Source organism: Variovorax sp. HJSM1_2, from assembly GCF_049316285.1.
Classification (GTDB): Bacteria; Pseudomonadota; Gammaproteobacteria; order Burkholderiales; family Burkholderiaceae_C; genus Rhodoferax_B.
In genome coordinates this window covers 170722-227639 of sequence record NZ_JBMOXA010000003.1, presented here as the reverse complement: position 1 = coordinate 227639, position 56918 = coordinate 170722, and the positions used below count along the sequence as shown (strand labels likewise).

Annotated in this window: 52 protein-coding genes (2 of these 52 only partly in view); 25 read left to right on the top strand and 27 right to left on the bottom strand. The window is 62.0% G+C overall.

Going from position 1 to position 56918, the window contains the following annotated elements; all coding sequences use genetic code 11:
- The 5 genes from ACFQ95_RS05185 to ACFQ95_RS05165 form a co-directional block, all read right to left on the bottom strand.
- Positions 1-419, bottom strand: partial view of an ABC transporter ATP-binding protein gene (locus ACFQ95_RS05185; RefSeq protein ID WP_422829751.1) — the 5' portion only. 298 nt of this gene lie to the left of the window's left edge; 419 of the gene's 717 nt are visible here — the first part of the coding sequence; its start codon is at positions 417-419; its stop codon lies off the left edge, out of view.
- Positions 400-1137, bottom strand: coding sequence for an ABC transporter ATP-binding protein (locus ACFQ95_RS05180; RefSeq protein ID WP_422829750.1), 738 nt, complete (start codon positions 1135-1137; stop codon positions 400-402). Before ACFQ95_RS05180 ends, ACFQ95_RS05185 begins: the two co-directional genes overlap by 20 nt.
- Positions 1134-2216 carry a branched-chain amino acid ABC transporter permease gene (locus ACFQ95_RS05175; RefSeq protein ID WP_422829749.1) on the bottom strand — a complete coding sequence of 361 codons (1083 nt, stop codon included), beginning with the start codon at positions 2214-2216 and terminating at the stop codon, positions 1134-1136. The genes ACFQ95_RS05180 and ACFQ95_RS05175 overlap by 4 nt, the downstream gene beginning before the upstream one ends.
- A gap of 9 nt (positions 2217-2225) precedes the next feature.
- Positions 2226-3110, bottom strand: coding sequence for a branched-chain amino acid ABC transporter permease (locus ACFQ95_RS05170; RefSeq protein WP_422829748.1), 885 nt, complete (start codon positions 3108-3110; stop codon positions 2226-2228).
- 223 nt (positions 3111-3333) lie between these two features.
- Positions 3334-4596: an ABC transporter substrate-binding protein gene (locus ACFQ95_RS05165; protein ID WP_422829747.1), complete on the bottom strand. Its 1263-nt coding sequence runs from the start codon at positions 4594-4596 to the stop codon at positions 3334-3336.
- Between the two features lie 364 nt (positions 4597-4960).
- On the opposite strand from ACFQ95_RS05165, the gene ACFQ95_RS05160 reads away from it, so the two are divergent.
- Together ACFQ95_RS05160 and ACFQ95_RS05155 are read left to right on the top strand one after the other, a co-directional pair.
- Complete coding sequence (locus ACFQ95_RS05160; RefSeq protein ID WP_422829746.1) at positions 4961-6160, top strand: patatin-like phospholipase family protein; 1200 nt, start codon at positions 4961-4963, stop codon at positions 6158-6160.
- 78 nt (positions 6161-6238) lie between these two features.
- Positions 6239-7021, top strand: coding sequence for a 3-hydroxybutyrate dehydrogenase (locus ACFQ95_RS05155; protein WP_422829745.1), 783 nt, complete (start codon positions 6239-6241; stop codon positions 7019-7021).
- Between the two features lie 14 nt (positions 7022-7035).
- On the opposite strand, the gene ACFQ95_RS05150 is transcribed toward ACFQ95_RS05155, so the two are convergent.
- The 6 genes from ACFQ95_RS05150 to mltG form a co-directional block, all read right to left on the bottom strand.
- On the bottom strand, positions 7036-7698 hold the full coding sequence (locus ACFQ95_RS05150) for an ankyrin repeat domain-containing protein (RefSeq protein WP_422829744.1): 663 nt from the start codon (positions 7696-7698) through the stop codon (positions 7036-7038).
- Positions 7695-8489, bottom strand: a complete 795-nt coding sequence (locus ACFQ95_RS05145) for a TatD family hydrolase (protein WP_422829743.1) — start codon at positions 8487-8489, stop codon at positions 7695-7697. Before ACFQ95_RS05145 ends, ACFQ95_RS05150 begins: the two co-directional genes overlap by 4 nt.
- A gap of 107 nt (positions 8490-8596) precedes the next feature.
- Complete coding sequence (locus tag ACFQ95_RS05140; RefSeq protein ID WP_422829742.1) at positions 8597-8956, bottom strand: PilZ domain-containing protein; 360 nt, start codon at positions 8954-8956, stop codon at positions 8597-8599.
- 55 nt (positions 8957-9011) lie between these two features.
- A complete protein-coding gene (locus ACFQ95_RS05135) occupies positions 9012-10052 on the bottom strand; it encodes a DNA polymerase III subunit delta' (RefSeq protein WP_422829741.1) in 1041 nt (346 codons plus the stop codon).
- Positions 10049-10726 (bottom strand): dTMP kinase, encoded by a 678-nt coding sequence (gene tmk / locus ACFQ95_RS05130; protein ID WP_422829740.1) that lies wholly within the window; start codon positions 10724-10726, stop codon positions 10049-10051. The genes ACFQ95_RS05135 and tmk overlap by 4 nt, the downstream gene beginning before the upstream one ends.
- 12 nt (positions 10727-10738) lie before the next feature.
- A complete protein-coding gene (mltG, locus tag ACFQ95_RS05125) occupies positions 10739-11731 on the bottom strand; it encodes an endolytic transglycosylase MltG (RefSeq protein WP_422829739.1) in 993 nt (330 codons plus the stop codon).
- A gap of 47 nt (positions 11732-11778) precedes the next feature.
- Between mltG and ACFQ95_RS05120 the strand changes: the two genes are divergently transcribed.
- Complete coding sequence (locus ACFQ95_RS05120) at positions 11779-12696, top strand: YgfZ/GcvT domain-containing protein (protein WP_422829738.1); 918 nt, start codon at positions 11779-11781, stop codon at positions 12694-12696.
- 7 nt (positions 12697-12703) lie between these two features.
- Here the strand turns inward: ACFQ95_RS05120 and ACFQ95_RS05115 are convergent, their stop codons facing one another.
- Together ACFQ95_RS05115 and ACFQ95_RS05110 are read right to left on the bottom strand one after the other, a co-directional pair.
- The gene (locus ACFQ95_RS05115) at positions 12704-13582 is read right to left on the bottom strand and encodes a YbgC/FadM family acyl-CoA thioesterase (protein WP_422829737.1); all 879 of its coding nucleotides are present in this window, start codon (positions 13580-13582) and stop codon (positions 12704-12706) included.
- Between the two features lie 8 nt (positions 13583-13590).
- Positions 13591-14553: an alpha/beta hydrolase fold domain-containing protein gene (locus ACFQ95_RS05110; RefSeq protein ID WP_422829736.1), complete on the bottom strand. Its 963-nt coding sequence runs from the start codon at positions 14551-14553 to the stop codon at positions 13591-13593.
- A 65-nt stretch (positions 14554-14618) separates the two neighbouring features.
- On the opposite strand from ACFQ95_RS05110, the gene ACFQ95_RS05105 reads away from it, so the two are divergent.
- Both ACFQ95_RS05105 and ACFQ95_RS05100 read left to right on the top strand, forming a co-directional pair.
- Positions 14619-15755 (top strand): iron-containing alcohol dehydrogenase, encoded by a 1137-nt coding sequence (locus tag ACFQ95_RS05105; protein ID WP_422829735.1) that lies wholly within the window; start codon positions 14619-14621, stop codon positions 15753-15755.
- A 69-nt stretch (positions 15756-15824) separates the two neighbouring features.
- Positions 15825-16469 carry a LysE family translocator gene (locus tag ACFQ95_RS05100; protein WP_422829734.1) on the top strand — a complete coding sequence of 215 codons (645 nt, stop codon included), beginning with the start codon at positions 15825-15827 and terminating at the stop codon, positions 16467-16469.
- Between the two features lie 4 nt (positions 16470-16473).
- Here the strand turns inward: ACFQ95_RS05100 and ACFQ95_RS05095 are convergent, their stop codons facing one another.
- Entirely contained in the window at positions 16474-17634 is a 1161-nt protein-coding gene (locus tag ACFQ95_RS05095; protein ID WP_422829733.1) for a phospholipase, read from the bottom strand.
- A 275-nt stretch (positions 17635-17909) separates the two neighbouring features.
- On the opposite strand from ACFQ95_RS05095, the gene ACFQ95_RS05090 reads away from it, so the two are divergent.
- Positions 17910-19466, top strand: a complete 1557-nt coding sequence (locus ACFQ95_RS05090; protein WP_422829732.1) for an EAL domain-containing protein — start codon at positions 17910-17912, stop codon at positions 19464-19466.
- On the opposite strand, the gene ACFQ95_RS05085 is transcribed toward ACFQ95_RS05090, so the two are convergent.
- Positions 19450-20268 (bottom strand): hypothetical protein, encoded by an 819-nt coding sequence (locus tag ACFQ95_RS05085; protein WP_422829731.1) that lies wholly within the window; start codon positions 20266-20268, stop codon positions 19450-19452. The genes ACFQ95_RS05090 and ACFQ95_RS05085 overlap by 17 nt on opposite strands.
- A 368-nt stretch (positions 20269-20636) precedes the next feature.
- On the opposite strand from ACFQ95_RS05085, the gene ACFQ95_RS05080 reads away from it, so the two are divergent.
- The 3 genes from ACFQ95_RS05080 to ACFQ95_RS05070 all read left to right on the top strand — a co-directional run bounded on the left by ACFQ95_RS05080 (position 20637) and on the right by ACFQ95_RS05070 (position 22644).
- A complete protein-coding gene (locus ACFQ95_RS05080) occupies positions 20637-21179 on the top strand; it encodes a MarR family winged helix-turn-helix transcriptional regulator (protein ID WP_422829730.1) in 543 nt (180 codons plus the stop codon).
- Complete coding sequence (locus ACFQ95_RS05075) at positions 21176-21841, top strand: Crp/Fnr family transcriptional regulator (RefSeq protein ID WP_422829729.1); 666 nt, start codon at positions 21176-21178, stop codon at positions 21839-21841. Before ACFQ95_RS05080 ends, ACFQ95_RS05075 begins: the two co-directional genes overlap by 4 nt.
- A gap of 149 nt (positions 21842-21990) precedes the next feature.
- Entirely contained in the window at positions 21991-22644 is a 654-nt protein-coding gene (locus ACFQ95_RS05070) for a peroxiredoxin (RefSeq protein ID WP_422829728.1), read from the top strand.
- A gap of 46 nt (positions 22645-22690) precedes the next feature.
- On the opposite strand, the gene cadR is transcribed toward ACFQ95_RS05070, so the two are convergent.
- Complete coding sequence (gene cadR, locus ACFQ95_RS05065; protein ID WP_422829727.1) at positions 22691-23122, bottom strand: Cd(II)/Pb(II)-responsive transcriptional regulator; 432 nt, start codon at positions 23120-23122, stop codon at positions 22691-22693.
- Positions 23123-23198: 76 nt separating this feature from the next.
- Between cadR and ACFQ95_RS05060 the strand changes: the two genes are divergently transcribed.
- The 9 genes from ACFQ95_RS05060 to ACFQ95_RS05020 all read left to right on the top strand — a co-directional run bounded on the left by ACFQ95_RS05060 (position 23199) and on the right by ACFQ95_RS05020 (position 34677).
- The gene (locus ACFQ95_RS05060; protein ID WP_422829726.1) at positions 23199-25508 is read left to right on the top strand and encodes a heavy metal translocating P-type ATPase; all 2310 of its coding nucleotides are present in this window, start codon (positions 23199-23201) and stop codon (positions 25506-25508) included.
- 67 nt (positions 25509-25575) lie between these two features.
- Positions 25576-26250, top strand: a complete 675-nt coding sequence (locus ACFQ95_RS05055; protein ID WP_422829725.1) for a DsbA family protein — start codon at positions 25576-25578, stop codon at positions 26248-26250.
- A 64-nt stretch (positions 26251-26314) separates the two neighbouring features.
- Positions 26315-27115, top strand: a complete 801-nt coding sequence (locus tag ACFQ95_RS05050; RefSeq protein WP_422829724.1) for a YdcF family protein — start codon at positions 26315-26317, stop codon at positions 27113-27115.
- A 67-nt stretch (positions 27116-27182) separates the two neighbouring features.
- Positions 27183-27869, top strand: coding sequence for a TetR/AcrR family transcriptional regulator (locus tag ACFQ95_RS05045; RefSeq protein WP_422829723.1), 687 nt, complete (start codon positions 27183-27185; stop codon positions 27867-27869).
- Positions 27866-29011 carry an efflux RND transporter periplasmic adaptor subunit gene (locus tag ACFQ95_RS05040; protein WP_422829722.1) on the top strand — a complete coding sequence of 382 codons (1146 nt, stop codon included), beginning with the start codon at positions 27866-27868 and terminating at the stop codon, positions 29009-29011. Before ACFQ95_RS05045 ends, ACFQ95_RS05040 begins: the two co-directional genes overlap by 4 nt.
- A gap of 2 nt (positions 29012-29013) precedes the next feature.
- Entirely contained in the window at positions 29014-32202 is a 3189-nt protein-coding gene (locus tag ACFQ95_RS05035; protein ID WP_422829721.1) for an efflux RND transporter permease subunit, read from the top strand.
- Positions 32203-32241: 39 nt separating this feature from the next.
- Entirely contained in the window at positions 32242-32907 is a 666-nt protein-coding gene (locus tag ACFQ95_RS05030) for a protein-L-isoaspartate O-methyltransferase family protein (RefSeq protein WP_422829720.1), read from the top strand.
- A gap of 41 nt (positions 32908-32948) precedes the next feature.
- Positions 32949-33290, top strand: a complete 342-nt coding sequence (locus ACFQ95_RS05025) for a rhodanese-like domain-containing protein (RefSeq protein WP_422829719.1) — start codon at positions 32949-32951, stop codon at positions 33288-33290.
- Positions 33291-33354: 64 nt separating this feature from the next.
- Positions 33355-34677, top strand: a complete 1323-nt coding sequence (locus ACFQ95_RS05020) for a TolC family outer membrane protein (RefSeq protein ID WP_422829718.1) — start codon at positions 33355-33357, stop codon at positions 34675-34677.
- Positions 34678-34876: 199 nt separating this feature from the next.
- Here the strand turns inward: ACFQ95_RS05020 and ACFQ95_RS05015 are convergent, their stop codons facing one another.
- From ACFQ95_RS05015 to glgC, 8 genes are all read right to left on the bottom strand, one after another.
- The gene (locus ACFQ95_RS05015; RefSeq protein WP_422829717.1) at positions 34877-35650 is read right to left on the bottom strand and encodes a hypothetical protein; all 774 of its coding nucleotides are present in this window, start codon (positions 35648-35650) and stop codon (positions 34877-34879) included.
- 50 nt (positions 35651-35700) lie between these two features.
- Entirely contained in the window at positions 35701-36417 is a 717-nt protein-coding gene (locus ACFQ95_RS05010; protein WP_422829716.1) for a hypothetical protein, read from the bottom strand.
- 165 nt (positions 36418-36582) lie between these two features.
- Complete coding sequence (locus tag ACFQ95_RS05005) at positions 36583-37941, bottom strand: 3-deoxy-D-manno-octulosonic acid transferase (RefSeq protein ID WP_422829845.1); 1359 nt, start codon at positions 37939-37941, stop codon at positions 36583-36585.
- Positions 37942-38041: 100 nt separating this feature from the next.
- Positions 38042-39076, bottom strand: coding sequence for a lipopolysaccharide heptosyltransferase I (gene waaC / locus ACFQ95_RS05000; RefSeq protein WP_422829715.1), 1035 nt, complete (start codon positions 39074-39076; stop codon positions 38042-38044).
- Positions 39073-40098, bottom strand: coding sequence for a lipopolysaccharide heptosyltransferase I (gene waaC / locus ACFQ95_RS04995; protein WP_422829714.1), 1026 nt, complete (start codon positions 40096-40098; stop codon positions 39073-39075). The genes waaC (ACFQ95_RS05000) and waaC (ACFQ95_RS04995) overlap by 4 nt, the downstream gene beginning before the upstream one ends.
- 23 nt (positions 40099-40121) lie before the next feature.
- Positions 40122-41519: a phosphomannomutase/phosphoglucomutase gene (locus ACFQ95_RS04990; RefSeq protein ID WP_422829713.1), complete on the bottom strand. Its 1398-nt coding sequence runs from the start codon at positions 41517-41519 to the stop codon at positions 40122-40124.
- A gap of 97 nt (positions 41520-41616) precedes the next feature.
- The gene (gene glgA, locus ACFQ95_RS04985; protein WP_422829712.1) at positions 41617-43098 is read right to left on the bottom strand and encodes a glycogen synthase GlgA; all 1482 of its coding nucleotides are present in this window, start codon (positions 43096-43098) and stop codon (positions 41617-41619) included.
- 2 nt (positions 43099-43100) lie between these two features.
- On the bottom strand, positions 43101-44363 hold the full coding sequence (gene glgC / locus ACFQ95_RS04980; protein WP_422829711.1) for a glucose-1-phosphate adenylyltransferase: 1263 nt from the start codon (positions 44361-44363) through the stop codon (positions 43101-43103).
- A 236-nt stretch (positions 44364-44599) separates the two neighbouring features.
- On the opposite strand from glgC, the gene ACFQ95_RS04975 reads away from it, so the two are divergent.
- The 5 genes from ACFQ95_RS04975 (at position 44600) to ACFQ95_RS04955 (ending at position 53586) form a co-directional block, all read left to right on the top strand.
- The gene (locus ACFQ95_RS04975; protein ID WP_422829710.1) at positions 44600-47041 is read left to right on the top strand and encodes a glycogen/starch/alpha-glucan phosphorylase; all 2442 of its coding nucleotides are present in this window, start codon (positions 44600-44602) and stop codon (positions 47039-47041) included.
- A gap of 80 nt (positions 47042-47121) precedes the next feature.
- On the top strand, positions 47122-49314 hold the full coding sequence (glgB, locus tag ACFQ95_RS04970; RefSeq protein WP_422829709.1) for a 1,4-alpha-glucan branching protein GlgB: 2193 nt from the start codon (positions 47122-47124) through the stop codon (positions 49312-49314).
- On the top strand, positions 49293-51500 hold the full coding sequence (gene glgX / locus ACFQ95_RS04965; RefSeq protein WP_422829708.1) for a glycogen debranching protein GlgX: 2208 nt from the start codon (positions 49293-49295) through the stop codon (positions 51498-51500). The genes glgB and glgX overlap by 22 nt, the downstream gene beginning before the upstream one ends.
- A gap of 26 nt (positions 51501-51526) precedes the next feature.
- Positions 51527-53035: a 4-alpha-glucanotransferase gene (gene malQ / locus ACFQ95_RS04960; protein WP_422829707.1), complete on the top strand. Its 1509-nt coding sequence runs from the start codon at positions 51527-51529 to the stop codon at positions 53033-53035.
- 128 nt (positions 53036-53163) lie between these two features.
- A complete protein-coding gene (locus tag ACFQ95_RS04955) occupies positions 53164-53586 on the top strand; it encodes an NUDIX hydrolase (protein ID WP_422829706.1) in 423 nt (140 codons plus the stop codon).
- On the opposite strand, the gene ACFQ95_RS04950 is transcribed toward ACFQ95_RS04955, so the two are convergent.
- Together ACFQ95_RS04950 and ACFQ95_RS04945 are read right to left on the bottom strand one after the other, a co-directional pair.
- The gene (locus ACFQ95_RS04950) at positions 53579-54883 is read right to left on the bottom strand and encodes a sensor histidine kinase (protein WP_422829705.1); all 1305 of its coding nucleotides are present in this window, start codon (positions 54881-54883) and stop codon (positions 53579-53581) included. The genes ACFQ95_RS04955 and ACFQ95_RS04950 overlap by 8 nt on opposite strands.
- Positions 54876-55544, bottom strand: a complete 669-nt coding sequence (locus ACFQ95_RS04945) for a response regulator transcription factor (RefSeq protein WP_422829704.1) — start codon at positions 55542-55544, stop codon at positions 54876-54878. Before ACFQ95_RS04945 ends, ACFQ95_RS04950 begins: the two co-directional genes overlap by 8 nt.
- A gap of 185 nt (positions 55545-55729) precedes the next feature.
- Between ACFQ95_RS04945 and ACFQ95_RS04940 the strand changes: the two genes are divergently transcribed.
- Positions 55730-56410, top strand: coding sequence for a hypothetical protein (locus tag ACFQ95_RS04940; RefSeq protein ID WP_422829703.1), 681 nt, complete (start codon positions 55730-55732; stop codon positions 56408-56410).
- 75 nt (positions 56411-56485) lie between these two features.
- Here the strand turns inward: ACFQ95_RS04940 and ACFQ95_RS04935 are convergent, their stop codons facing one another.
- Positions 56486-56623 carry a hypothetical protein gene (locus ACFQ95_RS04935; protein ID WP_422829702.1) on the bottom strand — a complete coding sequence of 46 codons (138 nt, stop codon included), beginning with the start codon at positions 56621-56623 and terminating at the stop codon, positions 56486-56488.
- A gap of 279 nt (positions 56624-56902) precedes the next feature.
- Here ACFQ95_RS04935 and ACFQ95_RS04930 point away from each other — a divergent pair, with 279 nt between their 5' ends.
- Positions 56903-56918 carry the 5' end (the start) of a GTP cyclohydrolase II gene (locus ACFQ95_RS04930; RefSeq protein WP_422829700.1) on the top strand. Its footprint extends 1310 nt past the window's final position, so the window shows 16 of its 1326 coding nt (coding positions 1-16); its start codon is at positions 56903-56905; the stop codon falls past the right edge of the window.

Here is a 56918-nt window from a genome sequence, read left to right as displayed (position 1 = left end):
GACAAGGTGGATGCGGCAAGTTTTTGCCGCTCTTCGAGAATCGGAAACAGCGTGAAGACCTCGGCCAGGGTCTTTTCGCGCACGGCACGCGCGCGTGGGTTGTGCGCGCCGACCAAAAGGTTCTCGCGAATCGACATGCTGAGGAATAATTGCTTGCCCTCGGGCGACTGCACAAAACCGCTCTCCACCACACGGTGCGCAGGTCGCCCCTGGATTTCCACACCCGCGAGCTGGATCGAACCTCGGGTGGTCCGCAGCAGGCCGGAGATGGTGCGCAACAGCGTGGTCTTACCCGCGCCGTTGGCGCCTATCAGGGCCACCAGTTGCCCGGGTTCAACCTTCATCGATAGGCCACGCAACACGGAGACGTCGCCGTAACCCACGGTCAGATCTCGGACCTCAAGTGCCGGCGTCGACATAATCGTCTCCAAAATAGGCTTTCAGCACGTTAGGCTGGCTGACCACCTCGCCCGGCAAGCCATTGGCGATGAGTTCACCCAGGTGCATCACAATCACGCGGTCCGAAAGACCCATGATCACTTTCATCACGTGTTCAATAATCAGCACCGTCACACCCCGGTCGCGTACACGCTTGATGAGTCCGACCATGGTCATGGCCTCCTGTGGCGTTGCGCCGGCGACGACCTCGTCCATCAGCAACAAAGTGGGCTCGGTGGAAAGCGCGCGACCAAGTTCCACCTTGCGGCGCTCGAAGGCGGTGAGGTTGTCGGCGTCCACGTCAGCCAGGGCAGTCATGCCGAGAAAGTCAAGCAGCTCGTCGGCCTTGGCCCGGGCGCGCTGGCTGTCATTGGTCTTGACCAGCGAGCCGACCACGAGGTTCTCGCGCGTTGACATGCCGCCAAACGGGCGCGACAACTGGAAGGTGCGGGCCAGGCCACTCTGACAGACATCCCATGGGCGCTTGCCCGTGATGTCTTTGCCTTCGAGTGTGATGCGGCCAGCGTCGGGTTCGATGAAACCTGCAATCATGTTGAAGGCGGTGGTCTTGCCCGCGCCGTTCGGTCCCAGCAAACCCAGGATTTCGCCACGCTGCAGGTCAAAGCTCAGGCCCTTGACGGCATGCACGCCGCCGAAACGTTTGCCGACCTGGTCGACCTTGAGTAGAACTTCGCTCATTTGACCTGCCCCCCCTCGGCGGAGTATGTGGAGCGCACGGCTGCCGTGGCCTTGGGCACACTCACTGCGGTGAAGCTCAGGGCCGCAGCCGGCTCTGCGGGCTTCTTCGCCAGTCCGCGCCTTAGCCAGTTCTGCAAGGGGTGCAGCAAGCCCTTGGGCAAATACAACACCGCGACGATGAGCACCAAGCCGTAGATCGCCAGATGCAGGCCAGCGAATTGCCCACCGAGGTAGGTGCGCGTGATCTCCGCCAGCGGCGCCAGAAACAGCGCGCCCAGCAACGGGCCGAACACCGTGCCCTGGCCGCCGATGATGCTCATCAGCGCCATGTCTATGGACAACTCGGTACCCATATTGCGCTCTGGGTTGATGAAGCGGATGAACTGCGCGTAGAAGCTGCCACCTAGCGCTGTCATGAAAGCGCTCAGCGCCAGCGCGGTGAGCGTGTAGCGTGTGGGATTGATGCCCAGGGATTCGGCCGCGTCGCGGTCTCCGCGTATGGCCTTGAGGCAAACACCGAGACGGCTGCGCTCCATCAGCCAGGTCATGCTCATCACCAGCACCAGCATGCACAGGATGATGTAGTAATAAGGCACCTTGCTCTCGAACTGGAACATGGCCCAGCTGGTACCGATGAGCGGCACGTTCAAGCCTTCGGCGCCCTTGAGGTGGATGCGGAACACCACGTCGGTGTTCTCGAACCAGATGCGTATGATTTCGGCGAAGGCGATGGTGGTCAACGCGAAATACGGGCCGCGCAGGCGCATCGTCGGATAACCCATGGCGATGGCCAGGATGGCCGCCAACACACCACCAACCAGCATGCCAAGCCACGGCGACCAGCCCATGCCCGTGAGCAGCAACACCGAGGTGTAGCCCCCGACACCGCTGAACACCGAATGGCCGAAGGAGATCTGGCCGACGTAGCCGCACATCAGGTTCCAGGCGCAGGCCAGGTAGGCGAAGTACAGCACCATGATCACCGAATGGATCAGGAATTCGTCGTGCAGCACCAGGGGGAGCATGAGACAGGCCAGCAGCACACCGGCCAAGGCAATGAAATTGGAGCGGGGACTCATAGATGCGCCTTACTTGCGGCCCATCAGCCCTTGCGGCCGGACGAGCAGGATCAGGATGAAAAGGCCTAGCGAGAAGATCGAGGCCGTGGGTGTAGCGACAAATTGCGAGGCCACGGATTCGAACAGCCCTATGACCACCCCGCCAACCAACGAGCCGGCAATACTGCCAATGCCACCCAGTACCACCACGATGAAGGACTTGATGCCAAAGCCCAGGCCCACCTGTGGTGTGATGGGAATGAAGGGGGCGATCAGGCAACCCATCACACCGACCATGGCGCAGCCCAGGCCGAAAGTGATGTTGTAGACCCGCGGCACGTCTATGCCCGACATGGCCGCGGCGTCGCGGTTCTGTGCCGTGGCGCGGATAGAGCGGCCCATGTCGCTGCGTGCCAGCCACAGTGCCAGGCCGCCGGCCATCAGCAGCGAGGCCAGTGCGGCCACGATGCGGAAGCTGTTCAGCGGAAACTGCGCCACCATCACACTCGTCACCTGCAGGGCCGACGGCGTGGAGCGCACATTAGGGCCAAAAGCCATCAGCGCCAGGTTGTCGATCAGGATGTAGACCCCCGCCGTCAGCAGCAATGCACTGATGGGCTCGACCACCAGCGCGCGTTCGCGCCGGATCAGCGGGCCGATGACGAAGCACTGCACCAGGTAACCCAGCACGAACATCAGCGGCGCGGCAATCACCACGCTCACATACGGGTCGATGTTGTAGAGCTTTTGTAACCAGAAAGCCGTATACATCGCCAACATCAGGATGGAGCCATGCGCAAAGTTCACGATGCGCAACACCCCGAAGATCAGGCTCAGGCCCAGCGCGATACCGCCGAGCATGGCGCCCACCAGAATGCCGTTGAAAGCGGCGTAAGTCAGTACGTACCAGTCCACTTGTCTGCCTTTGTCTTGACGAGGAAGGGCCTTCCCGCTGCCGCCATCGGCGGCACGCGGGTGGAGCTAATGGGTCAACGTAGTCGCGGGTTGTCGAAAAGCGTGGTGAGGAAGCTCAGTTGCATGGCGCCCGGAGCGCAGGAGGAACGTACTTCCGTACGTGAGGATTCCGAGCACCGCGCAACGCAGCAGATGGCCTCAGCAGTAGCTTTGCGACAAGCGGCTAGCGCTGGGCCCAGGCGGGCACGGGCCAGACCGGCTTGGTGTCGGCCGCGCGGTTTTCCATAGGCCAGATGGCGCGGCGTTTGCCGCCCAGGTTCTCGGAGATCACACCGTGGGCGAAGGTGTTCTGGCCGGCGGCATCGAATTTGATGCGCTGGTAACCCGTGAACAGCGCCGGTCCGCTGGTGATGTCTGTCGCGGCGATCGCATCGCGCAGCTTGTCGCGGTCGGCACTCTTGGAGCGTTCCAGCGCGTCCTTGATCACATAGATGGATGACAGGCCCTGCGCCACATAGGCGCTCATGCCGTAACCCAGGGTGGCGCGGGTGCGCTTCTCGGCATCAAGCAGCAGCGGATCCTTGTTGGTATCGAGGATGTCGACCTGCCAGTCTTCCTGCACGAAGTAATAGGCCACCATCGGCGCCTGGATTGCCGAGTAGAACGACGGATCTTCGGTGCCACCACCCGCGGAATGCACGCCGAACGGCAGGTCCAGGCGCTGCTCGGCAAGCTGGCGCGTGAACAGCAACTGGTCGGGCGTATAAAGCGCCAGAATCAGCGCGTCGGGCTTGGCCGAGCGTATCTTCAGCAACTGCGAGGTGAAATCCACCTGATTCGGCGGTGCAGGCTCGTCCAGGGCGATCTCGATTTTGCGTTCAGCCGCCAGCTTACGGATGTTGGCCGCGTGTGAACGGCCCCAGTCACCGCCCTCATAGAACAAGGCAACACGCTTCACGGACTTGCCGGACTCCTTGGCCAGCAGATCCATGGCGTCGAGCTGCTCACGCGCGTCATAGGTGGCTTTGTTGTTAATGCGAAATACATACTTGAAGCCGCGCTCGGTGATCTCGTCCTTCACCGCCCCGACCACCACCCAGGGTGTCTTGTTGCGCTCGGCGAGCTCGGTCGACGGGAAGGTCACGGCGCTGTTGAATGCGCCACACAACACCGCCACGTTTTCGCGCTGTATCAGGCGTTCGGTTTCCGAGACTCCCACGTCGGCCTTTGACTGCGAGTCGCCAAACACCGCCTGCAGCTTGGCACCACCCATAGCCTGGATACCGCCTGCAGCGTTGATCTGCTCCACTGCCGCCAGCACACCGGAACGCGTCTGGTTGCCAACTGCGGCCGAACCGCCGCTGAGCGGCAATACACAACCAATCTTCACGGCCACAGGTGTTTGCGCCAGCGCGCCACCGAGACCGAATACAAAAACTGCGCCTGCCGATAAGAGCCTGAGCAAGCCCCTCTTTTCGAGTGTCATGGATGTCTCCGTTTTTGTTGATCTGAGCGAGCAGTTTGGATTCGGCACAAAAACGAGATGGCGACAAAGCGCCAAACAGTTCACTATGTGAACATGTGGGTTTCCCTAGGCGGGTGAAAGGCGGTACTGGGTGAGATCCATCTCACGGGCTGAACATGGACGCGCAAATGCCTGCCAAGACGTACACCATGGATTTGCTGGGCGCGTCCCTTGCTGGATCAGCCGCAAGGGCAACGGCTGGAACGATGTGTGCTTGGGCTGCAGGCCAAACATTTCGATGCGATATCCAAGTCTGGCGATACACAAGGTTCACGTAGCTGCCGTATCCTAGGATTCCGTCCACCTCAGCTTGAATCGGGCCCGCATGACTCTTTCACGCCACCCTCACCCGGCCGACAGTCGGGAAAATCCCCCAAGCGCATCACGTGGCCGCAAGGCAGTGCCCGTTGCAGCGCAGACTTCGCAGAACATTTTGGTATTGCAAGGCGGTGGCGCGCTGGGGGCTTACCAGGCTGGGGTGTATGAAGCCCTGCACGAAACAGCCCAGCCGCTGCACTGGGTGGCCGGTATTTCGATTGGGGCGATCAATGCGGCGTTGATTGTGGGCAATCCGCCGGAACGCCGTTTGGCCCGGCTCCAGGAGTTCTGGGAGCTGGTCAGTTCCGGCCTTCCCTCACCATTTTTCGCCATCGACAAGTTCTGGCGTGAAACCCTCAATGAAATCAGCGCGTCTCAGGTGATGGCGCTGGGTGTGCCCGGCTTCTTCAAGCCCAGGGTTCCGCCGGCGCCCATGCAGCCGCATGGGACACCCGGCGCCATCAGTTATTACGACACGGCACCGCTGCGCGAAACCCTGGAACGGCTGGTGGACTTCGAGTTGATCAACAACGGCCCCATTCGTCTTGCCGTGGGCGCCGTGAACGTCCGCAATGGCAATTTTCAGTACTTCGATTCCAGCAAGCAAAAACTCGACGCCCGTCACATCATGGCCAGTGGCGCACTGCCGCCGGGTTTTGCACCGGTGGAGATTGATGGCGAGCATTACTGGGATGGTGGACTGGTCTCCAACACGCCCCTGCAATACGTGCTCGACGAACCAGGCGCGGGACACCGCACGGTGTTGCAGGTGGATTTGTTCGCCGCCAAGGGCGAGATGCCCACCAATCTGATCGAGGTGTCGGGACGTGAAAAAGACATTCGCTTCTCAAGCCGTACCCGGCTGAACACCGACACCGGCACCGACTGGCAGATTGTGGCCCAGGCCACGAAACGCCTGCTGGCCAAGCTGCCGCCCGAGTTGGCGCAGGATCCCGATGTGCTGACCTTGTCGCGCATCCAATGCACCACCTCGTCCATCGATGTTGTGCACCTGATCTACCGCACGCGGCATTACGAGAGCCAGTCCAAAGATTACGAGTTTTCCAGCCTGTCGATGCGTGAGCACTGGCAAAGTGGCCGCGCTGACATGGCGCATACCTTGCATGACCCGCGCTGGACAGAGCGCGCCCGTGAGTTCACCGGGGTTCGCGTATTTGACTTGAATGCCGATCACCTCAGCGATTGAGTTGCCCTCTACACGCTTGATTCTCGCCCTGGGCGCGGCAAGCGATTTCTTCGTTTTCCATCCAAAGGAGTTCACAGCATGAAGCTAAAAGACAAAGTGTGTATCGTCACCGGCGCGGCCAGTGGCATAGGCAAGGAGATCGCACTCACCTATGCGCGCGAAGGTGGCAAGCTGGTGATCGCCGACCTGAACAAGGCCGCTGCACAAGCCGTCGCCGATGAGATCGTCGCTGCCAAAGGCGTGGCCATGGCTGTGGCCATGGATGTCACCAGCGAGGAGCAGGTCAACGCCGCGGTCGCCGAAGTGGTGGCGGCCTATGGCGGGGTCGATGTCCTGGTCAGCAACGCAGGTGTGCAAATCGTGCACCCCATCGAAGAATTTCCGTTTGCCGACTGGAAGAAAATGCTGGCCATCCACCTGGACGGCGCTTTCCTCACCACCAAGGCCTGCTACCCACACATGCAGGCCTCGGGCAAAGGCGGCAGCATCATCTACATGGGCTCGGTGCACTCCAAGGAAGCCTCGGTGCTGAAGTCAGCCTATGTGACCGCCAAACACGGCCTGATTGGCTTGTGCAAAACGGTGGCCAAGGAAGGTGGCAAACACAAAATCCGCGCCAACGTGATCTGCCCCGGCTTTGTGCGTACACCGCTGGTCGAGAAGCAGATTCCCGAGCAAGCGGCGGCTTTGGGCATCAGCGAAGACGATGTGATCAAAAAAGTCATGCTCAAGGAAACCGTGGACGGCGAGTTCACCACCATCCAGGATGTGGCCGAGACCGCCCTGCTCTTTGCCGGTTTTGAAACCAATGCACTCACCGGCCAATCATTGGTGGTGAGCCACGGCTGGTTCATGCAGTAAGCAGTAGGCGATCTTTACCAGGTCCCTTGTTTGACGCCGCGTTTTCGCACTGCGGCGCCAATCAATTCAATCGCATCGGGGCGGCTGGCTTTTTGCGCAAAGTCCAGGGCGGAGAGATTCTTCTCGTTCTTCAGCGTGGGATCGGCGCCGGCTTCGAGCAAAAACTTCACCGCCTCGGTGCTGCCGTAAGACGCGGCCATCATCAGTGGCGTGGTTTTGTTGGGCGATTCGGCGTCGATGTAGGCGTTTTCGTCCAGCAACAACTGCATCACCGCCACATGCCCATTGGTGGCGGCGTAATGCAGGGGCGCCCAGCCGGTTTTATTGACGTCGGCGTCTTTCGCTATGAGTTTCTGGCAGGTGGCCAAATCGCCTTGCAAGGCCGCCAGCATCAGCGGGCTTTCGTCTTTTTCGTTGCGTGTCTCGACCTGGATCTTGGGCGCCGCCAACAAGACGTTGAGCACCTTGGGCGATGGTGTGCGCACCGCGATAAATACGCCCGTCAGGCCTTTTTCATTGACCGTATTCGGGTCAAAACCACGCCGCAACAGGTTTTGCACGGTGCTTGCATCATCTCTGGCGACGGCTGCGAAGTAGTCTTCAAAAGAACCCGCGCTGGATGCAGAAAATCCAATAAATACAAATAGATAAATGAAATACCTAAAGTAGTTTCTCATGCCAGAACGCCTTTAAAAAGACTGTCGAAATTGCGGCTGGTGGCTTCGGCCACTTCTTCGACCGTACAGTTTTTCAACGCCGCCACTTGTTTGGCCACGTAAGGGACATAAGACGGATTGTTCGTCTTGCCACGGTATGGGACCGGCGCTAGATAGGGACTGTCGGTTTCGATCAGGATCCTGTCCATGGGCACAAAGGCGGCCACGTCGCGTATGTCTTGCGCCGTCTTGAACGTCAGAATACCCGAGAACGAAATGTAGAAACCCAGGTCTAGCGCGGCGCGCGCCACCGCGGCGGTTTCAGTAAAACAATGGAACACGCCACCGGCCGCACCGGCCGAGCCGTCTTCGCCCAGTTCTTTCAGAATGGCAATGGTGTCGTCCGAGGCACTGCGCGTGTGGATCACCAGCGGTTTCTGGGTTTGCTGGGCGGCGCGTATGTGCACCCGAAAACGTTCGCGTTGCCATTCCATGTCGACCACCGTGCGGTCGCCCAGGCGGTAGTAGTCCAAGCCGGTTTCGCCAATACCCACAATGCGCGGACGTGCAGCCAGGCTGACGAGATCCTCAAGCGACGGCTCGCGCACGTCGTGGTTGTCGGGGTGCACACCCACGGTGGCCCAGAAGTTGTCGTAGCCCACGGCCAGGGCGTGTACGTCTTCAAATTCTTCGAGCGTGGTGCAGATGCACAAGGCGCGGTCTACACGGGCCTCGGCCATGGCGCTGCGGATGGCAGGCAGTTGGCCCGCGAGATCAGGGTACGAGAGATGGCAGTGGGAGTCTGTGAACATGGCAAGGGCCGCGGCATGTGCGGCAAATCAGGTCGGCGCCTGGACAAAGGTGCCATAACGCGATGGCGCCATTTTAGGAGCCGAGCGCTCCTGTGAACCCGCTGGGGTTAAATCGTTTGTGTGGCTCGTTCAGAACCCAGATGCGCACCCAGCAACTCTTCGATCTTGATCTTCAACTGCCGCGCCTTGTCATCCTTGGGAAACTGAATACCCACGCCTTGGGTGCGGCTGCCAGAGGCACGCGCAGGCGTGACCCAGGCAACGCGACCAGCGATGGGATAACGCTGCGGACCTTCGGGCAGCGAGAGCAACACATAAACGTCGTCACCCAATTGGTACTCGCGCACCGTGGGTACAAAAATCCCCCCCTCGGCAAACAGCGGGATGTAAGCCGCGTACAGCGCAGCCTTCTCCTTGATGGCCAACTGAATGACACTAGGGCGCGGTGTGGTCGGGGTGGTGCTCATGCGTAAACAGTCTTGGTTGGCGGCTGAGGTTGGCGGTCAAGGGTGGTGACAGTCTCTACGTCGACGAGTTTAGAGCCGTTTGGGCCCGGCTCACAAGCGCTTCCAGCATCAGGCCAGGATTGAACGGATGCTCCACCGTGCGTGCTGTGGTGGCCAGCTCTTTTGACCACTGTGTCAATGTGGCCACAGAGGCGCTGGCGCCCAGTCTTTGCAGATCGGCTGCGGCGAAGAAACGCGGTGTGGCCCCGCTGCGCAACACCAGCACGTCGTGGCAAATCTTCTGCAGCGCGTCGACCACCTGGCCCATGGCCCAGTTGGCAAACGGGCTCACGTCACCAGCCGCCACGGCGCGCGGCAGTTGTGACCAGTTTTTGGCGTTGAGCCCGGCTTGCGCCATTTGCAGCGCATCATCTGGGCGCTGGCCAGCGGCAGCCAGTAACACTGCGGCATCGGCCGGCGCGACGTTTTGCGCCTGCAGCCAGGCCGTGGCCTCGGTGCCTGCGGGCCACTCCATGTTGTGGCCCATGCAGCGGCTGCGTATGGTGGGCAGCAGTTGGTGCGCCGCGCCCGTGGCCAGCACAAACTTGACGTCGCCGGGCGGCTCTTCCAGCGTTTTCAGCAGCGCATTGGCCGTGACTTGGTTCATGCGCTCGGCCGGGTAGACCAACACGGCTTTGCCACGCCCGCGTGCGCTGGTGCGCTGCGAAAACTCAACCGCGTCACGCATGGCATCCACACGGATTTCTTTGCTGGGCTTGCGTTTTTTGTCGTCGATCTCGGCTTGCGCCTTCTCGGGCAGCGGCCAGCCGAGTTCCATCATCGCGGTCTCGGGCATCAGCACACACAGATCGGCATGGGCGCGCACGTCGATGGCGTGGCAACTGCCGCAGCGGCCACAAGCGCCCTGCCCCTGTTGGGTATCAGCGTTGTCGCAAAGCCAGGCGCGCGCCAACTCCATCGCCAGGCGGTATTGGCCCAGGCCAGACGGGCCGTAAAGCAACCAGGCGTGGCCGCGCTGGGCCAGCAAGCCAGTGCGTTGCCGCACCAGCCATGGGGCCAAGGGCAGAGTTTCAACTTGCGCTTCGGCTTGGCTCATTTCGGCCCCGCCTGTGCGGCCACCATGATGGCCAGCCAGCCCTTGCGCACCAGGGTGCTGGTGATTTGTTGCCACACGGCGTGGCGCGAAGTGGCAGCGTCGATACGCGTCACGCGTGCCGGGTCTTGTGCATGGCGCTGGGCATAGGCCCCGGCCACACGCTGGAAAAACACCACGGGTTGGGACTCAAAACGGTCTGGCACGCGGGCGCCGGCCAGGCGTTCGGCGGCGGTTTCGGGTGGCAGGTCGAACCACAGGGTCAGATCGGGCTGGCGGATGAAGCTGGCGTTGTCGGCGGCCGTGGCCTGCACGATGCGCTCCAGCGTGGACAACACGGCCACATCAAACCCTCGGCCGCCGCCCTGATAGGCGAAAGTGGCATCGGTGAAGCGGTCGCTGATCACCACCTCGCCACGCGCCAGGGCCGGCTCTATCACTTGCCGCAGGTGGTCGCGCCGGCCGGCAAAGATCAGCAGCGCTTCGGTCAGCGGGTCCATGGGCTCATTGAGCACCAGCGTGCGCAACTGCTCGGCCAGCGGCGTGCCTCCGGGTTCACGCGTCAGCGTGACGCTGCGCCCCTGGGCGCGAAAGGCTTGGGCCAACGCCTCGATGTGGGTGGATTTACCCGCGCCGTCTATGCCTTCGAAACTGATGAAGATGCCTTTGTTTTGCACTTTTGGTGGGCCTTAACGGTTGCGCTGGTATTGGTTGACCGCTCGATTGTGCTCTTCCAGCGATGGGCTGAAATGGCTGCTGCCGTCACCCTTGGCGACGAAGTACAAGGCGTCGGTGCGCGCGGGTTGCACCGCAGCCAGTAGCGACGCCGCTCCCGGCATGGCGATAGGCGTGGGCGGCAAGCCACGGCGGGTGTAGGTGTTGAAGGGGGTGTCGGCACGCAGGTCGGAGCGGCGCAGATTGCCGTCAAACGACGCACCCAGGCCGTAGATCACCGTGGGGTCGGTCTGCAGCGGCATGCCGATTCGCAGGCGGTTGTTGAACACGCCGGAGATCAGCGGCCGGTCTGCGCCCTGCCCGGTTTCTTTCTCGATGATGCTGGCCATGATCAGTGCCTCTTCGGGGGTTTTCAAGGCCAGGTCGGGCTGGCGTTGTGCCCAGGCGGCGGCGAGCATTTTGTCCATGGCTTGCATGGCTTGTTTCAGCACGACCAGGTCGCTGCTGTTCTTGGGGTAGCGGTAGGTGTCGGGGAAGAAACGGCCTTCAGCGGCCACACCGGGGCGGCCCAGCTTGCTCATGATCAAATCGGGCTCAAGGGCACTGCTGTCGGGCGTCAGGCGCTCTGCTTTTGCAAGCGCCTCACGCACTTGGCGGAAGTTCCAGCCCTCCACCAGCGTCACGCTGCGCAAGGCTTGCTCGCCACGCACCAGTTTGTCTAGCAGGGCTTCGGGCGAGGTACCGGGTGTGATCTCGTAGCTGCCGGCCTTGATCAGCCGCGACTGGCCCGACAGGCGAAACCACCAATACAAGGCATCGGCCGACACCGGCACACCCGCGTCCACCACCGCTTGCGCCACGCTGCGCGACGACGCGCCCGGCGCCACCGTGAAGTCGCGCGTGGCATCGCCCACCGGCAAGGGCCGCTGCACCCACCACCAGCCCAAGCCACCACCCAGGCCCAGCAAGAGGGCCACATAAACCACCACGATCAATAAACGACGCACAACCCTACTTACCTTGTGAACTAAGGAGGGGCATGATAATTCACGCCATGACACATCCACTCCATGGCATCGCTTCTTTAACGCACTTGGGCGTCATCCGCGTAGCGGGTGAAGACGCCGTCAAATTCCTTCAAGGCCAACTCACCAACGACTTCGCGCTGCTCGCCCCCGGCCAGGCGCGGCTGGCGGCCTTTTGCTCGCCCAAAGGCCGCATGCAGGCGAGTTTTATTGGCTTCAAACGCGGCGCCGACGAAGTGCTGCTGGTCTGCAGCCAGGACCTGCTGGCGCAAACGCTCAAGCGTTTGTCTATGTTTGTGATGCGCGCCAAGGCCAAATTGACCGATGCCAGCGCCGACTTCCAACTCTTTGGTTTGCTCGGCTCTGCTGTTGCCGATGCGAACGCGGCCGCCTGGTCGCTGTTTGAAACCGCGCATGGCCCTGCCGTCGCCCTGTACCCTGCCGATGGCCAGCCGCGCGCCCTGCTGCTTGCCCCGGCAGGCGTCACTGCCGAGGCCGTTGCGCCAGGCGCTGCGGTGTTGAGCGCCGACCAATGGGCCTGGAGCGAAGTGCGCAGCGGCATTGCCACCGTCACCCTGCCGCTGTTTGAAGCGCTGGTGCCACAGATGCTGAACTATGAATCGGTGGGCGGCGTGAACTTCAAAAAAGGCTGCTACCCCGGCCAGGAAGTTGTGGCGCGCAGCCAGTTTCGCGGCACGCTGAAGCGCCGCGCCAGCATCGTGCATGCGGACCTGCCTTTGCTGGCCGGGCAGGAAGTGTTTGAAGCGGCCGATGCCGAGCAGCCCTGCGGCGTGGTCGCCCAAGCCGCACCCAACCCTGAGGGGGGTTTCGACGCCATTGTGTCGATGCAGATTGCCGCGCAGAACGGTGTGTTGACGGCCGGTTCGGCCGCCGGGCCCAAGCTGACCTTGCTGCCGTTGCCTTACGAACTGCTCGCTGACATTTAAGGCTAGGTCATAACACCCGGAACATCTCCTGGTGCCCAATGCCCGCCTCGACAAACACCTCTCCACGCGGCGTAAACCCGGCCTGGCGGTAAAAGCCTTCGGCGCTGAGTTGGGCGTGCAGCAGGACTTCCAGGTCGCCACGTTTGGCGCTGGCCTGTACCAAGGCCTCCAGAATTTCTTCGCCCAAACCCGTGCCGCGCAGCGGCTGCAGCACGGCCATGCGGCCTATGCGCCCTACGCCGGGCGCGTGTTGCAGCAGGCGGCCAGTGGCCAACGCTTGGCCGAATCGGTTGCGCGCCAGCGCGTGGATCACTTCGGGTTGTGCGTCGGCTGCGTCCCACTCCATTTCTTTGGGAATGCCCTGCTCCTGCACAAACACCTGTTCGCGTACGGCGCTGGCGTCCTGGCCTAAGATTGCCCAGTCGCCTAAAGCGATGTTGTAGACGGCTTCGCCGGCCTCGTAGCCATTGATCAGGTCACGCAGTGCATCGGGCACGGCCTGCGAGGTTTGCGTACGCGGGTCGGCATAGACATAAATCAGTTCACCACTGGTGAGCTGGCGGCCGTCGCGCAGCACCTGGCCTTCGAAGCGCAGCGACGAACGACCGATGTGCACGCAGCGCAGCGTGACGTCGATGAGATCGTCGACGCGCGCCGAGGCGTGGTATTCCACCGTGGCTTTTTTCAGGTAGATGTCACCCTGCAACTGCTGCATGGTGGCCTCGTAGGGCATGGCCAGCGCGCGCCAGTATTCGGCAATCGCCACGTCGAAATACGCCAGGTAATGGGCGTTGAAGACGATTTTTTGCATGTCGACTTCAGACCAGCGCACACGCAGGCGATGGGAGAAGCGGCTTGGTTGAGGCAGCGATGCAATGTTGGACATAAAGCTCTTTACAAGTTGAATGCGGCACGCAAGGCTGCAGCCGCGTCGGCATGGGCGCGGCGCGCTTCGGGCAAGGCGCGGCCCATTTTGATGAATTCGTGGGTCACGCCACGGTAGATCTCCAGGTCAACGGGCACACCGGCCAAGCGCAGTTTGTCGGCATACAGCACACCTTCGTCCACCAGCGGGTCACACTCGGCCAGGCCAATCCACGCGGGCGCCACGCCGTCCACATCGGGCGCGTTCAGCGGTGCGAAGCGCGGGTCGTTGCGGTCTTCGGGGTTCAGCACGTATTGACTGAAAAAGAAGTCTATGTGCGCCGCCTCCAGCACATAACCCTTGGCAAATTGCTGATGTGAAGGTGTGTCTTGCCAGGCCGTGCAGCCCGGGTAGATCAACAATTGCAAGGCCAGCGGAATGCCTTGCTGCATGGCTTGCACCGCACTCGCTGCCGCCAGGGTGCCGCCCGCGCTGTCGCCGCCCACGGCCAGTTGGCCGGGAATGGCACCAATCTGCGCGGCGTTGGCCGCCAGCCAGGCGAGTGCATCCCAGGCGTCGTTGGCGGCGGTGGGAAAACGGTGCTCGGGGGCCAGGCGGTAATCCAGCGACACCACCAAACAACCGGCCTGGCGGCTGAGTTCGCGGCACAGGATGTCGTGTGTGGCCACGCTGCCTATGGTGAAGCCGCCGCCGTGGAAGTACAGCAGCAAGGGCAGCGGCGTGCCGCTGCTGGGGGCGTACAAACGGGCGGGCAGCACGGCACCGTCGCGTGCGGGGATGCTGAAGTCTTCAACCCGCTGCAGCGCGGGTTTGGGAATCTCCAGCACCGCCGCACCCAGGGCGTAGGTGGCCCGCGCCTCTTGTGGCGTTTGCGCGTGTATGGGGGTGTGCCGGGCGCGCGCCATGCGGTCGATGATGCTGCGCATCACAGGGGTTAACGAGGGCAAGGCGGGGCTGGAACTGGGGTGCATGAACGGGCGATGGTGGGTAAAGTACAAGGCGGACCGGTTAATCCTACAACGATGAGACGAGACAAATGGCCCTGATCTACTACGTGACCCAGATCCAGTTCGACTTTGGCGCGATCAAGCTGCTGCAGCAGGAATGCGCACGCAGCGGCATCACGCGTCCGCTGATCGTGACCGACGCTGGTGTCAAGGCCGCAGGCATTTTGCAGCGTGCACTCGATGCCCTGCCGGATTTGCCGGTCACGGTGTTCGACCAGACACCGTCCAACCCCACAGAGGCCGCTGTGCGCGCGGCCGCCCAGGTGTACCGCGACAACCGCTGCGACGGGCTGATTGCGGTCGGCGGTGGCTCGGCCATAGACTGCGCCAAGGGCGTGGCCATTGCCGCCACACACGAAGGGCCGTTGACGCGCTACGCCACGATTGAAGGTGGCTCGGCCTTGATCACCGAGCGCGCGGCACCGCTGATTGCCGTGCCCACCACCAGCGGTACCGGCAGCGAGGTGGCGCGTGGCGCCATCATCATCGTCGACGACCACCGCAAGCTGGGTTTTCACTCCTGGCATCTGGTGCCCAAAACCGCCATCTGCGACCCCGAATTGACGCTGGGCCTGCCACCCAAGCTGACCGCCGCCACCGGCATGGACGCCATTGCACACTGCATGGAAACCTTTATGGCACCGGCCTTCAACCCGCCGGCCGACGGCATCGGGCTGGACGGCCTGCAGCGCGGCTGGCATTTCATCGAGCGCGCCACGCGTGATGGCTCGGACCGCGAGGCGCGTTTCAACCTCATGAGTGCGTCCATGCAAGGAGCCATGGCGTTCCAGAAAGGCCTGGGTTGTGTGCATTCGCTAAGCCACAGCCTGGGCGGAGTGGACCCGCGCCTGCACCACGGCACGCTGAACGCGATGTTTCTGCCAGCGGTGGTGCGCTTCAACGCCGCAGCCGAGTCGGTTCAAAAAGAGAAGCGCCTGGAGCGTATGGCGCAAGCCATGGGCCTGGCTTCTGCTGGTGATATCCCAGAAGCCATTACCGACCTGAATGCACGCCTGGGCCTGCCCACCGGTTTGGCAGCCATGGGCGTGGAACACAACATGTTTGAGCGCATCATCAGCGGCGCGCTGGCTGATCATTGCCACAAAACCAATCCGCGCATCGCCACGGCCGACGAATACCGCGCCATGCTGGAACAGTCCATGTGACGATTGCCGCAGGCATTCACTGAGGCTTTGCACCTTTGTTATCGTCAAGTCTTCTTCTAGAGGCATGACATGACGTGGTCGAACTGGCTGGTATTTGCAGGTGTGTCCTTGTTCATGGCGTTCACGCCGGGCCCGGCCGTTTTGTTGGCCGTGTCGAACTCGGTTTCGGTGGGCGCGTCGCGCGCCATGCTCGGTTCTGTGGGTAATGCCTTGGGTGTGTTCCTGGTTTCGGCCGTGGCCATGGCCGGGCTGGGTGTGCTGCTCAGCACCTCTGCGGTCGCGTTCATGTTGTTGAAAGTGGCGGGCGCGGCTTACCTGGTTTACCTCGGCATCAAGCAATGGCGCAACGGAGCAAATGCCTTGGGCGCGGCGTCAACGTCTACGGGTGAAGCCGCACCGGCGCAAAGCGCCACCAAGCTGTTTTTGAACGGACTGACGGTGGCGGTCACCAACCCCAAGAGCATTCTGTTTTTTACCGCCCTGTTCCCACAGTTTCTGACGCCTGGCGCCCCCGCAGTGCAGCAGTTTTTTGTGTTGACCACCACGTTTGTTGTCTGCACCGTGCTCGCCCATGGCTTTTATGTGCAGGTGGCCAGGGGCCTCAAGCGTATGCTGGCCAATACACGCCGCGCACGCTTGTTCAGCCGGGTCTCAGGCGGCGCTTTTGTGCTGCTGGGTCTGGGGCTGTTGCGGCTGCAGAACCGTACGGCGTGAACCTCTACAGCGGCTGCACCAGAGACAGGTCTGGGCGCAGCCACCATTCGGCAAATTCATCCGCCAATTGCTGACTTGCCGCCACCGCTTGCCCCCAGACCTTGATACGCCCCTGCAAATCGTCGGCGTAGCGCACAAAGTCGTGCCGGTCGGGCAATTTGCCGTTGGGCAGCGTGGCAACCCACTCCGGCGCCGGGGCCAGCACCAGCATATTGTCTAGAAACGCTGACGGCTTGTGCCGCCAATGCAGTGTTTTATCGAGCCAACCCGGCACGATGGCTTGCTGAAAATGCGGGTAGAGCACCAATTTCCGCGTGGGATCGCCTGCGTCGTTCAGGCCATTGGCGGCGCTCAACTGCACCAATGGAGCTTCAGGCGCAGCTTCAGAATCCATCGCGTGCTGTGCATTTTGATAGTCCAGATGCAGGTGGTAGTCGGTAATGCCGCCATCCCAATAGGCGCCACGTGGTGCGCCAGGAATGTCGTGCACCGCACGCAACACAAATGGAATCGAGCAACTCGCCTGTAGCGCCGGCAAGAAGTTGTTGTCCTGCAAAACCACCTGGCGCGTCGGAAAGTCATGCGCAGCGAATGGCAGACTGGCCTGCGGGCTGGAAAACACCACGCGCTCCATCCAGGCGCCCAACGCACGGCGCCTCAAACCGTTGGCCACAAAAGCGGCGGCATAACCCAGATGGGTGCGCATGTTTTGCTCGCGCCGCAGCACATGCCGGCCACGTGCCGTGATGATGTGCAGGCGAAAGCGCGGGTGCGCCAGGATGTCGTTTTGCAAACCATCAAAAAACGACTGCAGTGTGGCGCTGAATTCGGCGCTGACCTGGTCTGCACTCGGCCGCTTGCGGCCGGCCGGCGGTTCGTAGTGCTGCTGAATGTAGCCTCGCTCCAGGCGCTCAAACGCTGGCACAGGTGCGGCGAGACAAGCCGTGGCCATGCGCCAGGCGCCAATCGAGGCGCCCACCAGGTCGACGCTCTGGCGGCTGTGTGTCAGCCAGTGGCCGAAGATGAACTGATCCAGCCGCCCGAGGATCAGGCCTTTGGGGCCGCCGGCAGCGGCCGGCACCGCGGCCACATGATGGGGCTGCAAGCCATGCTGGCGCAGATGTTGAAGGGCTTTGGGGCCGGCATAAAGGCGCAGGGCTTGCATGGGCGGGAGCTGAAAACGGGAGCGAAACAAAAGGCCAGTCTAGCTTGCCAATGGTTTGCGCCAGCAAACTTTCAAGCGGCCAAGGACGGCGTGATGCCCGCGCGGATTGGCAAGAGCACATAAAACCGAGGCCAGGGTGAGCCTAGGTGAATGTCCTAGGTGTTTCATCGGTGAAATAACTTTCCCGGTAGCTGGAAGCCAGATTTCATTGTCTAAACTAGGCCCGCGAGAGTGCGACGAGATTTGAGCCCAAAACGAGGCCCCTTTGGTTTCTGATGAAAAACTTCTACCTTGTTGCCTCCGTTCCACTTCTGCTGGCGGCTTTTATCCCGATTGGAGCCGCCCTCTATGTGGCCTACCACAAGGCCAGGGATGACCAGACCGCCTACCTGACCTCACTGGCCGACGAAGTCCTGCGGCGTGGCGTGGCCTCGCGCCAGCAACTTGTCACCGCTCTTGATGCACTGGAACACACCGGGGGGCCGCCCTGTGGCCAAACGGCCATGACCCGCATGCAGCAACTGGTGGGGCAGTCTTTTTATCTTCAGGGCATGGGGTACGCGAGGGACGGGGTACTGGTCTGCAGCACACTCACCTCAGGCGCTGACCTGGTGCGCTTGCCCGGAAAGCCCCTCACGACTTCCAGTGGTATCTCGGCATGGATAGATGCGCGGCTGCCTTTTGCCCCGGACCAGCCCTTTAATATTTACGCACGCCATGGCCACGTGGTCATCATCCACCCCGATATCGTGGTCGACATGCCCATGCTTCGAGAGGATGCCTCGGTCGGTTTGGCGCTGATTGACCACAAGGCCTTGATTCGCAGCCGAGGCCCGCTCAACGCCCATTGGCTAGACCTGTTTCAGACGCAGGCCAGCAGCGTGGTCGAAAGCGAAACACACAACATCGTGTTCCGCGTCTCGGAGATCAACAATCTTGTGACCGTGGCTGCGGCACCAAAAGCGTCGATCCACGCCGGAATCAAGGCCCAGGCCTTGGTTCTGGCGCCGCTAGGCCTAGGGGCCAGCGCTCTGTTCGCTTTTGGTGTGGTGCTTCTCACACGCTGGCGACTTTCACTCCCGTCACGGCTGCGTGCAGCCCTGCGCCGCCACGAATTCTTCGTGCTCTATCAGCCGCTGGTGCACCTTGAGAGCGGCAAATGGGTGGGCGCAGAAGCGCTGTTGCGCTGGCGCCGCAGGAACGGCAAGATGGTTCCGCCAGATACCTTCATCGCACAGGCCGAGAAGATTGGCGCGATCTCTCTGCTGACGCGTTTTGTCATGGACCGTGTCCTGGCGGACTTGCCAAGCCTGTTAAAGGTTTGCCCCGGGTTTCATGTGAGTTTGAATCTTTCCGCACTAGACCTGACATCCGACGGCCCGGTGCAATATCTGGCACAGCGTTTTAATGCCGTGGGCCTGCCGCCCGGGGCACTGATGCTGGAGGTCACCGAACGCGGCGTGGTGGACGTCGAGGCGGCCAAGCCCGCACTGCAGGCCGGGCGGCAGATCGGGGCCTCGATTGCACTGGATGACTTCGGCACCGGCTACTCCAGTCTGTCGATGTTGGAGTCGCTGGACATCGACACGCTCAAGATTGACCGCACTTTTATTGCCAGCATAGGCGCGCAGGCCGCCATCAGTCCGGTCACCGTGCACATCATCGAGATGGCGAAGAAGCTCAATCTCGAATTAATTGCCGAAGGGGTAGAAACACAGCAGCAACTGGATTTTCTGCTGACCCATGGCGTGGCCTGCGGTCAGGGATGGATGTTCGCCAAAGCCATGCCGTTAAAGGAACTTGTTTCAGGCCTTCTCAGGCAACGTGCCTGAAGGCGGACGATCTCACTTGCTTTTTGACGCGCGACCGCGCCAGAACGAGCCCGGCCAGCGCCAGCCCAAACAACGATGCGGAAGCTGGCTCAGGCAGCTCATGGGGCTCGGCAATCGGGTCCAGTGCAAAGAACGCGTCGGCGTGTTTGCGGATTTCGTTTGCCGTGGGTAAGCCGTTGTAGGCGGCAAATCCCAGGATGCTGCCGTTGAAGTTGTCGGCGCCCAGGAACCCGCCACCGTCGACCAGTGTCCCGCCCAGGGCCACCTCTCCATGCAGATTGAGGGCCATGCCAAGGAATCCCACACCGGTGTCGTAGTTGCGTAGCAACTTGCCATTGACGTAGAGAAATGTGGTGTCGAATTCGCCAAAACTGGTGAAGGTGAGCACGACTGGCGTGTCGAAGATTGTCGGGATTCCAAAGGAGTAGTCATAAACGCCGTACTCCGTGGCACCGACCATGCTGGTGCCGTATTGTTGAAAGCGTATGGCTTGGTTCTGGCCGCCGGTGTTCGATCCCAGCAGACTGCCCGCGATATTGTGAAAGCTGCCCTGCACAATGAATTCGTAAGTTGCATCTCCCTCGCGGTTACTGCCGACCGCGCCAATATCCACCACCGTCGGGGCTGTGATGTTGGTCGTGCTGAAGCTTGCCCTGGTTCCCTTGGCCACCTCCTGCTGCCAGTTGACGATACCGGCATCGGCCGGAACGGCCAACACAGCACTGAAGACGATTGCGCCGGTGCATAGGTTTTTCAAGAAAGCCAAAGCATGGCCGGACAGATGGGTGGGAAACCGTGACATCGAAACTCCTGTGAAGCAAGGGATTGCGACGCAGTGTCTCCATGGCGGAAAATTTTGTCGGTGAGGAAAGTTACATAGCGCTCGCGCCTCACAAGCCAGTGCCAGTCCTTGGCATCCAGAACACGAATCCCTGGCGCCCGGTGTTCGTTTGAAGAGACGCTTCACCGCGTATCGAAAAAACTGGAAATACAACAACATTGTTGATATATTCCCGGGCCAGCCCTGTGAACACAGATGGACTTCAACACTTCCTACCACCGCCACCTGATGTCCACCTTGCTTCAATCACCGCTTGACAAGCGCCAACGCGCTGCTGCGACTGCGGGCACGCCAGCCCTGTGCTTCAAGCCCTGGCGAGGCAGCGGCACATGAACACAGCGCTGACGACGCGTGCCGCGCGCAAGCGTTCCGGTGCAGACTGGCGCACCGATGATCTCGCCCTTGCGCGCACGCTGGAGCTGGTGTTCTTCGCCCATATGGAGATGGCCGACGCCGCCGACAAAGTGCTGGTGCAACATGGACTCAGCCGGCCACACCACCGCGTGCTCAGTTTTGCGCAGATCAAGCCCGGGCTCAGCGTGGGTGAGCTGCTGTACGGCTTGCGCATTTCCAATCAGGCCTTGTCGCGCACCATGCAAAAAATTGTGGCGCTGGGTCTGATAGAGCAGCGTTACGCGGAAACAGATCGTCGTGTACGGCACCATTTCCTCACCGAGCAAGGTTATGCCCTGCTGGCCGTCTTGAGGGCGCGCCAATACGAGGTGATTCGCAAGGCACATCTGGTGCTTCCACAAGCCGATCTCGATGCGTTCTGGCGCATGCTGGAGACGCTGTCGCGCCCCGAAGACCTGGCCATGGTGTCGCCCCATCCCGGTCGGCCGCCGGCCTCTCGCCAAAAGGAGCAGAAATGATAGATGCCGCCACCAAGGCACTGACACTTCAGATCTACCCCATGCTGGGTGATCTTCCCGCGAGCACACTCGACGAACTGCTAGCGAGCGCCACCTACATGAAGGTACCGGCCCAAGGCATGATGTTTGACGAGAACCAGCCCTGCATGGGTTTTCCCTTGTTGCTCTCGGGGAGCGCGCGCGTGATCAAGGCCGCCCCCAATGGCCGAGAGCTGCATCTCTACTACGTTCTTCCGGGCGAGGCCTGCATTCTCACCAGCAGTTGCCTGCTGGGACGGGCGAACTATCAGGCGCGTTGCCTGGTGCAGCAAGACCTGGAGTTGGTCGTGCTGCCGCCGGCGGCGTTCCGTGTGTTGTTTTCGAATCTAGAGTCGTTTCGCGATCACGTTTTCAGCCGGTTTTCGGAGCGCCTTTCCGATCTGCTGCAACTGGTCTCGGCCGTCACCTTTCAAAAGCTCGACCAGCGGCTTGCCGCTGCGCTCACCACACGTTCTAGCCCCATCCAATCGACCCACCAGGCCTTGGCCGACGAGCTGGGCAGCTTGCGGGAAATCGTCAGCCGCCTGCTGAAGAACTTTGCCGACCAAGGCTGGGTGCGGCTGGGCCGCGAACGCATAGAAGTCGTGGATGCCACGGCACTGCGCCGACTCGCCGATCTTTGAATTTTTGATGCTGTGTAACCTTCATCACAGACAGCCTGGGTAGCGGCAAAGACACTGCGGTCTCCTGAACCGGTGGCCACATGGCGAAACACCACTTCTGCGCTAGCACCTACCAAGTTTTATCACTCTCTTTCACAACGGAGCTCACCATGTCCCTTCGCATCAACGACACCGCGCCCAACTTCACCGCCGACACCACACAGGGCAGCATAGACTTCCACAACTGGATTGGCGACAGCTGGGCCATCCTGTTCTCGCACCCCAAAGACTTTACGCCGGTGTGCACCACCGAACTCGGCTACATGGCCAAGATCGAACCCGAGTTCACCAAGCGCAACACCAAGCTCATAGGCTTGAGCGCCGACCCCGTGGCACGTCACGGCGAATGGGCCAAGGACATTGAGGAAACCCAGGGCGCGGCCGTCAAATACCCGATGATTGGCGACAGCGACCTAGCCGTGGCCAAGCTGTACAACATGCTGCCGGCCGACGAAGTTGGTGCCGATGGCCGCACCGCCGCCAACAACGCCACCGTGCGCTCGGTGTTCATCATTGGCCCGGACAAAAAGATCAAGCTGATGCTGACCTACCCCATGACCACGGGCCGCAATTTTGATGAAATCCTGCGTGTGCTCGACTCCATGCAGCTCACGGCTAAACACAAGGTGGCCACGCCGGTGAACTGGAAACACGGCGACGACGTGATCATCACCCCCGCAGTGTCGAACGAAGACGCGGAAAAGGCCTTCCCAGGCTTCAAGACCATCAAGCCCTACCTGCGCACCACCAAGCAGCCGGTCTGATCGCCGCAAAGCTGCGCATTGATGGCGAGGCGACACGCTTCGCCCTTCAGCCCAGATGGGTATGTCGCTCCGGCCTGACTTCGGTCTCCATCGCGGCCAAGCCTTGCAGGATGCCGCATTCGTCCACGCCCTGGTCGCTCTGGCAGGCTTGCCTTAACGTGGCCAGTTGCTCTTTCAAGTGTGTGAGTTCGCGTATACGCTCGTCCACGTGCGCCATGTGCTGCTCGAACACGGCGTTGATGGCGCCGCAGCCTTCGCCCGGCTGGTCGGCCAATTGCAGCAGGCTGCGGATTTCTTCGTGGCTCATGTCCAGCGCGCGGCAGTTGCGGATGAAGCGCAGCCGTTCCAGGTGCTCTGGGCCATACATCCGAAAATTACCCGCCGTGCGCGCGGGTGCGGGCAGCAGGCCCTCTTTCTCGTAGTAGCGCACGGTCTCCACCGTGCACTGGGCCACCTGGGCCAATTCACCGATTTTCATAAGGCCATCCGATAAACGTGTTGACTCTATAGTAGCTTCAGGTTGCCCAATGGTGGCATTCGACGGAGAAAGCCCTATGTCCACCCATGCCAAGCATGAACATGCGCATGACCACGATCACCACGACCATGGCCACGCTGAAGCCGCGCACAACCATCAACAAAACCACCAGGCGCACAGCCATGCCGCTGACTGCTGTGGCCACGGCGCGCCCAAGCTGGTGCCACTCACCGAACTGGGCGCGCGGCACAACCAAGCCGCCACCGGCGAAGTCTCCACCGCTATTCGCATCATGCAAATGGACTGCCCCACCGAAGAGGCGCTGATCCGCAAAAAGCTTGGCGGCATGGCCGGTGTCAGTGCCATGGAATTCAACCTGATGCAGCGCGTGCTGACGGTCAGCCACGCGCCCCACGCCATCGCCCCCATACTGCAAGCCGTGCGCTCGCTGGGCTACACGCCGGAAGTCGCGGATGCCAATACGCCCCCCGCTGCGCCCACGCCCGAGCCCGCCAAACCCTGGTGGCCGCTGGCGCTGGCCGGTGTGGCGGCACTGGCTTCAGAGGCCGTGCATTGGGCCGGCCTGCCCACTTGGCTTGCTGCCACGCTGGCCGTGGCGGCGGTCTTGCTCAGCGGCGTCAGCACCTATAAAAAGGGTTGGATCGCCATCACCAACGGCAAGCTCAACATCAACGCCTTGATGAGCATTGCCGTCACCGGTGCGCTGATCCTCGGCCAGTGGCCCGAGGCAGCGATGGTGATGGTGCTGTTCACCGTGGCCGAACTGATAGAGGCCAAGTCGCTGGACCGGGCGCGCAACGCCATCCAGGGTTTGCTGCAATTGGCCCCCGAGTTGGCCACCGTGCAGCAGGCCGATGGCAGTTGGACCGAAGTCGCAGCCAAGTCGGTGGCGCTGCACACCTGCGTGCGCATCAAGCCCGGCGAGCGCATCGCACTGGACGGCCAAATCGTCAGCGGGCGCTCCAGCATCAACCAGGCGCCCATCACCGGTGAGAGCTTGCCGGTGGAGAAAACCGAGGGTGACGCGGTGTTTGCCGGCACCATCAATGCATCCGGCTCGTTTGAATATGTGGTGACGGCCACCACCGGCAACAGCACGCTGGCGCGCATCATCCATGCGGTGGAACAAGCCCAAGGGGCACGCGCGCCCACCCAACGCTTCGTTGACAGGTTCGCCCAGGTGTACACACCGATGGTGTTTGCCATCGCCGTGGCCGTGGCGCTGTTGCCACCGTTGCTCATGGGTGGCGCCTGGTTTGACTGGGTCTACAAGGCACTGGTGCTGCTGGTGATTGCCTGCCCGTGTGCGCTGGTGATTTCCACGCCGGTGACCATCGTCAGCGGCCTGGCGGCGGCGGCACGCCAAGGCATTCTGATCAAGGGCGGCGTGTACCTGGAAGAAGGCCGCAAGCTGGTCTGGCTGGCACTCGACAAGACCGGCACCATCACCCATGGCAAGCCCGTGCAAACCGACTTTTGGGCGTTGAACGGCCACGCAGAAGCAGAAGTGCGCAGCCTGGCTGCAAGCCTGGCGAGCCGCTCCGACCACCCTGTTTCACGTGCCGTGGCGGATGCCGCTGCGCTTGAGGCCGTGCCGCTGCGCGAAGTGGCTGCCTTTGAAGCCCTGCCCGGCCGTGGCACCCAAGGCACGGTGGACGGCCAACGCGTGGTGCTGGGCAACCACCGGCTGATCCACCAGTTGGGCTTGTGCTCTGAAGCACTGGAAACGCAGTTGTCCGAACTTGAGAAGCAAGGCAAAACCGTCATTCTTCTCGCGCAGGCTGAGGGCGCAGTGATGGCCTTGTTCGCCGTGGCCGACACGGTGAAAGACAGCAGCCGCCAGGCCATCAGCGAACTCCATGCGCTGGGCCTCAAAACCATCATGCTGACGGGCGACAACACGTACACGGCGAAAGCGATTGCCGACCAGGTGGGCATTACCGAAGCCCGTGGCGACCTGCTGCCAGAAGACAAGCTCAGCATCATCGAAAGCAAAATCAAGGGAGGCCGTGACAAGGACAGCGCCGTCGGCATGGTCGGCGACGGCATCAACGACGCCCCAGCCCTGGCCCGCGCCAGCATTGGTTTTGCGATGGGCGCGGCCGGCACCGGCACGGCCATAGAAACCGCCGACGTGGCCCTGATGGACGACGACCTGCGCAAGCTGCCGCGCTTTGTGCGCCTGTCACGCCAAACACACAAGCTGCTGCTGCAAAACATTGCGCTGGCCCTGGGTATCAAGGCGGTGTTTCTAATCCTGACACTCACCGGCCTGGGCAGCATGTGGATGGCGGTGTTTGCCGATGTCGGCGCCAGCCTGCTGGTGGTGGCCAACGGCTTGCGCCTGGTGCGCTTTCGCGGTTGATGCTCTAGGCCACAATCGCGGCACTTTCTGTGGCGCTGCAGCCCTGTCTATTTTTGATTGAGAAAAAATGAGTTTGTTTAAAAACACTGGCGCCTTGATTCTGGGCGCCGCATTGGCAGTGGTTTTCGGTCTTTGGGGTTTCTACTTTTACCAACGCGCCACCGGCTACGAAGTGGACTTGACCAAAGCCACCACCGCCACCCTGGTGGCCGAACATGCGCCCACCGCCGGCCCCAAGGACGCCAAGGTCACCATCGTGGAGTTTTTCGACCCGGCCTGCGAGGCCTGCGCCAAGTTCTATCCCATCGTCAAATCCATACTCGCCGAAAACCCCAAGGACGTGCGCCTGGTGCTGCGCTACGCGCCGTTCCACCAGGGCTCGGAAGTGGCCGTGAAGATACTGGAAGCGGCCCGCGCACAAGGGCTTTATTGGCAGGCGCTGGATGTGGTGATCGCCCGGCAAGCCGAATGGGCGGCACATGACAACCCGCAGGCACGGCTCATTCTGACCTTCCTGCCGCCGCTGGGCTTTGACCTGGAACGTGCCAAGCTCGACATGGCCAAACCCGCCATGGACGATCTGCTGAAACAAGACATGAGCGACCTCAACGCCCTGCAGGTCACACAAACACCGACTTTTTATGTCAACGGGAAATTGCTGAAGACCTTTAGCGAAGCCGCCTTGCGCGAGCTGGTGCAGCAGGCCCTGGCCGCCACCGCCGCGCCGGCCCCAGCGAAATAGCCACAGAAAAATAGCAAAATAGCCGGTTCATGCAACACAGACCAGCGCAAGCCGCTATGAATAAATGATCGTTTCCGAGCTGGCCGAACTCAAACCCATTCTGACCAGCCTGGTCTTGCCACCCGCCGGGCCACTGCTTTTGCTGGCCCTTGGCGCCTGGTGGGCTAGGCAGGGGCGGCGCATAGGGCGCTGGCTGTTATGTCTGTCCCTGCTCAGCCTTTGGCTGCTGAGCTGCAATGCCGTGGCCGTCTGGCTGGGGCAAAAGCTGGTGCCTTCGCCCCCGGCCTTGCCGCCCAGCCAGGTGGCGGCCACCCTGAAGGCACAGAACATCCAGGCCATCGTCATCCTGGGTGGCGGTCTGCAGCCGGTCGCGCCTGAGTATGGCTCTGCCCAAGCCAGCGCCGATGCGGCAACGCGCATTCGCTACGCCGCCTGGCTGGTACGCCAAAGCCATCTGCCGCTGGCATTTGCGGGCGGCGTTGGCTGGGCCAACCACGGGGCAAAAGACGCGCCCACCGAGGGTTATGTGACACGCCAAATGTTGAGCCAGGACTACGGTTTGCCGCTGCGCTGGGTGGACGACCAATCGCGCGACACCGCCGAGAACGCCGCCAACATCAAAGCGCTGATGGCGCGCGATGGCATACAGCGCATTGCCCTCGTCACCAGCGCCTGGCACATGCCGCGCGCCCTGCAAATGTTCCAAAAAGCCGGGTTCGCGGTGCTGCCCGCGCCGACCAACTTTGCCACGGCCACACAAAGGCCGCTACTCGAATGGCTGCCCTCCACCGGCGGCCTGCAGGCATCACAACGCGTGCTGCGCGAATGGCTGGCGCTGAAGATCACGCAAGCCCGAGGCGGCTAAACCACGGCAAGTGCTTGCCAGGCACATCTACGGCCCCTAAACTAATAACCAACAGGTCATTAATTAGATGCCACCCCCCATCCCCGCCGCCACGCCCACAGCCCCTCATTCCCGCCCCAAGCGCAGCCGGCGCAAGGCTGAGCGCGCGGGTGAACTGCTGGCGGCGGCGCTCGATCTGTTTGTTGAAAAAGGTTATGCCGCCACGCGCGTGGAAGAAGTGGCGCAGCGCGCCGGGGTTTCCAAGGGCACACTGTTTTTGTACTTCGCCACCAAGCAAGCCTTGTTCACGGCCGTGGTGCATGAAAACCTGGGCAAGCAAGTGGCGCACTGGGATGCGGCGATCGACCAGTTTGAGGGCAGCAGCGCCGCGCTGGTGCACGCCAGCCTGCTGGGCTGGTGGCGCCGTGTGGGCAGCACCAAGGCCTCCGGCATCACCCGACTGGTGCAGAGCGAAGCGCAAAACTTTCCCGAAATCGCCGCCTATTACCAGGAACACTTCTCCCGCCCTGGCCTGGCACTGATGCGCCGCATATTGCAGCGCGGCATAGGCCGAGGCGAGTTTCGCCCCATAGACCCGAGCGCCGGGGCTTACGCCCTGCTGGGCATCATCATTTTTATGGCCATGTGGAAACACACCCGCACCCTTTTTCTGGAGCCGGGCACCCTGCTCGACCCCGAGGCCCACATCGCTCAACAGGTGGACATTGTGCTCAACGGCTTTAGCCAGCCGGTGGCCAAAGGCAAGGCGCCATGAAACGCTCACGCCGCTGGATCACCGCGTTGCTGCTGCTCTTGCTCATGCTGGCCTTGGGCTGGCGCATACAGGTGGCGCGCAAGTCCGCCGTCACGGCGGCCAGCGCCAGCAAGGTCGAGGCCATTGAGTTGGCGGCGAGCGATGTGATGCTGGCCAGCGTGCAGCCCTTGAACCAGGGCCTGCCGCTGGCCGGCTCGCTCAAAGCCGCGCAGTCGGTGCTGGTCAAGGCGCGCGTGCCGGGTGAGTTGCAAGGCCTGCAGCTACGCGAGGGTGACACGGTGCAGGTCGGCCAGGTGCTGGCACGCATCGAGCCCACCGAAGTGCAGGCGCGGCAACAGCAGGCGCTGCGCCAGGTGGACGCGGCACAGGCGCAACTCGACATTGCGCTGCGCCAACACAGCAACAACCAGGCGCTGGTGCGCCAGGGCTTTATCTCCAACACCGCGCTTGAAACCTCCGAGTCCAACCTGGCCGCAGCCAAGGCCAACAAACTCGCCATGGACGCGGCCGCCGAGCTGACACACAAAGCCATGGCCGACAGCGTGCTGCGCTCGCCCATCAACGGCCAGGTGTCGCAGCGCATTGCACAAAACGGCGAACGTGTGCCGGTGGACGGCCAGGTGCTGGTGCTGGTGGACCTGCGCCAACTGGAGATGGAAGCCGCTGTCAGCGCCGCCGAATCGGTGAACATCCGTATAGGACAAACCGCAGACCTGCAGATCGAAGGCAGCGGCGCGCTGGTGCCGGCGCGTGTGGTGCGTATCAACCCCAGCACCATGGCCGGTAGCCGCAGCGTGCTGGTGTATTTGGCGCTGACGCCCTCACCCGGCCTGCGCCAAGGCCTGTTTGCCCAGGGCTTCCTGAATACCGCGCAAAACCAGGCCCTGGCCGTGCCACAGAGTGCGGTGCGCAACGACAAACCCACGCCCTATGTTCAGGTGATACACGACGGCCGCGTCCAGCATGTGCCGGTGGAACTGGGTGCACGCGGCATGGGCCCCGCGCCCGAGCGAACACCGCTGGTGGCCGTGACCGGGCTGGCCGAGCAGGCGCAGATCGTGCTGGCCTCGGCCGGTGGCTTGCCCGAGGGTGCGGCGGTGCGCTTCACCACCGCGCCAGCCGCCATGACGGTCAAGCCATAAACATGTGGTTCACCCAGGTCAGTCTAAGAAACCCGGTGTTCGCCACCATGGTGATGCTCGCCTTGGTGGTGCTGGGCGCGTTCTCCTACCAGCGTCTGCAGGTCGACCAGTTCCCGAACATAGACTTTCCGGTGGTGGTGGTGACCACCGAGTACCCCGGTGCCTCGCCCGAGATTGTGGAGAGCGAGGTCACCAAGAAGATAGAAGAAGGCGTGAACTCGGTTGCCGGCATCAACAACCTCACTTCACGCAGCTACGAAGGGCAGTCGGTCGTCATCGTCGAATTTCAGTTGGCGATTGACGGCCGCAAAGCAGCCGAAGACATCCGCGAAAAAGTGGCCTCGCTGCGCCCCAGCCTGCGCGACGAGGTGAAAGAGCCGCGCGTGCTGCGCTTCGACCCGGCGAGCCGCGCCGTCTGGTCTGTTGCCGTGCTGCCTGACACCAAGGACGGCGCCAAACCGCTGAGCGATGTGGAACTCACCAACTGGGCCGACCAGGTGCTGAAGAAGCGCCTGGAAAACGTGCGTGGCGCCGGCTCGGTGACGCTGGTGGGCGGCGCCAAGCGCGAGATCAACCTCTACCTGCGCCCCGCCGCCATGGAAGCACTGGGTGTCACGGCGCAGCAGGTGGCGCAGGCCGCGCAAAGCGAAAACCAGAATCTGCCGATTGGCAGTCTGCGCAACGGCGAACGTGAACGTGTGGCGCAGATAGACGCACGCATCAGCGATCCACAGGACTTCGGCCGACTGATTGTGGCGCGCCGTGGCGGCGCAGCCGTGCACCTGGCCGAGGTGGCCAGCGTACACGACGGCGCGCAGGAACTGGAAAGCCTGGCGCTGTACAACGGCCAGCGCACGCTGCTGTTGAGCGTGCAAAAAGCGCAGGATGAAAACACCATAGAGGTGGTGCAAGGGCTGAACCAGGCCCTCAAGGACCTGGCGAACCAGGTGCCGCCGGGCGTGCGCCTGGAGACCATTGGCGACGCCTCTAGGCCTATTCGTGTGGCCGTGGCGAATGTGCGCTCATCGCTGCTTGAGGGGGCGGTGCTCACCATCCTGATCGTGTTTTTGTTCTTGAATTCGTGGCGCTCCACCGTGATCACCGGGCTCACGCTGCCGATTGCACTGATCGGCACCTTCTTGTTCATGTACATGTTTGGCTTCACCATCAACATGATCACCTTGATGGCTCTGAGCCTGTGTGTGGGCCTGTTGATTGACGACGCGATTGTGGTGCGCGAGAACATCGTGCGCCATCTGCAAATGGGCAAAACACCCTACCAGGCGGCACTCGACGGCACACAGGAAATCGGCCTGGCGGTGCTGGCCACCACCTTCTCCATCGTGGCGGTGTTTTTGCCTATAGGTTTCATGGGCGGCATCATAGGTAAGTTCTTCCACGAGTTTGGCATCACCATCGTGGCGGCGGTGTTGATCTCGATGTTTGTCAGCTTCACGCTGGACCCCATGATGTCCAGCATCTGGCACGACCCGACGATTCATGCGCACGGCCAGAAGCCCAAACCGGTGTCTTTCTACGACCGCACCCTGGGCCGCGTCACGGGCTGGTTTGAAGACGCCACCGATCGCCTGTCGGATGGCTACCAAGGCATCTTGCGCTGGGCGCTGGGGCACCGCGTGTGGACGGTGGTGGCCGCCGTCGCCATTTTTGTGCTGAGTGTTGTGATGGTGCCGCTGTTGGGCACCGAGTTCGTGCCCAAGGCCGACTTCTCGGAAACCTCGGTCAACTTCTACACCCCCGCCGGTTCGTCGCTGGAAGCCACCGAGGCCAAGGCCAGGCAGGTGGACCACATCCTGCGCGACATGCCCGAGGTGCGCTACACCCTCACCAGCATCAACACCGGCAGCGCCCAGGGCAAGATGTACGCGGCGGTGTATGTGCGGCTGGTGGAACGCAGTGCGCGCCAACGCAGCGCCGACCAGATGTCGGTGGTGTTGCGCGAGCGCCTGGCGCGGGTGCCGGGGATCACCGTCACCCACGTGGGCTTGAGCGACTCCGTCGGTGGCAACAAGGCGGTGGAGTTTTCGTTGCAAGGCGCGGACCTGGCGCAGTTGGGCCGCCTCAACAGCCAGGTGCTGGACAAGCTGCGGCAAATCCCTGGCCTGGTCGATCTGGATTCCAGCCTCAAAGCCAACAAACCAACGCTCGACATCGATCTGCGGCGCGAGGCTGCGTCCGACCTGGGCCTGAGCGTGGCCAGCGTGGCCAACCAGCTGCGCGTCCTGGTGGCAGGCCAGACCGTAGGCAACTGGCGCGCAGCCGACGACCAGACCTATGACGTCAAGGTCCGCCTGGCACCCGATGCACGGCTGCACCTGCAGGATCTGCTGCGCCTGCCCGTGCTGAGCATCACCAGCGGCGACCGGCCGCCCGCCGTGGTGCGGCTCAACCAGGTGGCCGATATCCGCGAAAGCACCGGGCCCAATCAGATCAACCGGCGCAGCCTGGCGCGCGAAATCGCCATCAGCGCCAACGTGTCGGGCCGCTCGACGGGAGAGGTGTCGAAAGACATTCGCGCCGTGCTCGACGGCATGGCCTTGCCACCCGGCTACCAGTACCAGTTCAGCGGCTCGGCGAAAAACATGCAGGAGTCGTTTGCCTATGCGGTCTCGGCCCTGGCGCTGGCGATTGTCTTCATCTACATGATTCTGGCGAGCCAGTTCAAGAGCTTCCTGCAACCGCTGGCCTTGATGACGGCGCTGCCGCTGACCTTGATTGGCGTGGTGCTGGCGCTGCTGGCATTTCGCTCCACTTTGTCGATGTTTTCCATCATCGGCATCGTGATGCTAATGGGTTTGGTCACCAAGAACGCCATCCTGTTGCTTGATTTCGCCATCCGCTCGCGCCAGGCGGTAACTTTACCGAATGGAGACATTCAGCCCGGTCTGCCCCGGGTGGACGCGCTGTTGCTGGCCGCCAAGGTGCGGCTGCGGCCGATTCTGATGACCACGCTGGCCATGATTTTTGGCATGCTGCCCCTGGCCTTTGCTCTGAGCGAGGGCTCGGAACAACGTGCGCCCATGGGCCAGGCGGTGATAGGCGGCGTGATCACATCCTCACTGCTCACCCTGGTGGTGGTACCGGTGGTGTACTGTTATATAGACGACCTGGCGCAATGGATGCAACGCAGATTTGCACCTCGCCACGCAAATGACAATTTGCCCGCCTAAAATCAGGGGTTTGTTTCGCATCCGACAAAGAAAGCTCCCATGACGACCTTAAGCCCGCTAGAACTCGCCCGCTTCAACATGATTGAACAGCAGATCCGCCCCTGGGATGTGCTCGAGAACGCCGTGCTGGAGTTGCTGACGGTGGTCAAACGTGAAGAGTTTGTGCCCGCAGCCCACCGCGCCTTCGCCTTTGTCGACATGGAAACGCCGCTGCCCGCAGGCGAAGTGATGTTGTCGCCACGCGTCGAAGCGCGCGCCCTGCAGGACCTGCACGTCCAGCCCAGCGACACGGTGCTGGAAATCGGCGCTGGCTCTGGCTACATGGCCGCGCTGTTGGCCCACCGTGCGCGCAGTGTGGTGTCGCTGGAGATCAAGCCCGAGCTGGCCCAACTGGCGCGCGACAACCTGAAAAAGAACGGCGTGCAAAACGTGGAAGTGCGTGAGGCCGATGGTGCCCAGGAAAATGCTGCACCCGAAAGCTATGACGTCATCATGCTCAGCGGCTCGGTGCCCGAAGTCCCGCAGTTCCTGCTGCAAAAGCTCAAGGTCGGTGGCCGCCTGTTCGCCATCGTCGGCCTGGAGCCGGTGATGCGCGCCACCATCATCACCCGCACCAGCCAAGCCGCCTTCACCACCGCCCAGCCCTGGGATGTAAGCGGCCCGCGCCTGCAGAATTTCCCCGAGCCTTCGGCCTTCCACTTCTAAGCCCAGCCCCGGCGCCATCCAGATCGCGCCGCACCCTACACATGATTGAACAAATCAGCCCTGCCGACCTGTCTTCTTGGTTTTCCAGCGCAGCCCCGGATGGCTTGGCTGTTGTGCTCGATGTGCGCGAACCCTGGGAATGGGAAACCGCCAGCGTGCAGGCCGAAGGCTTTACCCTGGTCAAGATCGCCATGAACGAGATACCCGCACGGCTTGCCGAGCTGGCCCCTGCGCAACCGATTGCCTGCCTGTGCCACCATGGCGCGCGCAGCCAGCGGGTGGCGCACTTCTTGGCACAAAATGGCTTTGAGCAAGTCGTCAACATCGCGGGCGGCATTGACGCCTGGTCGCAAATCCGCGACCCGTCCGTCCCGCGCTATTGATCTAGCCCTGCTCCAGTTTTGTCAGCGTTGAATCCGGCATCGTCTCCAAATCATAAGGAACTTCATGCGTAGCTTCCGTCTTGCCCTTATCGCCATGGCCGTCAATGCTGCGTTCGCGGCATCAGCGCGGGCGGATAACCTGGTAGCCCTATATGACGCCGCGCGCGCCATTGACCCAACCTACCAGTCAGCAAAAGCGCTGTATGAAGCGAACCTCTCAAAATCAGAACAGGCCAAGGCCGGCATTCTGCCCACGGCCAACTTTCTGGCTGGCACGGCAAGGACTTCGTTCGACAACACAAACCCTGAATTCGGCAACGACTTCAACGCCAACAACGCCTCCATCCAGGCTTCGCAACCGCTGTACCGTCCGGCCAACTGGGCGGCCTATGAACAAGGCAAACGCCTGGTGGACATCGCCACGGCGCAACTCACGCTGGCCGAGCAGGACTTGGTGCTGCGCGTCACGCAGGCTTATTTCGATGTGTTGGCCGCCAGCGACAGCCTGACCTTTGTACGGGCTCAAAAAGTGGCGGTGGCCGAACAGCTGGCTTCGGCCAAACGCAACTTCGAAGTCGGAACCTCCACGGTGACCGACTCGCGCGAAGCCCAGGCGCGTTACGACCTGGTGGTGGCACAGGAAATCGCCGCCGAGAACGATCTGCGGGTGAAAAAGCTGGCGCTGGACCAACTCGTGGGCCGCCCCAACACCCAGCCCAACCCACTGGTGTCACAAGCCGCCTTGCCCCAACTGAATCCCAGCGACCTGCCCGGCATGGTCAGCACCGCTGAAGTCACCCACCCCGGCGTGCAGCAGGCGGTGGTGAACCTGGATGTGGCGCGTCTCGAAACCCAAAAAGCCAAGGCCGGCCACAAACCCACATTGGACCTGACCGCCTCGCACACCCAGGCCTTCAACCCGCAAGGCTCCATCGCCGGTTTGCTGCACACACACACCCGCAACACCACCGTGGGCCTGACACTCACCTTGCCGCTGTTTTCTGGCTTCGCCACGCAAAACCGCATCAAGGAAACCCTGTCCCTGGAAGACAAGGCACAAGCCGATCTGGATGCCACACGTCTGGTGGTGGCCCAGGCCACACGTGCGGCGTTCTACGGTGTGGTGTCCGGCGTCGGTCAGGTCAAGGCACTCGAAGCTGCAGAAGCCTCCAGCCAAAGCGCGTTGGACGCCAACCGCATGGGCTACCAGGTGGGTGTGCGCATCAACATCGACGTCCTGAACTCGCAAAGCCAGTTGTTCCAGACCAAGCGCGATTTGGCCAAGGCACGCTACGACGTGCTGGTCGGCAGCCTGAAACTACGCCAGGCCAATGGCACACTCACGCCGCAGGATCTGCAATCGGTGAACAGCTTGATTGCACCGTGAAGTCACGTCTGCCTTGACCGCGACGTAAACCAGGCACGCGGTAAGTCCGAGCCGTCAAAACACAAAACGCCCCAAAGTGAAAGTCACTGTGGGGCGTTTTTCTTTCTGCAGGAGGCTGGGAAATCCACCTCCCAAAAGCAGTGCGGCCTTGTTCCAGTCGCTGCATGGCGTGTCCTCTGGGCTGGCCTGCTGGCATTGATCACATCACGAAGCTTGTAGGGGCCTCGCGCTCGCATTGTTGAAGCTCCGCCCGGGAAATTTGCAGCTCCTCTTGTGTTGCATCCGCTGTCAGCTGCCGATAAGAAAAACACGGCATTTTTTTGTCTTTGTCGTCGATCTCAAAACGGAGTTGATTGAGTTTGTCGCGCCGCGCAAAGTAGGCGGCACGAACTTCTGAAATAGTCGTTCCGTCGTCTCGATCGACCACAATTTGAAATCCCGTATTGAAGTAGACCGCATAGTCAGATTTTCTGAGGCGAAACTGTTCCGCTGTAGGCCCGCTCTGTTCAAAAACCAAAAGGTACTTGCCTGGCTCTACCCTCTCCAGGCTGTCGGACAAACCAAGCCATCCGTGGTCCATTTTCGGCAACATGGCCTCCGTGTCTTTAGACACCTCGATCTTGAGAACCACGGATAAAAACACATCGCAGTCTTCAATGGTAGTGATCGGGGTTGGCTTGGATTGATCAGCACGCAGCGCAAAGACCCTCACCTGCAGCCCGGAGTTGACAATGCGCTTGGCTGCAGGCGCCTCCTTGGCCTTGAGCACGAGACGCGTTCCTGCCGGAATCCTGTCGGGATGCCCCTGAAACACATCTTCAGCACGCGTGACAGTTGGCCTAGAAAGGACAGTCTGGGCGTGAACGCTGCTTGCCAACAAAAAACCAACCGCAAAACATGCCAATGAAAGAGTGGCTCGCTGTGCCCGCCATATCGCAGCCGCAGATTGATTGACGTGGTCAAAGTCATACATGGCATGTACTCCTGGTTGAGGCGTGTTGTGGCCTAAACAGAATCAGCAATTCAGCAGAACGGCTCTTTCTCATCGCAGCGTGTATATGGAAACCCGCTATTGCTCCATTTGGGATAACGCATTCTCTGCAGCAAACCTGAAGCAATCTCTTCTGCGTTGGGCCCTGCCAGAGGTGTATCCGACGTTATTTCCTCTATGAATCCGCTGGTCTTTGCCAGGATTTCCGTAAGAGCCTCTCGCTCGGCAGGCCCTGCATGACGCTGCAACTCAGCCATCATCGCCAGGCCGCTATACAGCTTGTACTCGGGATAGAGCGGAGGGTCGCTGTCGCTGGCCGGTTTGGCCAATGGATCAAAGGCCCCTACAACCGCCTGATGCGCTTTCGCATCTTGTGCCTGCTTGCCATACTTTCTTGAAATTACCTTCAATCGAGCCATGGTCGAGCTGAATCGAAAGGCGATCTCCAAGGCAACACGCTGGTAGTTCTCAAGCCTCTTGCGTTCATCGGCCCGATCTTGGCTTTCTTTGGCCAGCGCTAGCTGGGCTTTTTCTTGCCGCTCGTTGTATACCTGCACGATGCCCGCAACGACGACCGTTGATAACAACCACATCCCAAAGGTGCTATTGAGAAATTTCCATAATTTCTGGCGCTTGTTTTCCGTCGCTGGGGCTGGCGCAGGCGGCATCAGCTCCTTGCGGATCTCCAGCCGAAAAAGCTCTTCAGATTTGATCCGCTCTTTTTCCTCGGGAGTCAAAAAGTCTGCCATCGATCGAACCCTTCACAGAGCAACGTGACATGAATGAACATTCGCCCGGAGTTTGCGCAACGACTTTGACAGCCTCAATGCCATGGGTCAAGCTCATAAACCAGGGCGTTGAAGTAAGGCACGCCGCCCTGACCAAGCGACGGCGGCCCGGATGGAGGTGGCGAATTAACGCGCCAGAATCGCCGCCACGGCCTTGGCAGTTTTGTCGGCCGCGCCACGGTGCGCGTTGGCAAATGCCGGGCCGGCTGCGGCTGCCGCAGCCAATGCCTCAGGTGTTTGCCGCCACTCGTCCACTACCTGCAAGGCCTGGGACATGTCGGTGACGCGCCGCGCCGCGCCCGCAGCCTCGGACAAGTTGGCCGCTTCCGCAAAGTTGAACGTCGAAGGCCCCATGAGCACGGGACAGCCGCAGGCTGCGGCCTCGATCAAGTTTTGCCCGCCCAGTTCGGCAAAGCTGCCACCGAGCAAGGCCATGTCGGCCAAGCCGTAATACAGCGCCATTTCCCCCAGCGAATCGCCAAGCCAGACATCGGCAGCCTCGGGACCTTCAGCCCAGGCGCTACGCCGTGACACCGTGAATCCCTGGGCCTGCACCAGCGCAGCGACTTCGTCAAAACGTTGCGGGTGGCGCGGCACGATCAGCCATTGGGGTGGGCTTGAGGTCGCATCAAGTGCTCCTGATTCAGAAGCGCCCAACACCTTTGCTGCGGGCGCTCCAGCCATTTTTCGCCGGATTTCCTGCAACAGCAGCAGCTCTTCGCCTTCGCGCGCACTCGCCAGCATCACCACGGGACGAAAACCTGCTGTGTGTTGTTGCGCCCGCCAGTTCAGGCGCCACGTACGCCCCTGCTGCAGCTTGGCGCTGTCGGGAGCCGCGTCGAACTTGATGTTGCCGAAGATGCCCTCTACGGGCGCACCCAAGGATTTGAGACGTTCTGCGTCGTAGCTGGCTTGGGCCCACACGGCATACAAACTGCTGTAGACCGGGCGTGCAAGAAACGGCAGGCGTTCAGCTTGGCGCAATGACTTCTCGCTCAGGCGCGCATTCGCTAGCACCAGCGGAATATGGGCACGCCGGCAGCGATCCACGAGGTTGGGCCAGATCTCGGTTTCCATCAGGATGCCGATACGCGGTCTGAAGTGCTGCAAGAAGCGTTGCACGGCGCCAGCCGAATCCCAAGGCTGCCAGGCTTGCACGTCACCCGGCTGCAACAGCCGGGCGCCCTCGGCACGGCCGGTGGCTGTGCCGTGCGTCAACAACAGACGCATGCCCGGCAATTCCCGGCGCAGCGCTGCCAGCAAGATCGCTGTGGTGCGGGTTTCGCCAAACGACACGGCATGCACCCAAACATAAGCGTCAGGGCGATTGGCATCCTCGCCGGGAAACGCGTAGTAACCAAAGCGCTCAGGCACGGCCTCCAGGTAGCCCGGCTCGGCCTGGCCACGACGGCGCAGCTTGCGGCGCAGCAGTGGTTGCACCAGCCACATCAAGAAAGAGTAGAAACGCAGGATCAAGATTTGCAGTATGTGAAGTTCGGAAAAATGCGGTCAGCAGCGACCGCCGCAGAAGCAAGAAACCAAGGCGCTTTCCAGCGTGCCCAAGCGCGCACCGGCATGCGGGCACTCAATCACGCAAGGATGCCAAGGCCGAGGCCTGTATCCAGGCGCGCCACACAGATTCCACGCTGGGGGTCGGCTGCGCATAGACAAAGTTTTGGTGGTCCACATGGTGTGGGCCGGTGGACCAGGCGGTGTCGACGTTGTAGATTTGCACCAAGGGCAAGTCCAATGCTGCGGCGACGTGGCACAGGCCGCTGTCAACCCCGATCACGCCCAGACAGCCGGAGAGTGCGTCGACCATGGCATCCAGGGCCATGTGCGGCCAGACCACGGCATGGCTCAAGCGCCCGGCCAGGCTTTCGCTGCGGTGGTACTCCTGGTCATTGCCGTGCGCAAACGCCACCGTATAACCAAGATCGTTCAGCCTGTGGCCCAGCTCCAGCCAATGCTCTTCCGGCCAGAGCTTGTGAACTGCCGTGCTGCCATGCAGGAAAGCCACGACGGGCGACGGGCCCTTGGTGGTACCGGAATCAAAGAAGTGTTGCGCCACGCTTTTGATTTTGCCGGTCTCTACACTGTCGCGCACCGTAAGACCAAACGACCGCGCCTCGGGCAGTGCATAGACCAGGGCCCGGGCGCACATCACACGCGAACGTTGCGCCGCGGGTAGACGCAGCTCCACCGGAATGGAGACGTCTGCGACACGCCGCAGCAGCGGCTCAAAGCCGGAATCGTCGGCCTGATTGGTCAAGGTGTAGCGCAGTCCATTTGGGTTCAAGCGGGCCATTCTGGCGACCTGCAATGACTTGCTCTCGCCTTGCAGATCGATCACCGCATCGTAGCTGTCGAACTGCAGATCGGCCATGAAGGCACGCCATGCGGTGCGGGTGTCGGCGCTGAACACGGTTTCGCGCCAACGGCTGAGATCACATTCAATCACCCGGTGAACACCGCTGCAGCGCCGCACCAGAGGCGCCAATGTGGGCTCCACCACCCAGTCGACCTGGGTGCCGGGCAGTTCCGAGCGAATGTCCTGCACCGCCGGCATGGCGTACACCACGTCGGACAGAGAAGACAGTTTGACAATCAGAACATTCATGCAGGCACAGGTGGAATGGGCGAAGCGGCCGGGCTTGGATGCAAGGCCTGGTGCCGAGACCACACAGATTGCCACGCCTGCCACACCGTGTCTACCTCCGGCGCCACGGCACCACCCACGGCCACCTGGTAGGGGCTGCCCAAGGGGCCGGCACGCCAGATCCGCGGCTGGCTGAAGATTTGTACATGCGGCAGGTTCAAGGCCACGGCCAGGTGGCTCAGGCCCGAGTCCACGCCGATCACACCCACACAACCGGCCATGTGCTGGGCCAGCGCCGGCAAACCCATGCGCGGCAACACTTTGGCGCTGGGTCCGATGGCGTCGCACAACTGGCGCGCAAACTCGGCCTCGGTGGTATTGGCCTGCGGCACACTCAGCGTGTACCCCTGAGAGGCCAGAAGGCGGCCAGTCTCGGCCCAACGCGCCAACGGCCATTCGTTGTCGGCGCGTGTGGTGCCATGCACCAGCATCACGCTGTGGTCCGGGTGCTCCGGTTTGACGCTGAGTTCGTCATAACAGATGCCGTCTTCACGCGGCGCATACCCCAGGGCCAACGCCGCCAGGCGGCGGTAGCGTTGCAAGGAGTGGATGCGCGGCGGCATGGGCTGCGGCTTTTGCACCATGAACCGCACCGGCCATTCCCAGCCGCAGTCTTCGCTGCCATTGCCATAGGTGGCACGCCAGCCACCGGGCGCCAGCTTGGCGCGGCGCGCAATCACGGCCGATTTGATCAGGCCCTGAAAGTCGATGACGGCGTCGTAGGCTTCGCTCGCCAGCAGCTCGCTGAAACGCGCGCGCTCAGCCCGCACCGCGGCGCTGAAAGGGGTCTTGCGCCAGCGGCGTTGTGCGACAGGAATGACCCGTGCCAGGCCCGGCACCGTCGCTTGCAGCAAGGGCGCAAACGCCTCTTCGACCACCCAGTCAAAGGTGGCCTCGGGCCGCGCCTTGCGCATGTCGTGTAGGGCGGGCAAGGTCTGAATGACATCACCCAGTGATGAAAGCTTGACGATCAGCAGTCGCATGCCCTACGTGTACTCCATGGTGGCTAGTGCGCGGGCGCAGAGAAGCTTGCGTCAGGCTTGACCTTGCGCAGCAGTTGCAGCATGTCCGCCTCGATGCGGTGCAAGGCTTGCTCGGTTTGGCCCTCGAAGCGCAGCACCAGCACGGGCGTGGTGTTGGAGGCGCGCAGCAGGCCAAAACCGTCCGGCCAGTCGACGCGCAGGCCGTCAATCGTGTTGATTTCAGCGGGCGCTGCAAAGTTGGCCAAGGCCACGGCCTGGGCCACCAGCTTGGGCGGCTCACCTTCGGCACAGGCGACGTTGAGTTCCGGTGTGGAAAAGCTGCTCGGCAAGGCGTTGAGCACCACATTGGCGTCCGGCGAACGGCTGACAATCTCCAACAAGCGGGTGCCAGCGTAGGTGCCGTCGTCAAAACCGAACCAACGTTCCTTGAAGAAGATGTGGCCGCTCATTTCGCCGCCCAGCGGTGCCTGGCCACCGGCGGCTTCGATTTCGCGCATCTTGCCCTTGATCAGCGAGTGGCCGGTCTTGAACATCAGCGGCTGGCCACCAGCCTCGCGGATCGCGGGCGCCAAGCGCTGGGTGCACTTCACGTCGAACAAAATGGTGGCGCCCGGCACACGTGTGAGCACGTCTTGGGCGAACAGCATCATTTGCCGGTCGGGGTAAATATTGACGCCTTCGCGCGTGACGATGCCCAGGCGGTCACCATCACCATCAAACGCCAGGCCGAGCTCGGCGCCGCTGGTTTTCAGCGCCGCAATCAGGTCGGCCAGGTTTTCCGGTTTGCTGGGGTCGGGGTGGTGATTCGGGAAATTGCCATCCACTTCGCTGAACAGCTCTATCACCTCGCAACCAATGGCGCGCAGAATGCCTGGTGCCGAAGCGCCCGCAATGCCGTTGCCGGAATCGACCACGATCTTCATCGGACGCGCAAGCTTGATGTCGGAAACAATACGTTGGGTGTAGGCCTGGAGCACATCGGCTTGGCGCACTTGACCACCCGCCTGCTCTTTCCAGGTCTCGCCTTCCATCATGCGGCGGATGGCCTGGATCTCTTCACCGTAGATGGCGCGCCCCCCCATGACCATCTTGAAGCCGTTGTAATCCTTGGGGTTGTGGCTGCCCGTGACCTGGATGCCACTGCGGCACAGCGTGCTGGCCGCGTAGTACAACATAGGCGTGGTCACCAAGCCGACGTCTATGACCTCAATGCCCACCGAAGCCAGGCCACGGATCAAGGCGGAGCTGAGTGAAGGGCCGCTCAAACGGCCATCACGGCCCACCGCCACGGTCTTTTCGCCTTCGGCCAACGCGATGGTGCCAAACGCTTTGCCAATACCTTCGGCCACGGCCTCAGTGACGGTAGACGGCACGATGCCACGAATGTCGTAGGCTTTGAAAATGGAAGCTGCAATCTGCATGGAACAATTCCTGTCGGTCAAATGAGAAGGCAGCCTGGTTCAGGTTGCCGGGATTGTAAACACTGTCGTCTGACGAAATCACACGATTCAAACAAATTCAAACCGCCTTTGCGCCGGACAAAATGGATTGGTAAAGCTGCATGTACTGCTTGGCCGCAGTCCCCCATGAAAAGTTCTGCGCCATCGCGTTTTGCTGCAACTGGGCCCAGCGCTCGGGTTGACGGAAGACTTGCACCGCGCGCTCCATGGCGCCGGCCAATGCGTTTGGCAGCATGGGGCCAAATTTGAAGCCTGTAGCACCTGGTGCACCGGCGGCGCCTGGCGCAGCATCGCCCGCATCCACCACGGTATCGGCCAGTCCGCCTACATGGCGCACCACCGGCACCGTGCCATAACGCAGTGCATAAAGTTGGGTTAAGCCACAGGGCTCGAAACGTGAAGGCACAAGCATAGCGTCAGCGCCAGCAATCATGGTGTGGGCAAACGCCTCGTCATAACCTAGGCGAACGGCGATACGGCCAGGATGGGCTTCGGCGGCGGCGGTAAAGGCGGCCTCCAATGTGTGGTCACCACTGCCCTGCACCGCCAGTTGCGCGCCCATGGCGAGCAGTTCGGGCACCACGGCCAACACCAGGTCCAAACCCTTTTGCGAGGTGAGGCGGCTCACCACGCCAAACACCGGCGCCTTGGCATCCAGCGTCAAGCCCAGGGCTTTTTGCAAGGCGGCCTTGCAGCGCGCTTTGCCAGCCATGGTTTTGGCAGAGCCGGCGGAGTAACGCGCGGGGATGTAGGCGTCTGTCGCAGGATCCCAGATGGCGCCATCCACACCATTCAGAATGCCGGAGACCTCGCGGCCACGCGCCCGGATCACACCGTCCAAGCCGCAACCAAATTCGGCCGTGGCGATTTCAGCCGCATAGGTGGGGCTGACGGTGGTCACGCGGTTGGCGTACTTCAGCCCGGCCTTCATGAAAGAGACCTGGCCGTGGAACTCCAGACTGGTGGGCATCATGTAGCGCGAAGGCAAGCCGAACAGCGGAAAGTCGCCCGGTTCAAACAGGCCTTGGTAGGCCAGGTTGTGCACGGTGAAAACGCTGCCCACGCTAGACGCCGGATTGGTGCTGACATAGGCACACGCCATGGCCGCGTGCCAATCGTGTGCATGCACCATATCGGGCAGCCAGGCTGGATCGAGTTCACCCGCCGCCAGGTGCGCCGCCACCCAGCCCAAGAGGGCAAAGCGTTGCGCGTTGTCTGGCCATTCCTGGCCGTTGGCGGCCTGGTAAGGGCTGCCGGGCCGGCGGTACAGATACGGTGCATCGATGACATAGGCTTCAACACCGCTGCAGCTCAGCACACCTTTGCGCAAGGTGACCCGGGCCGCACCAAAAACAGCCCCGATCTCGCACACCACCTGGCTCTTGTCCAGGCCATCCAGGATCGCCGGCATGCCGGGCAACAAAAGCCGCACGTCAGCGCCTTCAACCAGCAGTGCCTGAGGCAAGGCCCCCAACACATCGGCCAGCCCCCCGGTTTTAAGCAGGGGAAAAATCTCAGCGCCAACTTGCAATATCTTCATTCTTACAACTTTGCCAGCATGGCTGGCGTAACCAGGGTGATGCCATTCTCGCTCCTATAAAAGCGCTTGGCGTCGGCTTCGGCGTCTTCACCAATCACCATGTCGGCGGGAATGTCGCATCCACGGTCGATCACCGCGCGGGTGATGCGTGCCCCCCGCCCTATGTTCACATCCGGCAGCACCACAGACCAATTGACCGAGCTGTAGGAATGCACACGCACACCGGAGAACAATACCGAACGGAATACCTGCCCCGAAACGATGCAGCCGCCCGACACCACGGACTCTATGGCCATGCCTCGGCGGTCTTCCTGGTTATGCACAAACTTGGCCGGTGGCAACTGGGCCTGGTAGGTCCAGATCGGCCATTGGGTGTCGTACAGGTTGAGTTGTGGGTCGGTTGCCGTCAGGTCGATATTGGCATCCCAATAGGCGTCTATCGTGCCGACGTCGCGCCAATAGGGTTCATCTCCCTCTTTGTTCGGCACGAAGCTGAGTGCAAAGGGATGGGCTGTGGCACGGCCTTCGCGCACGGCTTTAGGGATGATGTCCTTGCCGAAATCGTGGCTGGAGTTTGCATCGGCCATGTCGCGTTCCAACTCGGCATACAGATAGTCCGCATTGAAGATGTAGATGCCCATGCTGGCCAGGGCCATATCCGGGTGGCCCGGCATCGCCGGCGGGTCGGCTGGTTTTTCCAGGAAGTTGGTGATCAAGCTGTTTTCATCAACGGCCATCACGCCGAACGCCGTCGCCTCCGCCCGTGGCACGGCAATACAAGCCACCGTGCAGTCACGGCCCTTGGCCACGTGGTCGGCCAGCATCAAGGCGTAGTTTTGCTTGTAGATGTGGTCACCGGCCAACACCACGATGTAATCGGCACCGTAACTTTCAAGAATGTCGCGGTTCTGCTGCACGGCATCGGCGGTGCCGCGATACCAATGTTCATTGTCGTTGCGCTGCTGTGCCGGGAGTAGATCGACGAACTCGTTCATCTCATTCTTGAGAAACGCCCATCCGCGCTGCAAGTGGCGCAACAAACTGTGAGACTTGTATTGCGTGATCACACCCACGCGCCGTATGCCCGAGTTGAGGCAGTTTGACAACGCAAAATCGACGATGCGGAATTTGCCACCAAAGTAAACCGCGGGCTTTGCGCGCCTATCCGTCAGGTTCATCAAGCGGCTGCCGCGCCCCCCGGCCAAGACCAGCGCAATGGCGCGCTTAGGCAAATCCAGGCTTTGAGCCAGGTCGTTCGTTTTCATGGTCGCCTCCAGTTTTGAACACCCACAACATTGAGCACAACAATCTTAATCAAATGAGACTGAACACAGCTGCATGCAGATGACGCCATGCAAGAATTGGTTTGTGAAGTTTGCATACATCGATTCAAAGCGCCTTGGATATGGCATAACACCTGCATAGACTGTTCTGCGAATGCCCGCCACACCTTACGTTGGCATTTAGCCGACCCAAGCTGACGATACGCAAAAAGGAATTCATGATGACGCCAACGCCGGCCCAAACCCCTGACCTCCAAGAAAAAATAGCGCAACAACTTGTGACCACGGTGGGCGTGGCGCCCCAAGACGCCACACTCACCGACATGATGCAGGCGGTATCGCAAGTCGCGCGCCAGCAGTTGTCGCAACGTTGGGTCAGCACACAGGCCCAGCAACATTCGGACAAAACACGCCGCGTGGTCTACCTGTCCATGGAGTTCTTGATGGGGCGCACGCTGTCGAACGCATTGGGTGCATTGAAGCTGCGCGGCCCGGCGGCTGATGGACTGCAACACTACGCGCAAAAACTCGAAGACGTGTACGAGCGCGAAGCCGACGCGGCGCTGGGCAATGGCGGCCTGGGCCGTCTGGCGGCGTGTTTTCTCGACTCCATGGCTTCCCTCGGCCTGCCTTCGTTTGGCTACGGGATTCGCTACGAATACGGCATGTTTGCGCAAGACATCCAGAATGGCGCCCAGATCGAACACCCCGACCCGTGGCTGGAAGACGGTACGCCCTGGGAGTTCCCACGTCCACATATCACCTACCCGGTGTATTTCGGCGGTTGGGTCGAACACGTAGACGGCAAGCCGCTATGGCGCCACGCCGGTGAAGTTGCCGCCAAAGCCTACGACATGGTGGTGCCTGGCCACGGCACCGAAAAAGTCAGCACGCTGCGTTTGTGGAAAGCCACCGCCCCGGCGCACATCGACTTGAACGCGTTCAACACCGGCGACTACGCCCGAGCCGCCAGCGCCAAGAACGAATACGAAAACATCTCCTGGGTGCTCTACCCCAACGACAGCACACCCGCCGGGCGCGAATTGCGACTGAAGCAGGAGTACTTCTTCGTCGCGGCATCGATTCTCGATCTGGTACAGCGCCATTTGAGCGAACACCCTTCTCTGCTGAACCTGGCCGACAAGGTGGCCATACACCTGAACGACACCCACCCCGCCATTGGTGTGGCGGAACTGATGCGGGTGTTGTGCGACGTGCATGGCATGCCCTGGGATACCGCCTGGGCCATCTGCCAAAAGACCTTTTCCTACACCAACCACACCCTGATGCCCGAGGCTCTCGAGACCTGGCCCGTGGGCTTAATCCAGCACGTGTTGCCGCGCCACCTGGAAATCATCTTCCGCATCAACAAAGAATTTCTCGACGAAGCCGCGGCACACCGCCCGGGCGACAACCAGTATCTGGCGCGTTTGTCCTTGATAGACGAGACTGGTGAACGCCGCGTGCGCATGGCCCATTTATCGATTGTCGGCAGCCACAAGGTCAACGGGGTGTCGGCCCTGCACTCCGATCTCCTGGTGCAGACCATCTTTGCCGACTTTGCCAGCCTTTGGCCCCAGCGTTTCACCAACATGACCAACGGTGTGACCCCGCGCCGCTGGCTGGAACAGGCCAATCCACAGTTGTCCAGCTTGCTGGACAACACCCTCGGTACGGGCTGGCGTGCAAATCTGGATGAACTGCAGAAACTGCGTGAGCATGCCCAAGACAGTGCCTTCCAAAAGTCCTTTATGGACGTAAAACGCGCCAACAAGGTGCGTCTGGCAAAGCTGATCGAACGCAGCACCGGGGTGGTCGTCAACCCCGACAGCCTGTTCGACGTGCAGGTCAAGCGCATCCACGAATACAAGCGCCAGTTGCTCAATGTGCTGCACGTGGTGACGCGTTACCAGGCCATTCTGGCCAACCCCCAGGGGCCGAATGGCCAGGGCTGGGTCCCGCGCACGGTGATTTTTGCGGGCAAGGCGGCCTCGTCGTACCACACTGCCAAGTCCATCATCCGCCTGATCCACGATGTCGGGCTGGTGATCAACAACGACTCGCGTGTAGCCGACCTGCTCAAGCTGGTGTTCATTCCCAACTATGGTGTTTCGGTTGCCGAGGTCATCATGCCCGGCGCCGATCTATCCGAGCAAATCTCCACCGCCGGCACCGAAGCCAGCGGCACCGGCAACATGAAGCTGGCCCTCAACGGCGCGCTCACCATTGGCACCGACGACGGCGCCAACATCGAGATCCGGCAAAACGTCGGTGATGACAACATCTTCATCTTCGGCCTCAAAACGCCGGAAGTGCAGGCCTTGCGCCAGCAGGGCTACCACCCCATGCGTTACTACGAGGAAGTGCCGGGCCTGAAGCCGGTGCTGGACGCCATCGCCGGTGGCCAGTTCTCGCCTAGCGAACCCGGCCGTTACCGCGCGCTGGTGGATTCACTACTGTGGGGTGGCGACCACTACCTGCTGCTGGCCGACTACGCCGCCTACGTGGCCGCGCAGCACAAGGTGGACGTGTTGTACCGCGAGCCCTCACAGTGGTGCGCCAAAGCCATCAGCAACGTGGCCGGCATGGGGGTGTTCTCGTCCGACCGGACCATCCGTGAATATGCGCAGCAAATCTGGCACATAGAACCGCAGAAGTAACCAGCCCTGTTGCGCTGCGGCCTTAACCGCTGCAGCGCGTTCCCGCCGAGACCGCGCTTGAAAGAAAAAGAGTTTGGGCCATGTTGACATCTCACGAGATTGATCTGATTCGTACAGCCAGCCACGGCGATGCATTTGCGGTTCTCGGCCCACATCTGCAGCCAGGCGGACGGGTGGCGATACGCGCCTTCCTGCCTACGGCTTTGGCGGTCGAGGTGCTGCACCCTACAAGCGCGCAACTGCTGGGCAACCTGAGCCGTGTACACGCAGACGGGGTCTTCGACGGTGATTGCACCTTGTCCGCCCCCTACCACTATCTGCTGCGCATCACCTGGCAAGGTGGCAGCGTCACCACCGAAGAAGATCCGTTTCGTTTTGGCCTGGTGCTCAGTGCAACAGATCTGTGGCTGCTTGGTGAAGGCACACACTTGCGCCCTTACGAAGTCCTGGGAGCCCATCCCACCACCATTGATGGTGTGGTGGGCACATGTTTCGCCGTCTGGGCGCCCAATGCCAGCCGCGCCAGCGTGGTCGGTGACTTCAATTTCTGGGACGGTAGGCGCCACCCCATGCGCAAACGCGCAGAGCGCGGCATTTGGGAATTGTTCTTGCCCGGCGTCACCGCGGGCGCACGCTACAAATTCGAACTGCGCGCCGCCGATGGCCATGCCCTGCCGCCGCGTGCCGACCCTTACGCCCGCCAGGCGGAACTGCGCCCCGCCACCGCCAGTGTGGTCGCCGCCATGCCCGCGATGGTGCCAGCCAAGGCCGAACGCCAAGCCGCCAACGCGCTGGGCGCACCGATCAGCATTTACGAGGTGCATCTGGGCTCGTGGCGCCGCAAGGTCGAAGACGGCAACCGCTGGCTGGATTGGGACGAACTGGCTGAAACACTGATCCCCTACGCTGCAGGCATGGGCTTCACCCACCTGGAGCTGCTGCCCATCAGCGAGCATCCGTTTGATGGCTCCTGGGGCTACCAGCCCGTCGGCCTGTATGCGCCGACGGCACGTTTTGGCACACCCGAAGGTTTTCAACGCTTCGTCGCAGCCTGCCACGCCAAAGGTCTGGGGCTGATCCTGGACTGGGTGCCAGCGCACTTCCCCACCGATGCCCATGGCCTGGGCCAGTTCGACGGCACGGCACTGTATGAACACGCTGATCCACGCGAGGGCTTTCACAACGACTGGAATACGCTGATCTACAACCTCGGCCGCACCGAGGTCAGCAACTTTCTGCTCGGCAACGCCTTGTACTGGCTGGAGCGTTTTGGCGTCGATGGCTTGCGCGTCGATGCCGTGGCCTCCATGCTCTACCGCGACTACAGCCGCCCGGAGGGCGGCTGGATTCCGAATGTCCACGGCGGCCGCGAAAACCTGGAGTCGATTGCCTTCCTGAAACGCATGAACGAGGTGCTGGGCAAGGAACGCCCCGAGGCCATGACCTTGGCTGAAGAGTCCACCGCGTTCCCGGGCGTGTCGCGCCCCACCTATGCCGGTGGCCTGGGATTTCACTACAAGTGGAACATGGGCTGGATGCACGACACGTTGTCGTTCATGGCACGCGACCCGCTGTACCGGCGCTACCACCAGAACGAAATGAGCTTCGGCCTGGTCTACGCGTTTGACGAAAACTTCGTGCTGCCGATTTCACACGACGAGGTGGTCCACGGCAAAGGCTCGCTGCTGGGCAAAATGCCCGGCGACCGCTGGCAAAAATTTGCCAATCTGCGCAGCTACCTGGGCTTCATGTTTGCCCACCCGGGTAAAAAACTGCTGTTCATGGGCTGCGAGTTTGGCCAGGACAGCGAGTGGAACCACGACCAAAGCCTGCCTTGGCATCTGCTCACCGACCCACAACACGCGGGTGTGCAGTCCCTGGTGCGCGACTTGAACCACCTGTACCGCAGCACACCAGCCTTGCACGAACTGGATGGCCGGCCCGAAGGCTTCGAGTGGATAGAACACAAGGACGCTGAAAACTCCGTGTTAAGTTTTGTGCGTCGCGGCAATACCCCAGGCAGCCACATCCTGGTGGTGTGCAACTTCACGCCCGAGGTGCGGCACCACTACCGGCTGGGCGTGCCTGCAGCCGGTGAATACCGCGAGCGGCTCAACACCGACTCGCACTTTTACGGCGGCAGCAATGTCGGCACACCCATGGGTGTTGCGCGCACCGAACCCGTGGCCTGGCATGGACGGCCCCAGTCCCTGCTGCTCACACTCCCGCCCTTGGCCACCGTGGTGTTTGAATGGACGGATCTGCCAGCATGACCCTGCCCACGCGCACCCAGCCCAAGGGACTCGTACTCAAGGGGCTCACGCCCAATGTGCCCGCCATGCAGGTGCTGAGCCTGCAGGCCGGTCAACCGTGGCCGCTGGGCGCACATTGGGACGGGCACGGTATCAATTTTGCGGTGTTCTCGGCCCATGCCCAGGCCCTGGAGCTGTGTGTGTTCAGCCCAGATGGCAAAACCGAAATCGCCCGCGCCAAGTTGCCCGAGCACACCGGTGACGTATGGCACGGCTTTTTGTCCGGCGCACAGCCGGGCCTGATCTACGGCCTGCGCGCCTACGGTTCTTGGCGGCCCGATCGCGGCCACCGGTTCGATGCCTCCAAGTTGTTGCTCGACCCCTATGCCCGCGACATCGTTGGCAGCTTTGTCTGGGGCGATGAACATTTCGCCGGTGAACCCGAGCACTTGCAGCACGTGGAAACCCGCAACAACGCGGCCACAGCCTTGAAGGCCCGCGTGGTGCACGATGCCTATGACTGGGGTAACGACACCGCGCCCCATACGCCACTGGCCAGCACCGTGTTGTACGAGTTGCATGTCAAAGGTTTCTCCAAGCTCAATCCGCAGTTGCCTGAAGCTCTGCGCGGCAGCTACGCCGGGCTGGCCCATCCCGCGTCCATCGCCCACCTGCAGCGTCTGGGCGTGACGGCCGTGAGCCTGCTGCCGGTGCATTTCAAGGTCGACGAAGAGCGTCTCCACAGCCTGGGCCTCACCAACTACTGGGGCTACAACTCGCTGGGCTTCTTTTGTGTCAACCCTGCGCTGGCCAGCGGCCAGAACGGCCGCAGTCCGCGCGACGAGTTCCGCGACATGGTCCGAGCGCTGCATGCTGCCGGCCTGGAAGTTTTTCTGGATGTGGTCTACAACCACACCGCCGAATCCGACCACACCGGACCCAACCTGAGCTTTCGCGGACTCGACAACGCCAGCTACTACCGCCTGCAAAGCGACAACCCGGCTTTGTACGAAAACAGCACCGGCACCGGTAACACCGTCGACATCCGGCATCCGCGCGTGCTGCAAATGGTCATGGACAGCCTGCGCTACTGGGTCAGCGACATGCATGTGGACGGCTTTCGCTTCGACCTGGCTCCGGTGCTGGGACGTGGTGACCATGGGTTTGAGCGCAACGGCGCGTTTTTCACAGCGGTAGCGCAGGACCCGGTGCTGTCGCGCGTGAAGATGATCGCCGAGCCCTGGGACATAGGGCCCGGCGGTTACCAGGTTGGCGGCTTTCCTCGCGGCTGGCTGGAGTGGAACGACCACTTCCGCGATGGCATGCGCAGCTTCTGGGTGCTGGGCGCCCTGCCGGGCGACAGTGCTCCCGAGGTCGCCAACCGTGGCAGCTTCGCCATGCGCCTGTGTGGTTCGTCCGACCTGTACCAGTTACGTCAACGTGCGCCCAGCGAATCGGTGAACTACGTGGTGTCGCACGACGGCTTCACCCTGCTCGACCTGCTGAGCTACAACGAACGCCACAACCAGGCCAACGGCGAAAACAACCGCGACGGCCATAGCCACAACATGAGCTACAACTGCGGCGCAGAAGGCCCCAGCGCACAGCCAGAAGTACTCGCCCTGCGCGCCCGCCTGCAGCGCGCCCTGCTGGCCACCACCTTGCTGGCCCAGGGCACACCCATGCTGGCGGCAGGCGACGAGCTGGGCCACAGCCAACAAGGCAACAACAATCCCTACTGCCAGGACAACGCCACCACCTGGATAGACTGGAGCCAGGCCGACAGCGATCTCGTGGCCTTCACTGCGCGGGTGTTGTGGCTGCGCCGCAAAGCGCTGCCATTTGACAACCGCTGGTACAGCGGCCACCCCGACGTGCGCGGCCTGCACGACCTGGCCTGGCTGCAGGCCGATGGCACACCCTTGCAGGGCGACGCCTGGGCGGCGCCACACAACCGCTTACTGGGTTGCCTGATTGGTCGCCCGGGCCGTGCGGCGGCACCGCTGCTGCTGCTGGTCAACGCCGAGGCGCAGCCACAGGACTTTCTGCTGCCCGCCGGCGTATGGCAGGCCGTGCTCGACTCCAGCCACGCCTTGGGCCAGGCCAACTGGCATGGCCAGGGCGAAACCCCTTACAGCGTGCCCGCCAACAGCCTGGTGCTGCTGGCCGTGGCGGGCGCCGATCTCACGCCGCCGGCAACTCTTTAATCCTTGCTTGAAATCGGTGATCTGCCATGAACCTCTCGCGCGCCAGCGGCATCCTGTTGCACCCGACCTCTCTTCCTGGCCCGCATGGTTCGGGTGACTTCGGCCCCGACGCCTACCACTTTGTCGATTGGCTGGCCGCTGCACGCCAGACCTATTGGCAAATTCTGCCCTTGGGCGATATAGGCCCGGGCAACTCACCCTATATGAGCAGTTCGGCCTTTGCTGGCAATGTGCTGCTCATCGATCTGGCCGATCTGCAGCAACAGGGCTGGCTGCCCGCAGGTGAATTGCGGGCAGACCCACCCTTTGGTGACGACCGTGTCGATTTCGCCCGTATGGTGCCGTGGCGTACGCAGCAGCTGTCAAACGCCGCACGCCGGTTCAGCGCCCGCGCCACCCCCGAGCAACTCGCCGACTACCAGCGCTTTTGCACCACCCACGCGGCCTGGCTGGACGACTACGCCCTGTTCATGGCCTTGGCCGAGTCCCACGCCTGGGCCGAATGGAACACCTGGCCCGATGGGCTGGCCCAACGGTTACCCGCGGCGCTGGCGGCGGCGCGAGAAAAACACGCCGAACGCATCGCTTTCTGGAAATTCTGCCAATGGCGTTTTTTTGACCATTGGGCGCGCCTCAAGGCCTATGCGAATACACGCGGCATACGCATCATCGGCGACGCACCGATCTTCATCGCCTACCAGAGCGCCGAAGTCTGGGCCAGGCAGGAACTGTTTGAACTCGACACCCATGGCCGCGCGCGCGTGGTCGCGGGTGTTCCGCCCGACTACTTCAGCGCCACCGGCCAACGCTGGGGCAACCCGCTGTACCGCTGGTCGGCCCATGCCGATGAAGGTTTTGCCTGGTGGATTACACGCATACGCCACACCTTCGGTCTGGTCGACCTGGTGCGCATCGACCACTTCCGCGGTTTTGCCGATTACTGGGAAGTGCCGGCTTCCGAGCCCACGGCCATACATGGCCGCTGGCTGCCGGCCCCCGGCGCCGCGTTGTTCGAAGCCGTGCACGCCGCGCTCGGGCCGTTGGCCATCATCGCCGAAGACCTGGGCATCATCACACCCGCAGTGGACGCGTTGCGCCGCCAGTTCAATTTCCCTGGCATGCGCATCCTGCACTTTGCATTCGGTGGCAATGCCGACAACGCCTACCTGCCGCACAACTACGACCGCAACACCGTGGCCTATACCGGCACCCACGACAACAATACCACCCAGGGCTGGTGGCACGAAGCCAGCGCCGAGGAACGCAGCCACGTCGCCGCCTACCTGGGCCGCGCGCCGGAATCACTGGACCACGACATCCACTGGGCATTGATACGCAGCGCCATGGCCAGCGTGGCCGACACCGCCATCGTGCCGCTGCAAGACGTGCTGGGCCTGGGCGCCGCCGACCGCATGAACCTGCCCGGCAAGGGGGAAGGTTATTGGGAATGGCGCTTCAACTGGGCGCAGTTCCAGCCCTGGCATGCCAGCACGCTGGCGCATATCGGCCAGGTGTTTGGCCGCGTACCGCCATAGGCCACGGTTGCCAACTTAGGGCTTTAAAGTCAAATGACCATGGGCGCTCTCAGGATGTGCCTAGCCAGCTACACTGTTGATAGCAAGCACAGCTATCGTCGCCGGCCCAAGACGTCGCGACGGACACCATGCCCAAACCAGTCTCTTATGGCGTACTGATACTGAACGAACATCGCTCAGTGCTGCTCGCGCACGTCACCGACCAACCCCACTGGGACATTCCCAAGGGCGGCGCCGAACCAGGCGAAACGCCGGTGCAGGCGGCTGTGCGTGAAACCTTTGAGGAAACCGGCATCACGCTGCAACCCGAAGCGCTGGAAGAACTCGGTCTCATGACCTACACCTCGAAGAAGAACCTGCACCTGTTCAAGACCCAGCTGAACACCGCCGACTGGGACCTGGCGCGGTGCCAGTGCACCAGCTTCTTCCCGCACTTCCGCACCGGTGTGGCCACACCCGAGGCCGACGCATTTCGCTGGGTCAGACTGGCCGACATTCCCATCTACTGCACACGCAACCTCACCGCCGTACTCACCCGGCTGATCAACTGACCGGGGCCTGGCCCGGCGGCCTCTTCTCCGCCGGCAGCGGCACTCTCTCAATGGGCAGCCGCAACCACATACAGCTCCCTTGGCCCGGCTCGGAGTGGATCTCGACCCGCCCTCCCAGGCGCTGGGCACGCTGCTGAATCGAGCGCAGCCCGCGCCCTGACGGCGGCATCGTGGCATCAAAACCCTGGCCGTCGTCGGTGATACACACTTCCACCTCCTGGGCTCCAGCCGCCGCGCTGATACACACACGCTGCGCCCGTGCGTGCTGGATGATGTTGCTCAAAGCCTGCTGCACGATGCGCATCACCTGCAAAGCCTCGGGCGGGCCCAGCCAGTGCAACGGCGGCAGGTCTTGCATCTCCCACTGCAATTGAATGCCGGCTTGTTCGAGCCGACGCCCGGTGCGAAAGCGCAACGTGGCCAGGAGCGCCACCAGATCGTGGTCCAGGGGCTCCAGCGAGTCGATCACCACGCGCAAGTCGTCCAGGCACTCATGCAGGGTATGCACCAATTCATCGGGTTGCAGCTGGCCACGCTCGGCGTGCGCCAGCGCCGACACCAGCGAAGAACCCAGGCCATCGTGCATGTCCTGCATCAACCGGTGCCGCTCCAGCAGCAAGGTGCGTTCACGCTCCACCTCCATCAAGCGCTGCTGGTGCAGCCCCAACTCGTGCGCCAGATCACGCGCCACATGCCGCTCGCGCATGGAGGCGCGCAACGCGCCTTGCACTCGCACACCAAACAACAGAATCACACCGTACAAGGCGCCAAAGCCCGCGGCCATGGGCATGGCATACGGCAACGTTGGATGCTGCAGCAGCGCCGCGGTGTTGACCACGGCCACCGGCAGGACCGCACAAGCCTGCATGGGCGGTGTGGCCGGCGCATTGACCACACAAAAAATCAGCATGGCATTGAACAGGCTGGCAAAGACCAGCACCGACACCGGTGCCTGCAGCAGCAGCCACGGCACCAGACCCCAGCCCGCACTGCTGACAAAAATAGACAGCAGCAACCACGGCATCCAGCGCGCAATGCCTTCGCGTAGCGAGGGCGCGCGCTCCATCTGCAGTACCACCAGACCTTGCAGAAAATAGTTGGCCAGAATCACCCCGGCCCAGAGCATGCGCACACGCTCGGCGACAAACTCGTGTCCACCCAAGGCGGCAGCCACCGTCACCATGGACGCGGCCACCAGCGACACCCGCCAGTGGGCCATGAACAAGGCCACGGAATCCTCGCGCACCCGCTCGCGCAGCGGATCCGGCCCGGCCGTTGCGGGCTTGGCCTCAGTCATCCACCAACCCCATCTTGCGCGCCTCGTACACCGCTTCGGTCTTGGTATGGACCTGCAGCTTGCGGTAGATACGTTTCACATAGGTTTCCACCGTGTGCCTGGAGAGCTTCAGCAGGCTGGCAATTTCCTCGTAGCTGTAACCCTTGGCACTGAGCTGCAGCACATGCCGCTCCTGGCTGGAAAGCAGCGCGCGCTGGGCATCGGCCGCAGGCGCGTCCGTGGCCTGCGGGTCAGCCGTGGGGGCGCCGAAACGCTTGAGCAGCCGCCGGGCGATCGCCGGGCTGATGGGGCTGCCGCCGGCACACAGTTGGCGAATCGACTCGACCACATCCATGCCGCGTGCATCCTTGAGCAGATAACCCACCGCACCGGCCTCTATACACTGCGTCACGACCCTGTCATCGGCAAACACCGTGACCACCATGGAATGGCATTGCGGCAACGACTCTTCGGCGCGGCGAATCAACTCGATGCCGCTGCCACTGGGCAGGCCGATGTCAACCAGCAGCACGTCGGGTGCGGTCAACGCCAGCAGGCGCAGACCCTCGGGCAGGTCGTCGGCCACGCCCACCAGGCGCAAATCCTCCGCACCTTCGAGCGCCTCGGTCACGGCCGCGCGAAAGGCAGGATCGTCCTCCACCACCAGTACAGCATGCGACATGGCCGCAGTGTAGTCCGATGCCCGCCCGGCATCACACGCCAGCGCCGTCCCGGAAGTCCGGTACAGCCCCTGGACTTGGACAGCAGCCAGGCGCATATTCCGGCCACATTCCAATGCACAGACAGCGGTCGCCCCATTCATGCGCTTGATGCGTTGGCTACGCCTACCTCACGATGGAGATCTCCATGCCATACCCAATCGTTTCAAGCTGGGCCTCGGCCAAGGCCGCAGCCACAGTTGCCGCCGCCGCGCTGGCAAGCATGCTGCTGGCCGTCCCCGCTGCAGCCACCCCGGTGCATCTCACCGGTCAATCCACCGTAGGCTCCGGGCCCGGCGGAGGCAATCCCTACCTGGCGGCCGGCACCGTGGTGAGCGCCGACCTGCGTTTCGACGTCTCGGGCACCACCTCGGCCTCTGGCAGTTTTCCCTTGATCACCCAGGTTCAAGGCACTTTCAGCTGGAACGACGGCGCACTCAGAACCTTCAATGTGGGGCCGTTCTTTCTCGGCAGCTCCAGTGTCAGTGGCGCCATGGAGCTCATATTCAAGGGCACGGCCCCGGTGATCAACGGCCTGACCACAGAGCTGTTCGGCTTCGACCTCAACATCGGCACCACGCCCTACGTAGACGGCTTGCAATGGGACAGCTTGCTGCCGGGCAGCACCATCACCAGTTTCCTGACCCTGATAGGGCCGCCAGGCGGCGGCGCCGGTCGGTTGGACATCGACGAAGAAACCTCGGCCAGCCTTGTCCGCGTGGCCGTCAACAATGTGCCTGAACCCGGCACCGGCTGGCTGGCCTGCATGGCGCTGGCCGGCTGGCTGGTCGGCACCCGCGGCAAGAGGCAAAACATACGGACGGCATAAAACCACTCGGCCCATGATCCGCGCCAGGCCGGCTCGCGGGCTCTGTCGTGCAGACATCCACGACGCCAGGCAGACTCAGGTCCGCCACTCTGCCTGGAATTTTTGCTGAAAGAGGCGCGCACTCAACTGCATGAAAACATAGTTGATCTTGGCCATGCGCAACAACATCGACTCAAGCGCGCCGAGATCCAAAGGCCCGGCCTCGGCAAACATCTACACCCTGACCTTGTTCCATTTCTTCTGCACACCGCGCATTTGCTTTCGCTCCGCGTCGTCGTGAAACAAGGCTTCCACCGAAGCCGGCTCAATGTTCTCGGAACCACGCAAACGTGCATTGTTTCGAGCACAGCACGCGCAGGCCAAGCATTAACAAGGTGGTCTACACCTCAGCAGAGGCCCCCCAGCTTGTCGGCATGAATATTGCGCTCGTGGAAAGCGGCAACTTGTCAGCGTGACACCGCGCCGCTACATTGTATTTTTTGAGGAATCCACATGTCGACCGACCTCG

Bases quoted from the DNA above. Each gene is read 5' to 3' on its own strand.
- ACFQ95_RS05055 (WP_422829725.1), top strand. From the start codon at position 25,576: ATGAGTTTGTTTAAAAACACTGGCGCCTTGATTCTGGGCGCCGCATTG.
- ACFQ95_RS05160 (WP_422829746.1), top strand. From the start codon at position 4,961: ATGACTCTTTCACGCCACCCTCACCCGGCCGACAGTCGGGAAAATCCC.
- ACFQ95_RS05085 (WP_422829731.1), bottom strand. From the start codon at position 20,268: ATGTCACGGTTTCCCACCCATCTGTCCGGCCATGCTTTGGCTTTCTTG.
- ACFQ95_RS05120 (WP_422829738.1), top strand. From the start codon at position 11,779: ATGACACATCCACTCCATGGCATCGCTTCTTTAACGCACTTGGGCGTC.
- ACFQ95_RS05040 (WP_422829722.1), top strand. From the start codon at position 27,866: ATGAAACGCTCACGCCGCTGGATCACCGCGTTGCTGCTGCTCTTGCTC.
- glgX (WP_422829708.1), top strand. From the start codon at position 49,293: ATGGACGGATCTGCCAGCATGACCCTGCCCACGCGCACCCAGCCCAAG.
- ACFQ95_RS05135 (WP_422829741.1), bottom strand. From the start codon at position 10,052: ATGAGCCAAGCCGAAGCGCAAGTTGAAACTCTGCCCTTGGCCCCATGG.
- waaC (WP_422829715.1), bottom strand. From the start codon at position 39,076: ATGAATGTTCTGATTGTCAAACTGTCTTCTCTGTCCGACGTGGTGTAC.
- ACFQ95_RS05015 (WP_422829717.1), bottom strand. From the start codon at position 35,650: ATGTATGACTTTGACCACGTCAATCAATCTGCGGCTGCGATATGGCGG.
- ACFQ95_RS05115 (WP_422829737.1), bottom strand. From the start codon at position 13,582: ATGTCCAACATTGCATCGCTGCCTCAACCAAGCCGCTTCTCCCATCGC.
- ACFQ95_RS05035 (WP_422829721.1), top strand. From the start codon at position 29,014: ATGTGGTTCACCCAGGTCAGTCTAAGAAACCCGGTGTTCGCCACCATG.
- glgA (WP_422829712.1), bottom strand. From the start codon at position 43,098: ATGAAGATATTGCAAGTTGGCGCTGAGATTTTTCCCCTGCTTAAAACC.
- ACFQ95_RS04945 (WP_422829704.1), bottom strand. From the start codon at position 55,544: ATGTCGCATGCTGTACTGGTGGTGGAGGACGATCCTGCCTTTCGCGCG.
- ACFQ95_RS05165 (WP_422829747.1), bottom strand. From the start codon at position 4,596: ATGACACTCGAAAAGAGGGGCTTGCTCAGGCTCTTATCGGCAGGCGCA.
- ACFQ95_RS05075 (WP_422829729.1), top strand. From the start codon at position 21,176: ATGATAGATGCCGCCACCAAGGCACTGACACTTCAGATCTACCCCATG.
- ACFQ95_RS05180 (WP_422829750.1), bottom strand. From the start codon at position 1,137: ATGAGCGAAGTTCTACTCAAGGTCGACCAGGTCGGCAAACGTTTCGGC.
- ACFQ95_RS04955 (WP_422829706.1), top strand. From the start codon at position 53,164: ATGCCCAAACCAGTCTCTTATGGCGTACTGATACTGAACGAACATCGC.
- ACFQ95_RS05090 (WP_422829732.1), top strand. From the start codon at position 17,910: ATGAAAAACTTCTACCTTGTTGCCTCCGTTCCACTTCTGCTGGCGGCT.
- ACFQ95_RS05010 (WP_422829716.1), bottom strand. From the start codon at position 36,417: ATGGCAGACTTTTTGACTCCCGAGGAAAAAGAGCGGATCAAATCTGAA.
- ACFQ95_RS04990 (WP_422829713.1), bottom strand. From the start codon at position 41,519: ATGCAGATTGCAGCTTCCATTTTCAAAGCCTACGACATTCGTGGCATC.
- ACFQ95_RS05140 (WP_422829742.1), bottom strand. From the start codon at position 8,956: ATGAGCACCACCCCGACCACACCGCGCCCTAGTGTCATTCAGTTGGCC.
- ACFQ95_RS05150 (WP_422829744.1), bottom strand. From the start codon at position 7,698: ATGAGAAACTACTTTAGGTATTTCATTTATCTATTTGTATTTATTGGA.
- ACFQ95_RS05025 (WP_422829719.1), top strand. From the start codon at position 32,949: ATGATTGAACAAATCAGCCCTGCCGACCTGTCTTCTTGGTTTTCCAGC.
- ACFQ95_RS05080 (WP_422829730.1), top strand. From the start codon at position 20,637: ATGAACACAGCGCTGACGACGCGTGCCGCGCGCAAGCGTTCCGGTGCA.
- ACFQ95_RS05155 (WP_422829745.1), top strand. From the start codon at position 6,239: ATGAAGCTAAAAGACAAAGTGTGTATCGTCACCGGCGCGGCCAGTGGC.
- ACFQ95_RS05020 (WP_422829718.1), top strand. From the start codon at position 33,355: ATGCGTAGCTTCCGTCTTGCCCTTATCGCCATGGCCGTCAATGCTGCG.
- ACFQ95_RS04950 (WP_422829705.1), bottom strand. From the start codon at position 54,883: ATGACTGAGGCCAAGCCCGCAACGGCCGGGCCGGATCCGCTGCGCGAG.
- ACFQ95_RS05060 (WP_422829726.1), top strand. From the start codon at position 23,199: ATGTCCACCCATGCCAAGCATGAACATGCGCATGACCACGATCACCAC.
- glgC (WP_422829711.1), bottom strand. From the start codon at position 44,363: ATGAAAACGAACGACCTGGCTCAAAGCCTGGATTTGCCTAAGCGCGCC.
- ACFQ95_RS05030 (WP_422829720.1), top strand. From the start codon at position 32,242: ATGACGACCTTAAGCCCGCTAGAACTCGCCCGCTTCAACATGATTGAA.
- ACFQ95_RS04975 (WP_422829710.1), top strand. From the start codon at position 44,600: ATGATGACGCCAACGCCGGCCCAAACCCCTGACCTCCAAGAAAAAATA.
- ACFQ95_RS05045 (WP_422829723.1), top strand. From the start codon at position 27,183: ATGCCACCCCCCATCCCCGCCGCCACGCCCACAGCCCCTCATTCCCGC.
- ACFQ95_RS05100 (WP_422829734.1), top strand. From the start codon at position 15,825: ATGACGTGGTCGAACTGGCTGGTATTTGCAGGTGTGTCCTTGTTCATG.
- malQ (WP_422829707.1), top strand. From the start codon at position 51,527: ATGAACCTCTCGCGCGCCAGCGGCATCCTGTTGCACCCGACCTCTCTT.
- ACFQ95_RS05050 (WP_422829724.1), top strand. From the start codon at position 26,315: ATGATCGTTTCCGAGCTGGCCGAACTCAAACCCATTCTGACCAGCCTG.
- ACFQ95_RS05105 (WP_422829735.1), top strand. From the start codon at position 14,619: ATGGCCCTGATCTACTACGTGACCCAGATCCAGTTCGACTTTGGCGCG.
- waaC (WP_422829714.1), bottom strand. From the start codon at position 40,098: ATGCGACTGCTGATCGTCAAGCTTTCATCACTGGGTGATGTCATTCAG.
- ACFQ95_RS05110 (WP_422829736.1), bottom strand. From the start codon at position 14,553: ATGCACCCCAGTTCCAGCCCCGCCTTGCCCTCGTTAACCCCTGTGATG.
- ACFQ95_RS05095 (WP_422829733.1), bottom strand. From the start codon at position 17,634: ATGCAAGCCCTGCGCCTTTATGCCGGCCCCAAAGCCCTTCAACATCTG.
- ACFQ95_RS05145 (WP_422829743.1), bottom strand. From the start codon at position 8,489: ATGTTCACAGACTCCCACTGCCATCTCTCGTACCCTGATCTCGCGGGC.
- ACFQ95_RS04935 (WP_422829702.1), bottom strand. From the start codon at position 56,623: ATGTTTGCCGAGGCCGGGCCTTTGGATCTCGGCGCGCTTGAGTCGATG.
- cadR (WP_422829727.1), bottom strand. From the start codon at position 23,122: ATGAAAATCGGTGAATTGGCCCAGGTGGCCCAGTGCACGGTGGAGACC.
- ACFQ95_RS04940 (WP_422829703.1), top strand. From the start codon at position 55,730: ATGCCATACCCAATCGTTTCAAGCTGGGCCTCGGCCAAGGCCGCAGCC.
- glgB (WP_422829709.1), top strand. From the start codon at position 47,122: ATGTTGACATCTCACGAGATTGATCTGATTCGTACAGCCAGCCACGGC.
- ACFQ95_RS05070 (WP_422829728.1), top strand. From the start codon at position 21,991: ATGTCCCTTCGCATCAACGACACCGCGCCCAACTTCACCGCCGACACC.
- ACFQ95_RS05175 (WP_422829749.1), bottom strand. From the start codon at position 2,216: ATGAGTCCCCGCTCCAATTTCATTGCCTTGGCCGGTGTGCTGCTGGCC.